At 73.5% G+C, this 55535-nt stretch carries 52 protein-coding genes and 2 pseudogenes (2 of these 54 only partly in view); 27 read left to right on the forward strand and 27 right to left on the reverse strand.

What is annotated here, in order from left to right; genetic code table 11:
* Both ACZ6S8_RS28780 and ACZ6S8_RS28785 read left to right on the forward strand, forming a co-directional pair.
* Positions 1-114, forward strand: the 3' end of a protein-coding gene (locus tag ACZ6S8_RS28780; protein WP_469460319.1) for a fasciclin domain-containing protein. Its footprint begins 474 nt before the window's first position; 114 of the gene's 588 nt are visible here — the last part of the coding sequence; the start codon falls outside the window, past its left edge; its stop codon occupies positions 112-114.
* A gap of 109 nt (positions 115-223) precedes the next feature.
* On the forward strand, positions 224-1141 hold the full coding sequence (locus ACZ6S8_RS28785) for an aldo/keto reductase (protein WP_469460320.1): 918 nt from the start codon (positions 224-226) through the stop codon (positions 1139-1141).
* 54 nt (positions 1142-1195) lie between these two features.
* On the opposite strand, the gene ACZ6S8_RS28790 is transcribed toward ACZ6S8_RS28785, so the two are convergent.
* From ACZ6S8_RS28790 to ACZ6S8_RS28800, 3 genes are read right to left on the reverse strand one after another with little or no spacing between them, the layout of a single operon-like run.
* A complete protein-coding gene (locus ACZ6S8_RS28790) occupies positions 1196-3274 on the reverse strand; it encodes a prolyl oligopeptidase family serine peptidase (protein WP_469460321.1) in 2079 nt (692 codons plus the stop codon).
* Positions 3275-3303: 29 nt separating this feature from the next.
* Entirely contained in the window at positions 3304-3618 is a 315-nt protein-coding gene (locus ACZ6S8_RS28795) for an NIPSNAP family protein (RefSeq protein ID WP_469460322.1), read from the reverse strand.
* Entirely contained in the window at positions 3615-4628 is a 1014-nt protein-coding gene (locus tag ACZ6S8_RS28800; protein WP_469460323.1) for a helix-turn-helix transcriptional regulator, read from the reverse strand. The genes ACZ6S8_RS28795 and ACZ6S8_RS28800 overlap by 4 nt, the downstream gene beginning before the upstream one ends.
* Before the next feature lie 138 nt (positions 4629-4766).
* Between ACZ6S8_RS28800 and ACZ6S8_RS28805 the strand changes: the two genes are divergently transcribed.
* On the forward strand, positions 4767-5162 hold the full coding sequence (locus tag ACZ6S8_RS28805) for a RidA family protein (protein WP_469460388.1): 396 nt from the start codon (positions 4767-4769) through the stop codon (positions 5160-5162).
* 121 nt (positions 5163-5283) lie between these two features.
* Entirely contained in the window at positions 5284-5652 is a 369-nt protein-coding gene (locus ACZ6S8_RS28810) for a VOC family protein (RefSeq protein ID WP_469460324.1), read from the forward strand.
* Between the two features lie 121 nt (positions 5653-5773).
* Here ACZ6S8_RS28810 and ACZ6S8_RS28815 read toward each other — a convergent pair whose 3' ends face one another.
* Entirely contained in the window at positions 5774-6352 is a 579-nt protein-coding gene (locus tag ACZ6S8_RS28815) for a fasciclin domain-containing protein (RefSeq protein ID WP_469460325.1), read from the reverse strand.
* A 705-nt stretch (positions 6353-7057) separates the two neighbouring features.
* Between ACZ6S8_RS28815 and ACZ6S8_RS28820 the strand changes: the two genes are divergently transcribed.
* Entirely contained in the window at positions 7058-7444 is a 387-nt protein-coding gene (locus ACZ6S8_RS28820; RefSeq protein WP_469460326.1) for a hypothetical protein, read from the forward strand.
* 113 nt (positions 7445-7557) lie between these two features.
* Here ACZ6S8_RS28820 and ACZ6S8_RS28825 read toward each other — a convergent pair whose 3' ends face one another.
* Positions 7558-7761, reverse strand: coding sequence for a cold-shock protein (locus ACZ6S8_RS28825; protein ID WP_010982331.1), 204 nt, complete (start codon positions 7759-7761; stop codon positions 7558-7560).
* A gap of 598 nt (positions 7762-8359) precedes the next feature.
* On the opposite strand from ACZ6S8_RS28825, the gene ACZ6S8_RS28830 reads away from it, so the two are divergent.
* Positions 8360-8938 carry an RNA polymerase sigma factor gene (locus ACZ6S8_RS28830; protein WP_469460327.1) on the forward strand — a complete coding sequence of 193 codons (579 nt, stop codon included), beginning with the start codon at positions 8360-8362 and terminating at the stop codon, positions 8936-8938.
* The gene (locus ACZ6S8_RS28835; RefSeq protein ID WP_469460328.1) at positions 8935-9555 is read left to right on the forward strand and encodes an Asp23/Gls24 family envelope stress response protein; all 621 of its coding nucleotides are present in this window, start codon (positions 8935-8937) and stop codon (positions 9553-9555) included. Before ACZ6S8_RS28830 ends, ACZ6S8_RS28835 begins: the two co-directional genes overlap by 4 nt.
* Before the next feature lie 147 nt (positions 9556-9702).
* Here the strand turns inward: ACZ6S8_RS28835 and ACZ6S8_RS28840 are convergent, their stop codons facing one another.
* Entirely contained in the window at positions 9703-10152 is a 450-nt protein-coding gene (locus ACZ6S8_RS28840) for a hypothetical protein (RefSeq protein WP_469460329.1), read from the reverse strand.
* A 314-nt stretch (positions 10153-10466) separates the two neighbouring features.
* Positions 10467-10814, reverse strand: coding sequence for a MazG-like family protein (locus ACZ6S8_RS28845; RefSeq protein ID WP_469460330.1), 348 nt, complete (start codon positions 10812-10814; stop codon positions 10467-10469).
* A 337-nt stretch (positions 10815-11151) separates the two neighbouring features.
* Between ACZ6S8_RS28845 and ACZ6S8_RS28850 the strand changes: the two genes are divergently transcribed.
* Complete coding sequence (locus ACZ6S8_RS28850; protein ID WP_469460331.1) at positions 11152-11940, forward strand: class I SAM-dependent methyltransferase; 789 nt, start codon at positions 11152-11154, stop codon at positions 11938-11940.
* 40 nt (positions 11941-11980) lie between these two features.
* Here ACZ6S8_RS28850 and ACZ6S8_RS28855 read toward each other — a convergent pair whose 3' ends face one another.
* Positions 11981-13156 carry a serine hydrolase domain-containing protein gene (locus ACZ6S8_RS28855; protein ID WP_469460332.1) on the reverse strand — a complete coding sequence of 392 codons (1176 nt, stop codon included), beginning with the start codon at positions 13154-13156 and terminating at the stop codon, positions 11981-11983.
* Between the two features lie 245 nt (positions 13157-13401).
* Here ACZ6S8_RS28855 and ACZ6S8_RS28860 point away from each other — a divergent pair, with 245 nt between their 5' ends.
* The gene (locus ACZ6S8_RS28860) at positions 13402-14268 is read left to right on the forward strand and encodes a GNAT family N-acetyltransferase (protein ID WP_469460333.1); all 867 of its coding nucleotides are present in this window, start codon (positions 13402-13404) and stop codon (positions 14266-14268) included.
* A 49-nt stretch (positions 14269-14317) separates the two neighbouring features.
* On the opposite strand, the gene ACZ6S8_RS28865 is transcribed toward ACZ6S8_RS28860, so the two are convergent.
* The 3 genes and pseudogenes from ACZ6S8_RS28865 to ACZ6S8_RS28875 all read right to left on the reverse strand — a co-directional run bounded on the left by ACZ6S8_RS28865 (position 14318) and on the right by ACZ6S8_RS28875 (position 17263).
* Positions 14318-15319, reverse strand: coding sequence for an MASE1 domain-containing protein (locus ACZ6S8_RS28865; RefSeq protein ID WP_469460389.1), 1002 nt, complete (start codon positions 15317-15319; stop codon positions 14318-14320).
* A 45-nt stretch (positions 15320-15364) separates the two neighbouring features.
* On the reverse strand, positions 15365-16216 hold the full coding sequence (locus ACZ6S8_RS28870) for a PP2C family protein-serine/threonine phosphatase (RefSeq protein ID WP_469460334.1): 852 nt from the start codon (positions 16214-16216) through the stop codon (positions 15365-15367).
* A gap of 92 nt (positions 16217-16308) precedes the next feature.
* Positions 16309-17263: pseudogene (locus ACZ6S8_RS28875) on the reverse strand (GlxA family transcriptional regulator).
* A gap of 227 nt (positions 17264-17490) precedes the next feature.
* Here ACZ6S8_RS28875 and ACZ6S8_RS28880 point away from each other — a divergent pair.
* A complete protein-coding gene (locus tag ACZ6S8_RS28880; protein WP_469460335.1) occupies positions 17491-18192 on the forward strand; it encodes a DJ-1/PfpI family protein in 702 nt (233 codons plus the stop codon).
* A gap of 104 nt (positions 18193-18296) precedes the next feature.
* Positions 18297-18779 (forward strand): DUF2269 family protein, encoded by a 483-nt coding sequence (locus tag ACZ6S8_RS28885; RefSeq protein WP_469460336.1) that lies wholly within the window; start codon positions 18297-18299, stop codon positions 18777-18779.
* A gap of 46 nt (positions 18780-18825) precedes the next feature.
* Here the strand turns inward: ACZ6S8_RS28885 and ACZ6S8_RS28890 are convergent, their stop codons facing one another.
* Positions 18826-19692, reverse strand: coding sequence for an NmrA family NAD(P)-binding protein (locus ACZ6S8_RS28890; RefSeq protein ID WP_469460337.1), 867 nt, complete (start codon positions 19690-19692; stop codon positions 18826-18828).
* A gap of 389 nt (positions 19693-20081) precedes the next feature.
* Between ACZ6S8_RS28890 and ACZ6S8_RS28895 the strand changes: the two genes are divergently transcribed.
* Positions 20082-21758, forward strand: coding sequence for a carbohydrate binding domain-containing protein (locus tag ACZ6S8_RS28895; RefSeq protein ID WP_469460338.1), 1677 nt, complete (start codon positions 20082-20084; stop codon positions 21756-21758).
* A gap of 63 nt (positions 21759-21821) precedes the next feature.
* Here the strand turns inward: ACZ6S8_RS28895 and ACZ6S8_RS28900 are convergent, their stop codons facing one another.
* Complete coding sequence (locus ACZ6S8_RS28900; protein WP_469460339.1) at positions 21822-23654, reverse strand: alkyl/aryl-sulfatase; 1833 nt, start codon at positions 23652-23654, stop codon at positions 21822-21824.
* A 139-nt stretch (positions 23655-23793) separates the two neighbouring features.
* On the reverse strand, positions 23794-24765 hold the full coding sequence (locus tag ACZ6S8_RS28905; protein ID WP_469460340.1) for a DMT family transporter: 972 nt from the start codon (positions 24763-24765) through the stop codon (positions 23794-23796).
* 144 nt (positions 24766-24909) lie between these two features.
* Here ACZ6S8_RS28905 and ACZ6S8_RS28910 point away from each other — a divergent pair, with 144 nt between their 5' ends.
* Positions 24910-25821, forward strand: coding sequence for a LysR family transcriptional regulator (locus ACZ6S8_RS28910; protein ID WP_469460341.1), 912 nt, complete (start codon positions 24910-24912; stop codon positions 25819-25821).
* A 64-nt stretch (positions 25822-25885) separates the two neighbouring features.
* Here the strand turns inward: ACZ6S8_RS28910 and ACZ6S8_RS28915 are convergent, their stop codons facing one another.
* From ACZ6S8_RS28915 to ACZ6S8_RS28925, 3 genes are read right to left on the reverse strand one after another with little or no spacing between them, the layout of a single operon-like run.
* Positions 25886-26767: an amino acid ABC transporter ATP-binding protein gene (locus ACZ6S8_RS28915; protein WP_469460342.1), complete on the reverse strand. Its 882-nt coding sequence runs from the start codon at positions 26765-26767 to the stop codon at positions 25886-25888.
* A gap of 7 nt (positions 26768-26774) precedes the next feature.
* Complete coding sequence (locus ACZ6S8_RS28920; protein ID WP_469460343.1) at positions 26775-27575, reverse strand: amino acid ABC transporter permease; 801 nt, start codon at positions 27573-27575, stop codon at positions 26775-26777.
* On the reverse strand, positions 27572-28420 hold the full coding sequence (locus tag ACZ6S8_RS28925; protein ID WP_469460344.1) for an ABC transporter substrate-binding protein: 849 nt from the start codon (positions 28418-28420) through the stop codon (positions 27572-27574). The genes ACZ6S8_RS28920 and ACZ6S8_RS28925 overlap by 4 nt, the downstream gene beginning before the upstream one ends.
* Before the next feature lie 761 nt (positions 28421-29181).
* Between ACZ6S8_RS28925 and ACZ6S8_RS28930 the strand changes: the two genes are divergently transcribed.
* The 6 genes and pseudogenes from ACZ6S8_RS28930 (at position 29182) to ACZ6S8_RS28955 (ending at position 36517) form a co-directional block, all read left to right on the forward strand.
* Entirely contained in the window at positions 29182-29829 is a 648-nt protein-coding gene (locus ACZ6S8_RS28930; RefSeq protein ID WP_469460345.1) for a sortase domain-containing protein, read from the forward strand.
* Positions 29830-30050: 221 nt separating this feature from the next.
* Entirely contained in the window at positions 30051-32342 is a 2292-nt protein-coding gene (locus tag ACZ6S8_RS28935; RefSeq protein ID WP_469460346.1) for a protein kinase domain-containing protein, read from the forward strand.
* A 174-nt stretch (positions 32343-32516) separates the two neighbouring features.
* Entirely contained in the window at positions 32517-32711 is a 195-nt protein-coding gene (locus tag ACZ6S8_RS28940; RefSeq protein WP_469460347.1) for a DUF1049 domain-containing protein, read from the forward strand.
* Between the two features lie 189 nt (positions 32712-32900).
* The gene (locus ACZ6S8_RS28945) at positions 32901-34019 is read left to right on the forward strand and encodes a glycosyltransferase (RefSeq protein WP_469460348.1); all 1119 of its coding nucleotides are present in this window, start codon (positions 32901-32903) and stop codon (positions 34017-34019) included.
* Positions 34020-34127: 108 nt separating this feature from the next.
* Positions 34128-34466 carry a ribosomal protein L7/L12 gene (locus ACZ6S8_RS28950; RefSeq protein ID WP_469460349.1) on the forward strand — a complete coding sequence of 113 codons (339 nt, stop codon included), beginning with the start codon at positions 34128-34130 and terminating at the stop codon, positions 34464-34466.
* 682 nt (positions 34467-35148) lie between these two features.
* Positions 35149-36517, forward strand: a pseudogene (locus ACZ6S8_RS28955) (AI-2E family transporter).
* A gap of 106 nt (positions 36518-36623) precedes the next feature.
* Here the strand turns inward: ACZ6S8_RS28955 and ACZ6S8_RS28960 are convergent.
* The 4 genes from ACZ6S8_RS28960 to ACZ6S8_RS28975 all read right to left on the reverse strand — a co-directional run bounded on the left by ACZ6S8_RS28960 (position 36624) and on the right by ACZ6S8_RS28975 (position 40776).
* The gene (locus ACZ6S8_RS28960; protein WP_469460390.1) at positions 36624-37196 is read right to left on the reverse strand and encodes a hypothetical protein; all 573 of its coding nucleotides are present in this window, start codon (positions 37194-37196) and stop codon (positions 36624-36626) included.
* Positions 37197-37553: 357 nt separating this feature from the next.
* Positions 37554-38447, reverse strand: a complete 894-nt coding sequence (locus ACZ6S8_RS28965; RefSeq protein ID WP_469460391.1) for a carbohydrate ABC transporter permease — start codon at positions 38445-38447, stop codon at positions 37554-37556.
* A 26-nt stretch (positions 38448-38473) separates the two neighbouring features.
* Positions 38474-39457, reverse strand: a complete 984-nt coding sequence (locus ACZ6S8_RS28970) for a carbohydrate ABC transporter permease (RefSeq protein WP_469460350.1) — start codon at positions 39455-39457, stop codon at positions 38474-38476.
* A gap of 14 nt (positions 39458-39471) precedes the next feature.
* The gene (locus ACZ6S8_RS28975; protein WP_469460351.1) at positions 39472-40776 is read right to left on the reverse strand and encodes an extracellular solute-binding protein; all 1305 of its coding nucleotides are present in this window, start codon (positions 40774-40776) and stop codon (positions 39472-39474) included.
* Between the two features lie 371 nt (positions 40777-41147).
* Between ACZ6S8_RS28975 and ACZ6S8_RS28980 the strand changes: the two genes are divergently transcribed.
* The 3 genes from ACZ6S8_RS28980 (at position 41148) to ACZ6S8_RS28990 (ending at position 43978) form a co-directional block, all read left to right on the forward strand.
* Complete coding sequence (locus tag ACZ6S8_RS28980) at positions 41148-42209, forward strand: hypothetical protein (RefSeq protein WP_469460352.1); 1062 nt, start codon at positions 41148-41150, stop codon at positions 42207-42209.
* Between the two features lie 70 nt (positions 42210-42279).
* Positions 42280-42711 (forward strand): pyridoxamine 5'-phosphate oxidase family protein, encoded by a 432-nt coding sequence (locus ACZ6S8_RS28985; protein WP_469460353.1) that lies wholly within the window; start codon positions 42280-42282, stop codon positions 42709-42711.
* Positions 42712-42976: 265 nt separating this feature from the next.
* Positions 42977-43978: an RNA ligase family protein gene (locus tag ACZ6S8_RS28990; RefSeq protein ID WP_469460354.1), complete on the forward strand. Its 1002-nt coding sequence runs from the start codon at positions 42977-42979 to the stop codon at positions 43976-43978.
* Positions 43979-44081: 103 nt separating this feature from the next.
* Here the strand turns inward: ACZ6S8_RS28990 and ACZ6S8_RS28995 are convergent, their stop codons facing one another.
* The 5 genes from ACZ6S8_RS28995 to ACZ6S8_RS29015 all read right to left on the reverse strand — a co-directional run bounded on the left by ACZ6S8_RS28995 (position 44082) and on the right by ACZ6S8_RS29015 (position 46998).
* On the reverse strand, positions 44082-44438 hold the full coding sequence (locus ACZ6S8_RS28995) for a zinc ribbon domain-containing protein YjdM (RefSeq protein WP_469460355.1): 357 nt from the start codon (positions 44436-44438) through the stop codon (positions 44082-44084).
* Positions 44439-44549: 111 nt separating this feature from the next.
* Positions 44550-44972 (reverse strand): subtilase-type protease inhibitor, encoded by a 423-nt coding sequence (locus tag ACZ6S8_RS29000; RefSeq protein ID WP_469460356.1) that lies wholly within the window; start codon positions 44970-44972, stop codon positions 44550-44552.
* 364 nt (positions 44973-45336) lie between these two features.
* Positions 45337-46260, reverse strand: a complete 924-nt coding sequence (locus ACZ6S8_RS29005; RefSeq protein ID WP_469460357.1) for a TIGR03564 family F420-dependent LLM class oxidoreductase — start codon at positions 46258-46260, stop codon at positions 45337-45339.
* Between the two features lie 156 nt (positions 46261-46416).
* Positions 46417-46737, reverse strand: coding sequence for an STAS domain-containing protein (locus ACZ6S8_RS29010; RefSeq protein WP_469460358.1), 321 nt, complete (start codon positions 46735-46737; stop codon positions 46417-46419).
* 54 nt (positions 46738-46791) lie between these two features.
* On the reverse strand, positions 46792-46998 hold the full coding sequence (locus ACZ6S8_RS29015; protein WP_469460359.1) for a DUF6059 family protein: 207 nt from the start codon (positions 46996-46998) through the stop codon (positions 46792-46794).
* A 291-nt stretch (positions 46999-47289) separates the two neighbouring features.
* On the opposite strand from ACZ6S8_RS29015, the gene ACZ6S8_RS29020 reads away from it, so the two are divergent.
* Genes ACZ6S8_RS29020 through ACZ6S8_RS29035 form a run of 4 tightly spaced genes read left to right on the forward strand, consistent with a single transcriptional unit; the run spans position 47290 to position 50450 of the window.
* On the forward strand, positions 47290-47991 hold the full coding sequence (locus tag ACZ6S8_RS29020) for an AfsR/SARP family transcriptional regulator (protein ID WP_469460360.1): 702 nt from the start codon (positions 47290-47292) through the stop codon (positions 47989-47991).
* Position 47992: 1 nt separating this feature from the next.
* A complete protein-coding gene (locus ACZ6S8_RS29025) occupies positions 47993-48889 on the forward strand; it encodes a thioesterase II family protein (RefSeq protein ID WP_469460361.1) in 897 nt (298 codons plus the stop codon).
* An 8-nt stretch (positions 48890-48897) separates the two neighbouring features.
* A complete protein-coding gene (locus tag ACZ6S8_RS29030; protein ID WP_469460392.1) occupies positions 48898-49740 on the forward strand; it encodes a metallophosphoesterase family protein in 843 nt (280 codons plus the stop codon).
* Positions 49737-50450, forward strand: a complete 714-nt coding sequence (locus ACZ6S8_RS29035; protein ID WP_469460362.1) for a 4'-phosphopantetheinyl transferase family protein — start codon at positions 49737-49739, stop codon at positions 50448-50450. Before ACZ6S8_RS29030 ends, ACZ6S8_RS29035 begins: the two co-directional genes overlap by 4 nt.
* Here the strand turns inward: ACZ6S8_RS29035 and ACZ6S8_RS29040 are convergent.
* Entirely contained in the window at positions 50387-53230 is a 2844-nt protein-coding gene (locus tag ACZ6S8_RS29040) for an ATP-binding protein (RefSeq protein ID WP_469460363.1), read from the reverse strand. The two genes, ACZ6S8_RS29035 and ACZ6S8_RS29040, sit on opposite strands and share 64 nt — an antisense overlap.
* Before the next feature lie 230 nt (positions 53231-53460).
* On the opposite strand from ACZ6S8_RS29040, the gene ACZ6S8_RS29045 reads away from it, so the two are divergent.
* Positions 53461-55535 carry the 5' portion of a DUF6531 domain-containing protein gene (locus ACZ6S8_RS29045; RefSeq protein WP_469460364.1) on the forward strand. 541 nt of this gene lie beyond the right edge of the window, so 2075 of the gene's 2616 nt are visible here — the first part of the coding sequence; it begins with the start codon at positions 53461-53463; its stop codon lies beyond the right edge, outside the window.

Below are 55535 nucleotides of genomic sequence, written 5' to 3' on the forward strand. Positions count from 1 at the left end.
TCGGGCGAGTCCTACAAGGTCAACGGCGCCGCCAACGTGGTGTGCGGCGACGTCGAGACGGCCAACGCGACCGTCTACATGGTCGACAGCGTGCTCATGCCGCCGTCGAGCTGACCGGGTCGGCAGTCCACCAGTACGCAGCAACACGCAGCACGCAGCACACACGATTCAGCCAGGTCTTAATCAATGGCGCCCTCCGTCTCCGCGTACCGATCATTCGGCCATGACCTCAGAGATCATCACGGCATCATCCGCCGGCACCTGGCAGCTCGGCGACCTGAAGATCAACCGGATCGGCTTCGGCGCGATGCGTCTCGCCCAGAGCGGCGAGGCGCTGGCGGAGGGCGCCGCCGCACGCGGCCGCGACCGTGACCGGGGGCAGGCGATCGCCGTGCTGCGCCGGGCGGTCGAGCTGGGCGTGAACCACATCGACACCGCCGCCTTCTACTTCTCGCCGCTGCGCTCCGCCAACGAACTGATCAACCGTGCGCTGGCCCCCTACCCGGACGACCTCGTCATCACCACGAAGGTCGGGCCGGGCCGCGGGCCGGCGGGCGACTGGATCGACCACGCCGCCACACCGGAGCAGCTGCGCGGCCAGGTCGAGGAGAACCTGCGCCAGCTGGGACGCGACCACCTCGACGTGGTGAACCTGCGCATCGTCGGGACCGGCTCGATCTCCGAGCGTTTCGGCGCCCTGGCGGAGCTGCGCCAGGCGGGCCTCATCCGCCACCTCGGCATCTCCAACGTCCGGCCCGAGCACCTGGCCGAGGCCCTGGCCATCGCCCCCGTGGTGTGCGTGCAGAACCAGTACGGCGTCGGCGCCACCCCCGAGCAGGACGCGTTCCTGCACGCGTGCGGCGATCGGGGGATCGCCTTCGTCCCGTTCTACGCGATCGCCGGCGCGGGCCGGACCGCGGGCGCCGGCGGCGCCGACAGCGCCGAGGTGCTCGCCGTCGCCCGCGCCCACGGGGCGAGTCCGGCCCAGGTCCGGCTGGCCTGGACGCTGGCGCGCGGGCCCCACGTGCTGGCGATCCCCGGCACGGGCGACCCGCGGCACCTCTCCGACAACGTGGCCGCGGGCGCGCTGCGCCTCTCGCCGCAGGACCTGGCCCTGCTGGCCGCTCCGCAGGGCGGCTGAGCGGCCACCCCGGCGCGCGGTCGGTGCGGGGCGGCCGCTCGGGGAGCGGTCGGCTCAGGACGCCGTCGGCTCCGGCCGGTGGTGCGGCGGGGTCAGCCGCGCCCACAGGAAGCTGTGAACGAGCGCCTTGTTGAAGGCGGTCTGCCGGTGGTCCGTGGCCCCGGCGTGACCGCCGCCGAGGTGCTCGTGGAAGAGCACGTTCTGTCCGAGTTCCCGGAGCCGGGCCGCCATCTTGCGCGCGTGGCCGGGGTGCACCCGGTCGTCGCGCGTGGAGGTGAGCAGGAGCAGCGGCGGGTACGGAACGTCCGCGCGGGCCTGGTGGTACGGGGAGATCGCCGTCAGGTGCGGCCGGTCGGCGGGGTCGTCGGGATCCCCGTACTCGGCGATCCAGCTGGCTCCGGCGAGCAGCCGGTGGAAGCGGAGCATGTCGAGCAGCGGCACGTGGGCGACGACCGCGCCGAAGAGGTCCGGGTGGCGGGTGAGCATCGCGCCCATGAGGAGGCCGCCGTTGCTGCCGCCCTCGATGCCCAGCTGGGGCGGCGTGGTGATGCCGCGGCCGACGAGGTCCCGGGCGACGGCGGCGAAGTCGTCGAAGGCGCGGACGCGGTGGGCCCCGAGGGCCGCCTGGTGCCAGGCGGGCCCGTACTCGCGGCCGCCCCGGATGCCCGCGACGACGTACGTTCCGCCGCGCGCGAGCCAGGCCCGCCCGATCACCGGGCTGTACTGCGGGACCTGGGAGACCTCGAAGCCGCCGTACCCGTAGAGCAGCGTGGGACCGGGTCCCGGCCGGTCCTCGGGGCCGATCACGAAGTACGGGACGCGCGTGCCGTCGGCGGAGGCCGCGAAGTGCTGGCGCACGGCGAGCCCGGCGGTGTCGAAGAGGGCGGGGGCCTGCTTGAGGATCTCCGCGGTGCCGCCCGCCTCGCCGCGGTAGAGGGTGGCGGACTGGAGGTACCCGGACACGGCCAGGAAGAACTCGTCGCTCTCGTCGGGGTCGGTGCAGATCACCGACGCGGTGGAGAGCGGCGGCACGTCGGCCAGGGGTGCCCGGGTCCACGGGTGCCCGTCCGGTCCGGGGGTGAGCAGTTCGAGGCGGGAGGAGACGTCGGCGCGGGTGGCGAGGACGAGGTGGTGGCGGGTCCAGTGGTGGCCGGCCAGTGCGGTGTGCTCGTCGGGGGCGAAGAGCACCGCGGGTTCGCGGGCGCCGTCCGCGTAGGCCCCGGCCTGGTAGGCCTCGAAGTCGAAGGCGAGGAGGGTGCCGGCGGCATGGCCGAGCCAGGGCGACTTGGTCGTCACGATCAGCCACTGGCGGTGGACGTACTTGACCGCGTCGTCCGGGACGTCGACCGGCACGAGTGCCCCGCCCGCGACTCCGTCCTCTCCTCGGCCGCGGAGCAGGAACAGGCGCCTGTTCCAGAAGTCCAGGTGGGTGGAGACGAAGTCCCTGGCGTAGCCGGGCGTGTGGTCGTGCCAGCCGTCGGCCGACAGGTCCGAGGGCTGGCCCTGGTGGACGAGTTCGGCCTCCGCCAGCGGCGTTCCGCGCTGCCAGCGGCGTACCTGCAGGGGGTAGCCGGACTCGGACATCGACCCCGGGCCGAAGTCCGTGCCGATCCACACGTGGTCGCGGTCGATCCACCCGACCCGGGTCTTGGCCTCGGGGACGGTGTAGCCGTCCCCGACGAACTCCTTTTCCACGAGGTCGAACTCGCGCACCACGCAGGCGTCCGAGCCGCCGCGCGAGAGCATCACGAGGGCGTGGCGGTGGTCGGGGGCGAGCACGTCGCTCCCGGCCCAGGCCCACTCCTCCCCCTCGGCCGCGGACAGTGCGTCCAGGTCGAGGACGCACTCCCAGGCCGGCCGGTCCTTGCGGTACTCCTCCAGACCGGTCCGCCGCCACACCCCCCGCACCTGGTCCGCGTCCTGCCAGAAGTTGTACAGGTACCGGCCCCGGCGGACGGCGTACGGAATCCGGTCGGCGTCGTCCAGCACCTCGCGCACCTCGCGCTCCAGCACCTTGAACCCGGGTGTTCCGCCCAGCGCCTCCACGGTCTCGGCGTTCCGCTCGCGCACCCAGGCGAGGGCGGACTCGCCGGTTACGTCTTCCAGCCACAGGTGGGGGTCTTCGTCGCTCATCCGCCGATTGTGCAGTACCCCGGGCGGGGTCAGCGGCCGCCGTCGTCGAGCGGCCGCAGGAAGCGTCGCTCGTACCGCTTGATGCAGCCGGTGTCGCGGGCCAGGTCGAAGGCCGCCTGGCACTCCGGGTCGGTCATGCTGTCCGTGCGGTACTGCTCGTAGGCGGCGAAGCCGGGGAAGGAGAAGAGGGCGTAGGCGATGTCGCTGTCGCCCTCGCTGGGCAGGTAGTAGCCGTGGTGGGTGCCGCCGAACCGCTCGACGAGCCGCACCCAGCGGCGCCCGTACTCCTCGAAGTCGGCGAGCTTGTCGACGTCTATCTCGTACTTCAGATGAATGGTGATCACGGCCCCATCATGCCGGGTGCCGCGGCCCCACTGTCCGGGGGCGGGTCCGCGTAGCGGGCGACGATCGCGGCGGCGCGGTCGTGCAGGGAGGTGCGCAGGGACCGCGGCGCCAGGGCCTCCGCGTCCGTGCCGAGCTGCCAGAGCGCCCATGCGGCGTGCCGGAAGTCCTGGAAGGTCACGTCCAGCCGGAGCCATCCGTCGGCGCCGGGCTCCTCGGCGCGGACGGCCAGGGCGGTGTCCAGCAGCTCCTCCCGCCGCGCCGGGTCCATCCGTACCCGCACGGTGATGTGGTCGCTGCCGGAGAGGAACCGTGCGGAGCGCTCCCGCCAGATCCGGTCCAGATCGACCCGGCCGGGCCGCTGGGCCGCTTCGGGGAGCTCCTCGGCGGCCAGCACCCGCGAGAGCCGGTAGGTGCGGTCCTCACCCTCCCGGGTGGCCAGCAGGTAGGCCCGGTCGCGTACGGTCACCAGCCCGATCGGGTCCACCGTGCGCCACTGCGGCGGCCGGCCGGTGGCCGCGTAGTGGATGCGCAGCTTGCGTCCGGCGAGCACCGCCCGGCGGACCTCGACCATCGTCGTGCCGGGTACCGCCTCGGTGACCAGCCGGCGCGAGAGCAGGTCGGTCTCCGGGTCGACGAGGAAGCGCTGCGCGGCGTCGCTCGCGGAGGCCCGGTGGCCCTCGGGCAGGGCGTCGACCACCTTGCGCATGGCGGAGGCGAGCGCCGAGCCGAGGCCGAAGACCAGCTCGCCGCGCCCCGATCCGGCGGTCAGCAGGGCGAGGGCCTCGTCGTGGTTCAGACCGGTGAGCTCGGTCCGGAAACCGGGCGACAACACGAATCCGCCGTGCCGGCCGCGTTCGGCGTAGACGGGGACGCCCGCGGCGGACAGCGCCTCGATGTCGCGCAGGACGGTCCGGGTGGACACCTCCAGCTCCTCGGCCAGGACGTCCGCGGTCAGCCGACCGCGCTGCCGCAGCAGCAGGACCAACGAGACCAGCCGGTCGGCGCGCATGCGCGAACTCTACCGAGATACACGACAGAGGGTGTCGTGTTTCCTTGCGAGGCTCGTATTCACGGCGTCGGAGCCGGCGCGACGAGCGGGCCGGCAGACGTGCGTACTCCCGACGGAACGAATGGAGCGGACGTGAGCGTGGAACGAACGGCGGTCAACCCGGTGACGTGGTCGGCGGACATGGGCTTCAACCAGGGCGAGGTGGTCTCCGGGCACACCCGGACCCTGTACATCTCGGGGCAGACGGCGATGAGCCGCGACGGCAAGCCCCTGCACGACGGCGACATGGCGGCTCAGCTGACGCTGAGCACCGACAACCTGGAGGCCGTGCTCCACGAGGCCGGCATGTCCCTCGCCCACCTCGTCCGGCTCAACGTCTACACGACGGACGTCGATCTCCTCTTCCGGCACTACGGCCTGCTGGCGGCGCGGCTGGGGGCCGCCGGGGTGGCGCCGACGACCACCATGCTCGGGGTGTCGCGCCTGGCCATCCCGGGCCAGACGGTCGAACTGGAGGGCACGGCCGTCGCCTGACGCGGCGCCCCGCGCGCCGGCTGTGGGTTCGGGGCCACCGGTGGAGGGGTCCGACGCCGATCCGCACGCCCTGTGCGGCGTCTCGGCAGGGCCGACTCCGCCGGTGTGCCACGATCGGGTCATGCTCGACCACATCGCGCTCCAAGTAGCGGACCCGGCGGCGTCGGCCGCCTTCTACGACCGCGTCCTCGCACCGCTCGGCAGCACGCGGCTGCTCGACTTCGGCCAGGTGATCGGCTGGGGCACGACGCAGCCGCGGTTCTGGATCGGCCCGGTGACCACGGACGGCACGGCCCGCGAGCTGCACGTCGCGTTCGCCGCCGCCGACCGCGCGCAGGTGGAGGCGTTCTTCGAAGCCGCGGTCGCCGCCGGTGCGGAGGTCCTGCACGCGCCCCGGGTACGACCGGAGTACCACGCGGCGTACTACGGCGCGTTCGTCCGGGACCTCGACGGCAACAACGTCGAGGCGGTCTGCCACAGCCCCGGATAGCGGCAGCCCGGCCCGGTACGCACCGCGCGAGGCAGCCGTCCCGCCGCGCGTGCCGGGCCGGTCCCCTTCCGTGCTGCCGCGCCCGGGTGCGACAGCACGGAAGGGGACCGGAGTGCGCAGGTCACATCGGTGTGAGGACCGTGTCGATGATGTTGACCGTGGCGTTGGCAGTCCTGACGTCACCGCAGACGATCTTCGCCTTGCCGTTGACGGTGAAGGTCTCACCGGATCCGGACGTGCTCAGGGTTCCGCCTTCGAGCGTCTTGAACGAGCCCTTCGCCAGCTGCTCGGGGCTGATCTGCTCTCCCACCACGTGGTAGGTGAGGATCTTGGTCAGCTCGGCCTTGTCGGCGAGGATCTTGTCCAGGTCCGCCTTCGGGATCTTCGCGAACGCCTCGTTCGTGGGGGCGAACACGGTGATGCCCTCGGCGTTGTTCAGGGTGTCGGCCAATCCGGCCTTCTTGACGGCCGTGACCAGGGTCGACAGTGCCGGGTTGTTCGACGCCGCGGTGGCCACCGGGTCCTTCGCCATGCCGGCGAGGCTGCCCGATCCCTCCTTCGGGACCGACGCACAGGCCGGACCGTACGGGTCGGCCTGCTGCGCGCCGGCGAACGCCGGGGCCGCGACGCCCAGAACGACGGGGAGCGTGAAGGCGGCTGCCGCGAGGGCCGCGGAGCGGCGGATGTGGGGGTGGGTCATGGGGTCCTCCTCTGGAGCCGGGTTTCGCGGGGTACCCCCGCGAAGGCCCGTTCGTCCCCGAGACGCTGGTGCCGAGGCGAGGCCGGCGCCGATCCGACGTGTCCTGCACGGACCGGCTCGTCCTTCTCCCTCGCCCGTCCATTCGCTGCCGCCCGGCGGATCGATTGGTGAACAAACCGACAAAAGCGAACCGCCTCCGATGCCCCCGTCCCCGTGGACAGCCGAATCCTCGATGAACCCGGCGCGGGCGTTCTCTCGTAGCCTGTCGCCGTGACCCGCCATACACCGCCGCGACCGGTGGACGTCGAGCAGCTGTTTCCCGAGGTGGCACCCCTCCGGGCGGAGACCGTGCGGCTCCACCCGCGTGCGGGTGAGCCGACGCGCCACGACAGCTCGGTCGGAGGCCCGCTGTTGTGGCCGATCCGGGAGCCCTGGCCGTTGTGCCCCGAGCACGAGGGGGCGCCGATGGTGCCGGTCGTGCAGATCTACCGCAGCAGCGTTCCCGGCATCGTCCCGTTTCCCGAGGGATGCGATCTGCTCCAAGTCCTCTGGTGCCCGCGGAAGCACAGCGGCCATCGCTGGGTCGTACCGCACGTCCAATGGCGAGAGGCGAGCTCGGTCGGGAAGGTCCTGGAGACTCCTCCGCCCCCGGCTGAGCCATGGGAGAAATACGTCCCGCGTCCCTGTGTGGTGCATCCGGAGCTGGTGACGGAGTACCCCTACTGGGATCTTCACGACGACATGTGGGACGCGTTGGAGTTCCGATTCCTGGACCTGGATCAGGAGACGGGCTGGGACTACCAGAGCCACCTCTCGACCGCCCCGGGGACGAAACTGGTCGGCTACCCCGGCTGGTGCCAGGACCCGGACTGGCCGGAATGTTCCGGATGCGGCAATCGCATGGAACATTTGCTGACCGTGGAGAGCACGGAAGCGGACTCCGTGTCCCGGCGCGCCTGGACTCCTGTCGAGGAGGAGCACACTCGCTCCGCGGGTCCGGGCCTGGTGCTGGGCGACCTGGGTGGCGTGTACCTCTTCGAGTGCCACGTCTGTCCCGGGCGTCCCTTCACACACCGGTACGACTGTCCGTAGCGCGCGAGGCCCGGCCCCCAACCCCGGAAAGCCCGGCCGGCACAGGGCCGGCCGGGCTTTCCTGTGGGAGCGCCGCCACTGACACGGCGACGCCCGCTCACGGGTATGAGGGATCAGGCGGGGGTGATGTTCTCCGCCTGGGGGCCCTTCTGGCCCTGGGTGACGTCGAAGTTCACCTTCTGGCCTTCCTGGAGCTCACGGAAGCCGGAGCTGGCGATGTTCGAGTAGTGGGCGAAGACGTCCGGGCCGCCACCGTCCTGCTCGATGAAGCCGAAGCCCTTTTCCGAGTTGAACCACTTCACGGTACCGCTGGCCATTTGTCCTCCAAGGGACTCTAAACCGGTCCCGCACCGTGCGGGAGCCGGAGGTGATCGCCCTGGTCCTCAGAGACGCTGAACAGCAAAATCACCCGTGAAATGTGCGCTCACGGGTGACCGGTACTTCGGAACCATGACTGCTGGCGCTGACGCTACACGGAGAGTCCTGCTCGCACCACGAGAACGGCCCCCCGAACGGAGTATCCGTCTCACCTCCCTCGGCGCGCGGACCTCCGCCGGGCACACCGGAGGCCGCCGCCCGGCTGCTCAGGAGGCGGACAGTCCGGGCGTCTGCGAGCGGGGCGAAGTCGGACGAACTGAGCCGGATCGGGATGTTCGGCGGTCATCCGGGCCGGCGTGTCCGAAGGCCGGGACGGTGACGACCAGGGACGGCAGGTTCACGAGGACGGCGTAGTCGGTGACGGCGCCCTCCCGTGCTGCCCCTGTAGGCCGACCGGGCTCCGTCGGCCCCGGCTCCGAATGCGAACGGGCCGCCGGGGCACCCGCCCGGACGTACGTGCCGGGATCTGCTCCTACCCGCCCCCGGCGGGGTCGCGCGGTCTCACCGGCAGGGCGGTACGACGAGGGGAGCTGCCCAGTGGCGGCCACACTGACCAGGGCGCCCGGCGAGAGCCCGGGGCTGGACGACGCCCTGCTGGCGGTACGCGCGGGGGAGGGCGACGAGGAGGCCTTCGCGGTCCTGGTGCGCCGCCACGCCCCGGCTCTGGTGCGGCTGGCCACACGGCTGGTGGACGACCGCGCCGAAGCGGAGGACGCGGTGCAGGACGCCTTCATCAGCGCGTGGCGCAAGCTGCCCGAATTCCGCGGCCAGTCGTCGTTCGGCACCTGGGTGTACCGCATCGTCACCAACCGGTGCCTGAACATCCTGCGCGCCCGCAGGCCCCAGGCCCCGCTGGAAGCCGCCGCCGAGGTGACCGCCCCCGAGCACAGCGTCTCCCCGGACCGCATCGCCGAGGCCCGCGCCGCCCTCGCGGACCTCCACCAGGCGCTCGCCGATCTGTCGCCCGAGCAGCGCACCTGCTGGATGCTGCGAGAATCGGACGGTCAGTCGTACGCGTTCATCGCGGACACGGTCGGCATCAGCGAGGAAGCCGTCCGCGCACGGGTCTTCCGCGCACGACGCCACCTCACCGACGCCTTGGGGGCCTGGCGATGACCGCACGTATCGATCCGCCCGCCGCGCCCCCGCCGGGTCCCGACGACGAGCGCCTGCCGTGCGGACGGCTGCTCTCCGAGACCTGGGCGGCGTGGGAGGAGGGTCTGCCCGACGCCCATCGTGCGGCCTGCTCCCCCTGCACGCGCGCGGTCGCGGAACTGGAACGGCTGGAGACGGCCGTACGGCGGCTCCACGACGACCCCGAGGACCCGACGGGGGATGGCGCCGCCTCGCTGACGGACCGGGTGATGGGCGTGGTCCGCATGGAGCTGCGTCCGGGGCGCCTGCTGCCCCTGGGTGAACCGGACGGGGCCATGTGGATCACGGAGTCCGCCGCGGCCCGCGTCCTGCGCGTCGCGGCCGAACGGGTGCCCGGGGTCCGCTCGGGTTCGTGCCGGATCGCTCCCGACCAGCCGCCCACCGGCCGTGTGGCCGTCAACCTGCACGTCCTGGCTCCGATAACCTCGCCGAGCCTGCCGGCGCTGGCCGACGAGGTCCGCCGCAGCGTGCGGGAGTCCGCCGACCGCAGCCTCGGCCTGGAGATCACCGGCATCGACGTCCACGTCGTCGGCTTCGCCGACGCTTCGGGCAGCGCCGACGGGGGCTCCGAACACTGACCCCGCACGAGCGCGGCAACACGCTCACGCAGATCGTGCGGGACGCGCCCGACGCCGGCTTGCCCGCCCCCGGGCACGGCTGACCCCGAGGTCACCGTGACTGGTCACCGGCCCGCTGCGAGGCCCCGGCCGGGCGGGCTGGACCGGTCAGTGCCGTCTCTCTGTGGCCTCGTACCCTTCGAGCCCGGCCGTGGCGAGTGCGGGAACCAAGGCGTACAGGTACCAGGCCAGGTCGGTGAACTCCGGCGCCGACAGGACGTGCCGACGGTTCATCGTGGGCACGAAGCCGACGTCCGTGCGGCCCGCCATGAACATGAACATGCCCCCGGTGCCCGCCTCCTGGTGGAAGACGTTGACCGCTACCGTGTACGGCAGGTTCTCCGGCGCGTCGAGAAGCTCCAATGCCCCGCCGATACCGTCGGGCGTGCCGTCGCTGTCGTACCAGTCGTACATGTCGTCCGCGTCGTTGATCATGTACGAGACGCCCCCGGGCGACATCGCCGGGGACCACCCCGCCCCGCTGAGGGCGGCGAGCACGGCGCGCACGGTGACGGGGCACGTGAACGTGAAGTCGATGTCGGCGTCTCTGGATCCCACGCCCCGCATCCTGGCCCGTGCGGCACGGGGCCGCCAGCCCTTTTCCCCCGCGGTGGCGACTCCGTCCGCCGGAGCACGCAGGCCAACCAGCTTGAGTGGGGCGCTACACCGTGGGCCGGGCGATGCCCGCGGGCCGCACCATGCGTCACCGGGCCTCGCGGCGGATGGGGGAAGACCGTGACGCCGTGCCCGTGAGCGCATGCGGCGCCAGCGGGGGCGCTCGGCAGCGACGCGGTGCGCGCCGCGGACGGACACCGCGAAGGGGGCTCGGCCGCCGTCCTGGAGGCGGTCAGCGGCAAGCGGCTCGGCAGCGGTCAGTCGCCGTGCTCCGTTGGAGGCGGCAGGAACCTGCCCGCCTTCAGGTTGAGTTGACCGGCGAAGTACGACTCCGCGTCGGGGCGCATCCGGGCGAGGGCCACCATGCCCGTGATGATCACGTCGCACACCTCGTCGTGGACGTCCTCCCAGCTGTGGGAGTGCCCCTTGCGGGGGTTGGTGCCCTTGGCGCCGATCACGGCCTGGGCCGCCTCCCCGAACTCCTCACCGATCTTGAGGATTTGCAGGACCTGGCTCTCCTCGGGCGGCATGCCGCGCGCGGCGTCGGCGGCGTTGAACCGGGCGGCCAGGGCGCTGATGACGTCCCACGGGTCGGGTGTGCTCACGATGGGCGGTGCCTTCCTGTCAGCGGGCGGGAGGACTGTACCCGCTGCCGCCCCGCCCCCGGGGCGGGGCACACATCCTCCAACCGCACCTACCGCGGACTCGGCGGAAGCGACAGTGATGTGCACGCCGTTTCACGGAACCCGTCTCGCAGATGCAAGATACGGGGAAGCGATCTCGGTTGCCGTGGCGTCCGAGGGAACCGAGGGCGGCGGCGACCCGCCCCCACGGCGCGTCGCGAACGCGGGTCGGTGACGGCTCCGAGCGGATCCGGATCCGGCTCCGGCCGTGGTGCGGTGGCGGTACCCCTGCTCCTGCTCACAAGGCGAGGTAAGGATCATGAACGCACGTACCCGGGACGGGAGTGCCGGTGACGCCGTCCACGGCACCGTCGGCTCCGGAAGCCCCTCCTCCCCCACCTACCGGCGGCCCGACACCCGCATCGCACAGTTCATCGCCGAGGCACTCGCCGGAGCGGGGACCGTGCTCAACGTCGGTGCGGGCACCGGATCGTACGAGAGCGCCGCCCGCGCGGTGACGGCCGTCGAGCCGTCCGAGGCGATGCGCGCCCGGCGCCCGGACCGCCTCGCCCGCGCCGTCGACGCCGTCGCCGAGGACCTGCCCTTCGCCGACGGCGCGTTCGACGGCTCGATGACCCTGTTCAGCGTCCACCAGTGGAGCGACGTCGGCGCGGGCCTGCGGGAGATGCGGCGCGTCACCCGCGGCCCGGTCGTCGTCCTCACCTGCGACCCGAAGCTCGTGCGCGACTTCTGGCTGTACGCGTACGCCCCCGAGGTCCTGGACGCCGAAGCCCTCCGCTACCCGCCCGTCGAGGACATCACGGCCGCCCTCGGCGGAGCCTGCTCCGTCCGGACGGTACCGATCCCCCTCGACTGCACGGACGGTTTCAACGAGGCGTACTACGGCCGCCCCGACCTGCTCCTCGATCCCGCCGCCCGGCAGGCCTGCTCCGCGTGGAGCTTCGTCGACGACGGCGTCCGCGAACGGTTCACCGGGAGGCTGCGGGAGGACCTCGACTCCGGTGCCTGGGACGCCCGTTTCGGCCACCTGCGCACGCAGCCGGCGTACGAGGGGTCACTCGTCGTCGTGCGCGCGACCCTGGACTGACGGACCCCGGAGCGGTCCCCGGCGCACCCCCCTCCGACCGTCACGCGCACAGAGCGGTGTCGAGGAGGGCCTCGGCCCGGTCGGCGGGCTGGGGCGTGGGCGCCGGGTTCGCGGTGACCGCCACCGCGGCGGCGCGGCCGTCGTCGGTGACTCCGACGCGCGTCGCGTAGCCGGGGACGTCACCGCCGTGCCCCCACTTCACACCGCCGCAGCTGACCGGCGTGCCGACCAGCCCCAGACCGTACCGGGAACCGGCCGGCCAGCCGGCGACAGCGGGGATCTCGACGGTGGTGCGCATCTGGGCGAGTTGCGCGGGCTTCAGCAGCTTGCCGCCGACGAGGGCTCGGAAGAACCGGTTCAGGTCGCCCGGGGTGGAAACCGTCTGCCCGGCGGCCCACCCCCAGGAGGGGTCGAGCTCGGTCACGTCCTGTACGGGATCCCCGGGCTTCGCCGCGTAGTAGCCCCTGGGGTGGGCTTCGCGGATGCGCTCCTCGCCGACGCCGGGAAAGTAGGTGTGGCGCAGTCCGGCGGGGTCGACGATCCTCTTCGTGATCTGTTCCGCGAGCGGTCGGCCGGTGACCTTCTCGACGATCAGGCCCGCGAGGATGTAGTTGGTGTTGCTGTACGACCAGCCGTCCCCCGGGGCGAAGACCGCCTTGTGGGCGAGGGCCACGTCGAGGAGGGTGCGGGGCTGGTAGTAGGTGTGGCGGCCCTCCCCGACGAATTCGTCCATCATGAACTCGGTGTAGTTGGGCAGTCCGCTGGTGTGCTGCAGCAGCTGGCGGACCGTGATGACGCGGCCGTCAATGCCCTCGCCTCGCACCAGGTTCGGCACGTACGTCTCGATCGGCGCGTCGAGGTCGACCGAGCCCTCGCCGACGAGCTGCAGGACGACGACGGCGGTGAACGTCTTGGTGTTGCTCCCGGCCCGCACCTGCCCGTCGACCGGCACCTTCCTCCCGGTCCGCACGTCCGCGACCCCGGCGGTGTGGTTCCGGGTTCGCCCGTCGCGGCCGGTGGTCGCGGCCAGGGCCGCGGGGTACGCGTCGTCCCGCACCAGCCGCTCCACCCCCTGCCGCACGGCGTCGCCGGCAGCGGTGCCGGGCCGTTGCGCCGCCGCGGACGCGGACGAACCGCTGCCGACCGCGGCGAGCGTCGCGGCCGCCACGGCGAGGGCCGCGGTCCTGCGGCGCAGCCTGTGAAAACCCTCGGTCATGAGAAACCCCCCTTGCGCACCCCCGAGGGGGTGCGGTGGCCGTTCGGACCCCTTCAGCCTGGGCGTTTCCGTTCCGATGATCGATCCGGGCAGCGGTACCGACCAGCGTGGGGATAACCCCCGGCCGGGGCGATGGGCCGAAGGGGCCCGGCTACCGGTGGTGCGCGTGGCGACCCTCCGCCCCGCGGTGCGGCGGGGGTGAAACCAGGTGCGGCCGGTCGCCGCGATGGTGTGACATGCAGGACATGACGATCGTTCTGAACGAGCCCGGCGTCGATGGGCTGACCGGCGTCGTGGAGGCCCTCCGCGCATGGCAGGACGACCGCACGCCGCTGCAACTCCATCCGGGAGACCTCGGCTGGGCCTGGGCGCTGGGCGCGGAGAGGCTGGCCGCGGCCGTGCGCACCTGGAGCGTGGACGGACGGATCATTGCCGTCGGATACCTGGACGACCCCGATGTGCTGCGCCTGACGACCGCGCCGGATCTGCGCCAGGACGGCGATCTGGCGCGCCGGCTGCTGGCGGACCTCGATGATCCGGACCGCGGGGTCCTGCCGCCCGGGAAGGTCGGCCTCGAAATCCCGAACGGCGCCCTGCTCCGCGAGGTCCTCTTGGGGGCGGGCTGGATTCCGGACGAGCCGTGGACGCCGCTGCGCCACGACCTCGCCGCCCCGGTGAAGGGCTCCGGCCTGCGGATCGAGGTGGCCGGTCCGGAGACGGCGGGGGTGCGGACCGCAGTGCATCGCTCGGCGTTCGGCAGCCCGGCGTTCACCGAGGAGAGGTGGCGCGCCCTCGCGGCCGGGCCGGTCTATGCCGACGCCCGCTGCCTGATCGGCTACGACGACCGGGACAACGCGGTGGCCGCGGCGACGGTCTGGTCGGCGGGGCCGGGCAAGCCCGGCCTGCTGGAGCCGGTGGGCGTGCACGCCGACCATCGCGGTCGCGGCTTCGGGACGGCGATCAGCGTCGCCGCTGCGGCGGTGCTGCGCGAACTGGGTGCATCAAGCGCACTCGTCAGCACCCCGACCTCGAACACCGCCGCCGTCGCCGCCTACCAGGCGGCTGGATACGAGCCGTCAGCCGAACGGCTTGACGTCAGTCGAGCCGCCTGAACATGCTCCCGCGGCGGTCCGAGCGGCAACGGCGCGGCCTGGCCACCCGTCAGCCTCCGTCCGGACGGGATTCGTCCGGCTCCCGCGGTACGGGCCAGCGGTGCGACACCCGTCCCGAGGCCAGCTGTTCGACGACCTCGGCCAGGTCCTGGCACGCCTGCTCGATCCGCAGCCGGATGGTGTTCTGCTCCGTGACGAGCGCCGACAGCAGCAGCGAGGTCAGGGCCGCGGCCCCGTTGAGGGCCTGGAGGTTGGCCATGCCCTGGAGCAGCGTGTGGTCGCCGAAGGGGCCGAGGCGGCCGATCGCGGCCGCGTTCGCCAAGACGGACACCAGCAGCATGCACGGCGCGCTGCCGGCCAGCTGGAATCGCAGGGCGGCCCAGATCAGGAGCGGGAAGACGAGGAAGAGCACCGCCAGGTCGCTCCTGGTCGCCAGGAGCGTGATCCCGACGGCGGACACGGTCAGGGCCAGGACTTCGGGCCACCGGTACGTCTCCACGGGCAGCCGGGCCCTGTGCAGCACCAGGAGCAGGGGCGTGATCACGAGCACGCCCATGGCGTCTCCGGCCCACCACGTCCACCAGACGGTCCAGAACCCGCCCTCCGGCAGGGCGTCGGTGAGCTCCAGCAGCCCCGCACCGGCGGTGGCGCTGATGAGCATGGGCACCATTCCGCCGAGGAAGACCAGGGCGACGCCGTCGCGCAGCCGGTCGAGCTCGATGCGGAAGCCGACGTGCCGGAGCATCAGGAAGGCGCACACGGGGGCGAGGGTGTTGCCCGCGACGATCCCGAGTCCGACGGGGTCGATGGGGCTGATCGACTGGATGACGAGCAGGGCGCCGATCGCGATGCCGGGCCATACGCCCAGGCCCAGCCAGAGCAGGCAGCCCAGGGCGATGCCGGTGGGCGGCCACAGCGGCGTCACGACCGCCCCCTCGACGACCACCTGCTGGAGCAGGCCGATGCGCCCGCCCGCGTAGTAGGCGGCGGCCACGGCGATGATCCGGAGCACAGCCGGGAACAGACGTCGGAAGCCCTCGGTGCGCATCACTGCATCAGACAACAGTCAGCGGTCGCCGTCGGCGCGTGACACGCGCTACGGCGCCGGCCGCGTCACCCGATCCGGACGGGAACCGCCCTCGTGCCGCAGCACGAGCACCGCGGCGTCGTCCTCGTGGCCGGTCGAGTCCGCCACCTTCATCACCTCGGCCGCCAGCTCGCCCGGTTCCGCGCCGGCGCCTTCCCGGATCACCTCGGCGACCCGGGCCAGCCCGGCTTCGATCGGGAAGGACGGGCCCTCCACCACACCGTCGGTGACCAGGACGAACGAGCCGGCGGTCGTCAGCGGCAGACGGGTGACCGGGTAGTCGGAGCCCGGCAGCATGCCGAGCGGGAGGCCGCCCTCGTCCTCCACTACGCCGTGTTCTCCGCTCGTCGTGGCCCAGACGCCGGGCACGTGGCCGGCGCGGGCGCTCTGGATCTCCCAGTTCACGGGGTCGAAGCGGACGAACGTGCAGGTCGCGAAGAGGTCGCAGTCGACCGACAGCAGGAGTTCGTTGGCCCGGCGGAGCACCTCGCCGGGGTCGGCGGCGGAGGCGGCCACGGCGCGTACGGCGATGCGGACCTGCCCCATGAAGGCGGCCGCCTCGACGTCGTGGCCCTCCACGTCGCCGATGGAGAAGCCGAGGGCGCCGCTGGGGAGCCGGAATCCGTCGTACCAGTCGCCTCCCACGCTCAGGCCGTGGCGGGCGGGCGCGTACCGGGCGGCCGTGCGCAGCCCCGGCAGTGCGGGGAGGGAGGCGGGCAGGATCTCGCGCTGCAGTGCCTCGGCCAGCTCCACCCGGGCCTGGTGGAGCTCAGCTCCCTCCCTGGCCTGGGCGGTCAGCCTCCCGAGCCGTGTCAGCAAGTCGTCCGCGGTCGCCGACCGCGTGGACTTATGGGAGGTCATGGAGCGCTCCGAGGGACGTCCGCTTCGGGGCCCCGGCCGAAACCCCGCCTCATCATATTTCGAGCGCCCGACAATCACACCGCGAGCGGCGGTCAGCCGCCGCGGGCCGCCTGGAAGGCACGGCGGTACGCGTGGGGGCTGGTCCCGACGAGGCGCTTGAAACGGTCCCGGAAGGCGGTGGGCGACCCGAAGCCGACCTGGGTGGCGATCCGGTCCACGGGGTGCGCGGTGGTCTCCAGCAGGTACTGGGCCTGGCGGATCCGCGCACGGTGCAGCCATTGGAGGGGGGAGGTGCCGGTCTGCTCGCGGAAGCGCCGGTTCAGGGTACGGATGCTCATGCCGGCCCGCGCGGCGAGGTCGTCGAGGGTCAGGTCCCTGCGGGCGTTGTCCTCCCATCCACCTCAGGAGGGGTTCGATCACGGATCCGCGCGGGGCCGGAGGCTGCTCGTGGACGATGAACTGGGCCTGCCCGCCCTCCCGTTCCAGGGGCATGACGGCGAGCCGGGCCGCGTCGGCGGCGACGGCCGAGCCCAGGTCGGTCCGGATCAGGTGCAGGCACAGGTCCAGCCCGGCGGCGGCTCCGGCCGAGGTGAGCAGCCGGCCGTTGTCCACGTAGAGCACGCCGGGGTCGACGTCCACGGCGGGGTGACGGGCGGCGAGGTCGGCCGCGGCGAGCCAGTGGGTGGTGGCCCGCAGCCCGTCCAGGAGGCCGGTGGCGGCCAGGACGAACGCGCCCGTACAGATGGAGGCGAGCCGGGTGCCGTGCGCGGCCGCCCGGCGCAGCGTGTCGAGGACCTCGTCGGGGACGGGGGCCGAGGGGTCGCCCACGCCGGGGACGATGATGGTGTCCGCCTCCTCGAGCGCGGCCAGCGGCCAGGGCGCGCGCAGGGTGAAGGCTCCGGCGTCGACCTCCTCGGTGGGCGCGCAGACGCGGACGCGGTAGGCAGGGCGGCCGTCCGGGAGACGGGTACGCCCGAAGACGTCGATCGGGGTGGACAGGTCGAACGGGATGACCCCGTCCAGGGCGAGGACGGCCACGGTGTGCATGGCCCCACCCTAGGGGTCCGCCGGACCCGGATCCGACGCTGCGGCCCGTCCGGATGCCTTGCGCAGCAGGTCACAGAGCTGCGGAGGCTCTTGGCCAGAACCCGTTGGCATCTGGCATTCCAGCCACTACAGCGTGGCCGCGCCGCTGACTACGGTCGGTGTCGGCGCCGGTCGCGGCGCCGGCACCGGGGGCCCCTCCGGTGCCGTCAGAGAGGAAACCGCTCCGGATGCTGTGCCAGATCGTGCTGTTCGACGGATTCGACCCGCTGGACGTCGTCGCCCCCTACGAGGTCCTCTTTGCCGGCGGCGTCGCCGCGCCGGGCGCGCTCCGGGTGGAGCTGGTCTCGGCGGAGGGCCCGCGCGAGGTGCCCAGCGGCTCGGGGCTCCTCACGCTGCGGGCGACGGCCGCGCTCGACCCCCGGCGCGCGGACCTCGTCCTCGTCCCGGGAGCGGTGGGTCCGCTGGGCGAGGGCGCGGACCCCGATGACACGACCCGGCCCGACGCTGCGGGCCCCGGCGCCCCTGGGACCGGCGCATCCATCCCGGCGTTGCTTGCCCGCGCCGCGCGGACGGGGCTGCCGGCCCTCCTCGGGGAGGCTCTGGAACGTCCAGGCGTGATCGTGGCCACCGTGTGCGGCGGCTCCGCGCTGCTCGCCGCGGCCGGGCTGATCGAGGGGCGGCACGCCACGACGAACCACCTCGGCCTCCACCTCCTGGAGGCGGCCGGCGTGGTCGCGGTCGACGCCCGCGTGGTCGACGACGGAGACCTGGTGACGGGCGCGGGCGTCACCTCGGGACTGGACCTGGGCCTCTACCTGCTGGAGCGGGAGCTGGGCCCCCGGATCGCCCACGCCGTGGAGCAGCTCTTCGCCCACGAGCGCCGGGGCACCGTCTGGCGTGCCGCCGGGCCGGTACCGGCCGGCTTCTGACGGCCCGTACGCCACCCCGACCACCCCGCCCTCACCGACCACCGCGCCCGGCACGTCCGGCACGTCCGGCACGTCCGGCTCCCAGCGAAAGCACCACGACCCCCATGACGAAGTTCCTCCTGACCGTCCACGTCCTGGCCGCCATCATCACCATCGGTCCCGTGACCGTGGCGGCCAGCATGTTCCCTCCCGCCGCCCGCCGCGCCCTGGCGGCGCCCGGCGACGCGGCGGCCCGCGCCACCGTGCTGACCCTGCACCGCATCTGCCAGGTCTACTCCGTGGTCGCGGTCGCCGTACCGGTGTTCGGCCTCGCGACCGCCAACAGCCTGCACGTGCTCGGCAGTCCCTGGCTCCTGACGTCGATCGCGCTGACCGTCGCCGCCGCGGCGGTGCTCGCCGCGCTCGTCCTGCCGCGGCAGAGCGGGCTGCTGGACGCCCTCGCCGGCACGGAGGGCGGGGAGCAGGATGCCGCGGCCGTGCGGCGGGCCGCGGGGCGGCTGGGGATGTACACGGGGGTCTTCAACCTGCTCTGGGCCACCGTGACCGTACTGATGATCGTCCGGCCGGGTTCGACCACCGGCGCGTGAGGGCGGCCGCGGGCCGGGAGCCCGGGAGCCGCCCGCCGGTGACGGTTCAGCCGGCCCGCAGCACCGGGGCCAGGAATTCCGCCGGCGTCGTGGTGCCGCGCTCGATGGTCGCGCCGTCGCCGAAGCCCACCCGGCCCGAGGCCACGCCGGCGTACATCTCCGCGTAGAGCTCCGCGACGGCGGGCGGGAACCCCATCCCGGTGAACGCCGCGGTCGCCGCCTCGGCGGGGGCCGGCGCGAGGGCGACCGGCCTGCCGAGGAGCCCGGTCAGGGCCGAGGCGATGTCCGCGGGCGAGTACGGGGCCGGGCCCGCGACGTTCCTGATCCGGTGGCCCTGCGCGGGGCGCAGGAGCGAGTCGGCGACGAACGCCCCGATGTCGGCGGTCGCGATCGTCTCGATCGGCTCGCCGGGGGCCATGAAGGTGGGCAGCACGCCCTGTTCCCGTACGACGGGCAGGACCGGCACCCAGTTCTCCAGGAAGTACGAGGCCCGTACGAGGGTGAGGTTCGCGGCGGCCGCGCGCAGCGCCTCCTCGCCCCGGTGGAGGGTGACGATGGGGCCCGTACCGGAGTCGTGCTGCGCGCCGACGGACGACAGGAACACGGTGTGGTCGACACCGCTGTCCCCCACGGCCGTGGCGAGCGAGTCGGTGAGGCCGCGGCTCGCCCGGAGGAAGTCAGGCGCGGAGTAGTCGGGCGGAACCATGAGGAAGGCGCCCGCCGCCCCGGTGAGGACCTCGGTCAGGGCGGCGGTGTCGGCCAGGTCCAGGACCGCCGCAGCGGCTCCGTCGGCGAGCCAGGGCGCCGCCTTCTCCTGCGAGCGGACGATGACGGTGACCGGCTCGCCCGCCTCGACGAGGGCGCGTGCTGCGGCCGATCCGACGTGACCGGTGACTCCTGCGACGACGTACATGCCGTGTTCCTCGTCTCGGTTGGGTGGAGCGGGGCGGGGCGGGGCGGGCCCGTCGGCTCCGGTCCCCCGGACGCCTCCCGGCCCGGCACCCCCAACGCGCCGCCGGGCGGGGGCGTCACGGCCGGGCCCGGCACACCACTCCGACGCCGGATCCCGCGGCGGACGGGAGGGCGGTGGGAGAGGCAGCGGCGGCCACCGGGCCGCCGATCAGAGGCAATTGGTCCAGACCTGTTGACGGCGGGCCATCCGGAGCAATAGGTTCCCGGACACGCGGCGGACACGGCATCAGCTCCCCCCACCAGCTCCGGCGCCGTACAGGGGACACCCCTCCCGGCGGCCGTACGCCGCGTCGCGCGCTCCCCCGCCACTCCCCCCACGGAGGCACTTCCTTGCGTACCCGCATCCGCACCCGTACCCGCCTCGCCTGCGGCCTGGGCGCCACCCTGCTCGGCGCGGCCGCGGTCCTGACCGCACCCGGCTCCGCCTTCGGCGCCAACATCCTCACGAACGGCGACTTCGAGTCCGGCACCACGTCCGGCTGGTCCTGCGCCGGAGGTCTGGGCTCCGTGGTGGGCTCCCCCGTGCACGGCGGCGGCAAGGCGCTGGCCGGCGCCGTCAGCGCGTCCGACACCGCCAAGTGCACGCAGACCGTCGCCGTCCAGCCCAACACCTCGTACACGCTGTCCGCCTGGGTCCGGGGCAGCTACGTGTACCTCGGCGTGACCGGCGGCGCCTCCACCTGGACGCCCTCGGCCTCCGCCTACACCAAGCTCAGCGTCTCCTTCACCACCGGCGCCTCCCAGACCAGCGCCCAGATCTACCTCAACGGCTGGTACGGGCAGGGCACCTACCACGCCGACGACGTCACCCTGGACGGCCCCGGCGGCAGCACGGACACCGTCGCCCCCACCGCGCCCGGCAACCTCGCGTCCACGGGGAAGACCTCCTCCAGCGTCTCGCTCGCCTGGACGGCCTCGACCGACAACGTCGGCGTCACCGGCTACGACGTCTACCGGGGCGCCGACAAGGTGGCCACGTCCACGACCACCGCGGCGACGGTCACCGGACTCTCCCCCCGCACGGCGTACGCCTTCACGGTGCGCGCACGCGACCTGGCGGGCAACACCTCGCCGGTCTCCAACACGGCCGCCGTCACCACCGACGACGGGCCCGTGCCGGCCGGCTTCAAGCAGGCGGCGCCGTACCTGTACCTCGGCTGGGGCAACCCGCCGAGCGCGACGACGGTGATGAACGCGACCGGGGTGAAGTGGTTCACGATGGCCTTCGTCCTGTCCTCCGGCGGCTGCAACCCGGCCTGGGACGGCCAGCGCCCGCTGACGGGCGGGGTGGACCAGAGCACCGTCAACGCGATCCGGGCGGCGGGCGGAGACATCGTCCCGTCCATCGGCGGCTGGCAGGGCAACAAGCTCGGCCCCAACTGTGCCACCCCCGAAGCCCTGGCAGGCGCCTACCAGAAGGTGATCGACGCGTACGGTCTCAAGGCCATCGACGTCGACATCGAGAACACCGACGAGTTCGAGAACGCGGTGGTCCAGAACCGCGTCCTGGGCGCCCTCAAGATCGTCAAGCAGAACAACCCGGGGATCAAGACGATCCTGACCTTCGGGACCAGCACTTCGGGTCCGACCTCGTGGGGCAACCGCCTGATCGAGCAGGCCAAGGTGCTGGGCGCCGACATCGACGTGTTCACCATCATGCCGTTCGACTTCGGCAACGCCTCGACGGACATGTACGCCAGCACCATCAGCGCCACCGAGGGACTCAAGACCAAACTCAAGTCCACCTTCGGCTGGGACGACGCCACGGCCTACGCGCACATCGGCATCTCGGGCATGAACGGCATCAGCGACACCCAGGAGACCACCACCGTCCAGAACTGGACCGGCATCCGCGACTGGGCCAATTCCCACCACATCGCGCGGCTCGCCTTCTGGTCGGTCAACCGCGACCGCGGCTGCCCGGGCGGCGGACTGCAGGAGACCTGCTCCGGCATCGCCCAGAGCGACTGGCAGTTCACCTCCATCACGGCCGGCTTCACCGGCTGACCCCTCCGGCCGTCCACCGTCCCGCCGTCCGCGCTCCGGTCCTCGTGCCGGAGCGCGGACGCGTCAGGGGGTGACGATGGGGAAGTCGGTGTTTGCCGTGTCGAGGGCTCCGCTCAACCGGGCCAGCGCTCCCGCGTCGCCGGTGCTGGTGACGCCGTCCGGCTCCTGGCCGGCCAGGACGGCGAGCAGCTGCGGTTTGGTCAGAACGAGCGTGAGCTCGGCCGGGCCCTCGACCGGATTCGGCTCGCCCGTCGGACGGCTGCGGTGGATCAGGGCGCCGTTGGAGAGTTCGAGGCGCCAGGTCCGGCCGAGGTCGGTGAGCTCGAAGTCGACGGCCAGGGAGGCGTCCCAGCACCGGGGGCCGTTGACGCGGACGGCCATCGAGTCGAAGATCTGGTCCGGCGTCAGGGCGACGACCATCTCCGGGTTGGTCATGTCCAGGGTGGTGGGGGCGATGCTGCCGCGGAGTTCGCGGGCGCCCATCAGGTAGAAGTTGCGCCAGGGGCCGTTCTCGGCGCCGTGGCCCAGTTTCTCGTACACGTCCGCCAGTGCCTGCCGGGCTCCGGTGTGGTCGGGGCGGGCGAAGACCGCGTGGTTCAGGAGCGTCGCGGCGAAGCGCAGGTCCCCGTCGTCCGCGTACGCGCGCCCTGCCGCGACGAGGGGTTCGATGCCGCCGACGAGGTCGGCGTACCGGGTGGCCTCGTCGACGGGCGTGTGCTCCCACAAGTGGGCCGGGTTGCCGTCGAACCAGCCCATGTACCGCTGGTAGACGGCCTTCACGTTGTGGCTGACGGACCCGTAGTAGCCACGGCTGGGCCAGCCGCGGAGCGCGGGGGGCAGTTCGATCTCCTCGGCGATCTCCGCTCCGGTCAGACCCTCGTTGAGCAGGCGCAGGGTCTGGTCGTGGAGGTACGCGTACAGGTCCCGCTGGGTGCGCAGGTGCGTCGTGATGCGCTCGGCGCCCCAGGTGGGCCAGTGGTGCGAGGCGAAGGCGACGTCGGAGTCGGCGGCGAACAGGGTGACGGCCTCGTCGAGGTAGTGCGCCCAGATCCGGGCGTCACGGACGACGGCGCCGCGCAGGGTCAGGATGTTGTGCAGGTTGTGGGTCGCGTTCTCGGCCATGCACAGCGCGCGGCGGTCCGGGAAGTGGAAGTTCATCTCCGCGGGGGCCTCGGTGCCCGGCGTGAGGTGGAAGACGATGCGGACCCCGTCCACGGTCTCCTCCTGTCCCGTGGCGGTGATGTCCAGGGTCGGCGGGATGAGCGTGACCGTGCCCAGGGACGTCGTCTGGCCCAGGCCCGCGCCGATCTGGCCGTCGGGGGCCTTGGGCAGCTCGGCGCCGTACATGTACACGGCACGCCGGGTCATGGCCGCGCCCGCGTACACGTTCTCGGAAACGGCGTGCTTCAGGAACCCGACGGGGGCGATCACCGGGACGGGTGCGTGGCCGTGGGGGACGACGCCCCGGGAACCGCCGAAGTGGTCGCCGTGGGAGTGCGTGTAGATCAGGCCGGTGACGGGCCGCGGTCCGCGGTGCTCGCGGTAGAGCTCCAGCGCGGCGGCGGCGGTCTCGGCGGAGATCAGCGGGTCGATGACGATGACGCCGGTGTCCCCCTCGACGAGGGTCATGTTGGAGAGGTCGAAGCCGCGGACCTGGTAGATGCCGTCCGTGACCTCGTACAGGCCTTGCTTCGAGGCCAGTTGGCACTGGCGCCACAGACTCGCGTTGGCCGTGTCGGGACACTCGGCGTCAAGGAACGCGTAGGCGTCGTTGTCCCAGATCACCCGTCCGTCCGCCGTCTTGACCACGGCGGGCGAGGCCGCCGCCACGAAGCCGCGGTCCGCGTCGGCGAAGTCCTGCTGATCCGAGAAGTCCAGGCGGTCCGGGGAGTCCATGGATCTACACATACGGCACGGCGCCCGGCCTCGCGTCGCGGTGGGCCCGTACGGGTGAGCCCCCGCCGGCCCGCCGGACGAGCCGTGCGACGGGGCCGTACGGGTGGCTCCCCGCCCGTACGGACCCCTCAGGCGGGCATCAGCGGCACGGGGTCGCGGCGGCCTCGGCCGAGGGACGGCGTGCGGGCTCGGCCGTGGGACGGGAGTCGGGCTCGGCAGCGGAACGGGGCTCGGGCTCGGGCTCGGCCCCGGCCTTGGGCCGCCGGGTCAGGGCGACCCCCACGAGGACGACCGCCATCCCCGCGAGGATGCGCGGGCTCGGCTGTTCACCCAGGACGACCGCGCCGAGCAGCACCGACACGACCGGCAGTAGGTAGCCGACGGTGGCGGCGTTGGTCGCGCCCTCGTCCGCGATGATCCGGTAGGTGAGGTAGAAGGTGACGCCGGTGGCGAAGACCCCGAGGACGAGTACCGCGAGCACCGTCACGGGCTGGAGCCGGACCGCGTCCAGGCCACCGGCCGGCAGGGTCAGCGCCGTCAGTCCCGTGGCGGCGATGAGCTGCGCCGCGGCGAGCGGGAGGGTGGGCGTGCCCGTGCCGACGAGGTGGCGCCCCATGTAGGTGAAGGCGAAGGCGTAGCTGGCGGCGGCCGCCAGGATGGCCGCGGCCCCCCAGCCCACGCGCCCCGACTGCTGCCACGGCGCGAAGATCAGTACGGTTCCGGCGAGGCCGACCAGGAGCCCGGTCAGGCGGATCGCGTGGGGGCGGCGCTCGCCGCCGGTGAGCAGCCCGATCAGCAGCGACCAGAGCGGGGTCGTGGCGTTCAGCACGCCCGCCGGTCCGGAGTCGACGGTCTGCTGGCCCACGCTGAACAGCGCGAAGGGCAGGGCGTTGCAGAAGAAGGCCGCCACCAGGACCCGGCCCCACACGGCGCGCCCGCGGGGCAGCCGCTGCCGGGTGAACCGGCAGAGCACGGCCAGGACCAGCGCTCCGAGGGCGCAGCGGACCAGGGTGACCTGGACGGGCGTCAGCCCCTCCAGGGCGAGGTCGATCCACAGGAACGTGGATCCCCACAACAGGGCGAGTACGCCGATGCGTCCGGCACTGATCACTGTTCTTCTCCTCGGGTCGGTCGCGCTCTCGGCCTCGACCTCTGTCTCGGTCTCGGTCTCGCTCTCCGTCTTCTCCCGAACGGTGCCGGATGCGATACGACAGGACAAGCACAGAGTTCTGCACCAACCGTTAACCTCTGCTACATGCTTGATGTGAGACGCATGCAGGTCCTCAGGGCGGTCGTCACCAGCGGATCGGTGACGGCCGCCGCGGCGCACCTGGGGTACACCCCGTCCGCCGTCAGCCAACAGGTCGCGGCCCTGGAGAAGCAGGCGGGCATACCCCTGCTCGAACGGGTCGGCCGCGGCGTCCGGCCCACGGCGGCGGGGCGGCTGCTCACCGAACACGCGGCGGTCATCGGGCGGAAGATCGCCGAGGCGGAGACCGCGCTCTCCGATCTCCGGGCGGGCCGTACCGGTCGGCTCGCCGTCCGGTACTTCGCCACCGCGGGCGCCGCCCTGGTCGCGCCCGCCCTGGCCGAACTGCGGAGCGCCCACCCGGGGGTGCGGATCGACCTGCGGATGACCGATCCGGAGGACCCCCTGCTGGAGGTGGAGCAGGGCCGCGCCGACATCGCCCTCGTCATCGCGCCCCGGACGCGGCCGCGGGACGACGTACACCTGGTCCACCTGCTCGACGACGCGTACGACGCCGTGCTGCCGGCCGGGCACGGGCTCGCCGGGCGGGAGGTGCTCGGCCTCGTGGACCTCGCGGAAGAGCCGTGGGTCGGCAGCGAGCCGCCCGGCCCGTGTCTGGAGCCGGTGCTCGAAGCCTGCGCGGCCGCGGGCTTCAGCCCCGACTTCGTGGTGGAGAGCGAGGACTACGCGACGGCTCAGGGGTTCGTCGCGGCGGGCCTGGGCATCGGCCTGATGCCCAGGATGGGGCTGGGGAACCGCCATCCGGGGGTCGTGGTGCGCGAGGTGCGCGACCCCCAGCCGGTCAGGGCCGTCTACGCGGCGGTCCGCAAGGTGTCGATGGGCCGCCCCGCCGTGCGCGACCTGCTCGACGCGCTTCGGCAGGGAGCCGCTCCCCTCGCCGGAACCGCGGAGCCGTAGGGCGCCTCGGGTGCCCGCGGGGCCCACGGGCACCGTCCCTCCGGGGGTCGTCCCCGGGGCCGTCTCACTCCGTACCGGTCCCGCCGTCCTCCGTCCGCTGCCGGGGGCGGGCGTCGGCGTCGGCGTCGGCGTCGGCGTCGGCGTCGGCGTCGGGCACTTCGGACGCCGCCGGGTCCAGGATGCGGTTGAGGAAGTTCCGCGTGCGCCCCTCCCGCGGGTTGCCGACCACCTGCGCCGCCGGGCCCTGCTCGACGACCACTCCCCCGTCCATGAACACGACGCGGTCCGCGACCTCTCGGGCGAAGCCCATCTCGTGGGTGACGACCATCATCGTCATCCCCTCGCCCGCCAGCACCCGCATCACCGACAGCACCTCACCGACGAGTTCGGGGTCGAGCGCCGACGTCGGCTCGTCGAAGAGCATCACCTCCGGCCCCATCGACAGGGCCCGCGCGATGGCGACCCGCTGCTGCTGGCCGCCGGACAGCTGCGCCGGGTATGCGTCCGCCTTGTCGGCGAGGCCCACGCGTTCGAGGTTCTCCCGGGCGACGGCGGCGGACCGCCCTTTGTCCCTGCCCAGTACCCGCCGCTGGGGCAGGGTGAGGTTCTCCGTCACGCTCAGGTGCGGGAAGAGGTTGAACTGCTGGAAGACCATGCCGATGCGGCGGCGCACGGCATCGATGTCGACGTCGAGGTCCGTCACCTCGGTGCCGCCCACGAACACCCGGCCGCCGCTCGGCTCCTCCAGGAGGTTCACGCAGCGCAGCAGCGTCGACTTGCCCGAGCCCGAGGGCCCGATGACGCACACGACCTCGCCGCGGGCGACCTCCAGGTCGATGCCGCGCAGCACGTGGTTGTCGCCGAAGGACTTGTGCAGCCCCCTGATCTCGATCTCCGGCCGGTCCGTGGCCCTCGTGTCGTCCACCGTCTCCGTCTTCCGTGGCATCTGGTCCTCACGCGGCCTTGTCCGCGCGGGCCTCGAGGCGGCGCACCACGAAGCTCAGCGGCACGGTCACCAGGAGGTAGCAGAGGCCCGCGACGAGGATCGGGGTGGAGTTGGCGGTCTGGCTGGCGAGGTCCCGTCCGAACTTGGTCAGTTCCCGCTCCTGCAGGGTCACCCCCAGGAACAGCACCAGGGAGGAGTCCTTGAACAGCAGCACCAGTTCGTTCGTCAGCGGCGGGATGACGATGCGGAAGGCCTGCGGGATGATCACCGACACCATGGCGCGGGCGTGCGAGAAGCCCAGCGAACGGGCCGCCTCCATCTGCCCCTTGGGAACCGCCTGGATGCCCGCCCGGATCGTTTCCGCCATGTACGCCGCGGCCACCAGGCCGAGGCCGAGCGCCACCTTGCCGTACGTACCGCCGGGGATCTCGGTGCCGGGGAACGCCAGCGGAACCGCCACGCCCACGAAGATGAAGATCAGCAGGGCGGGGAGGCCCCGGAAGAGTTCGATGTACACGCCGGCGACCCAGCGGTACGGGGCCACCGAGGACAGCCGCATCATCGCGATGATCAGACCGAGCACCAGCCCGAGCAGGAACCCGGACGTCGTGTAGATCACCGTGTTGCGCAGCGCGATGGTGATGATCTCCGGGAAGAGGCGGAGCGCCAGGTCCTTCTGCGCGAACTGGTTCTGGAGCCGGTCCCAGTCGGCGAGGACGCCGATCAGGACCAGCACGGCGACGAAGACGGCGTACTGGATGCCCTGCGAGATCCGGCGCCGCTGCCGCCGGGTCAGGCGAGACGTCACGGCGTGGCCTGGGGCAGCGGCCCGATCCACTGCTCGTACAGCTTCTTGTAGGTGCCGTCGGCCTTGGCGTCCGTGATCGCCTTGTCGATCGCGGCCACGAGGGCGCTGTTGCCCTTCTTCACCGAGAAGCCGTACTGCTCACCGGTCTCGATGTTCTGACCGAGCGCGAACTCGGCGGCGTTCTTGGGGTCCTTGAGCCAGCCCTGGACGACGGGGTAGTCGATGACGACGGCGTCGACCTGGCCGGTTCGCAGTCCGTTGAGCACCGCGTCCGAGCTCTCGAAGGCGACCGGGTCGAAGCCCTGGGACGTGGCGTAGCTCTCGCCGGTGGTCTCGGCCTGGGCGCCGAGCTTCTTCGACTTGGCCTTGACGTCGGCGAGGGAGGTGATCCCGCTCTTCTTGGTGGCGAGCAGCGCCTGCGTCGCGTCGAAGTAGGGGACGGAGAAGTCGACGTTCTTCTTGCGCTCGTCGGTGATCGTCATGCCGGCCGCGGCGAGGTCGCACTCCCCGGAGTTGAGGAAGGCGCCGGTCTTGAAGTTCTCGAAGGGCGTGTCGAGGATCTTCTGCTCGACCTTGAGCCGGCTCGCGACGAGGTCGACGAGCGCCACGTCGAAGCCGACGACCTTGCCGTCCTGCTCGAACTGGAACGGCGGGTAGGGCAGGTGGGTGCAGGTGGTCAGGCGGCCCTTCTCGACCACGGGTACCCCTCCCGCGGCCTCGCCGGCACCTTCGCCGCCCGAGGAACAGCCCGCGACGAGGAACACGCCCGCGGTCACGGCGCCGGCCGCGGTGCGGATCCGGAAGGTGCTGCGGCGACTGCGGTTTCCTCTGGCCGTCCGGAACACGGTTGACCTCCACGAGTGCGGGGCGTGCGGCGGTCCCGGGACGAGACCGTCCGCCGAGATCGTAAGCCACGGGTGGCGTGTGGCGAGGGATCATTCGTGATGCGTTCCGGGGAGGGGCACACACATCCGGCCATGATCCGCGGCACCCGTGGCCGTGCCCTCCGTCGCCACCTGCCCCGGCGCTCTCCCCCGGGCGGGGGAGAGCGGTCCCTCCGGTGGGGGAGGTGTCCGGGGACCGTGGCGTTGGAGCATGGGATTCCTGCTGCTGGAGGGGGAGTTCACATGGACCGGTGGGACGGCTTCGGCCGGGTGGCGGCTTACGCCGCGGCGGCGGCGGCGCTGACCGCGTACTGCCTGATCAAGGTGTCGTGGGTGGTCGGCTCGCTCCGCTGGTGCCGCCCGTCGGCCGGGGGGGGCGGCGTGGCGGAGCGGCCGGTCCTCCAGAGCGGCACGGGCGGGCGGCATGGTGGTGGTCGGCATCGTTACGGCGCTCCCCGGTTCGGCTGTGGGGATGCGGATACCGGGGGCAGCGGTCGCGCTCTGCGTACGGGCCGGGTCGGGCTTCGTCGTCTCGATCCTGCCGTTCTGCGTCCTCGGCGCCCCCGGCACCCTCCTTGAGGTGGGGAGCGGCTCCGGGGGCGGGGCGGCGAGCCGGGGCACCGCGGCGCACCGGCTGCCGCAACCGTCGGCGCGTGGGACGCTGGAAGGGCCAACCGGGCCTGAACGACCCCGTGCGGCCCGGCCGACCTACGGACCCTGCCATGCGCCAGTTGCCGTTCCTCGCCTCCCGTACCGTGCCGGCGGCGCTCGCCGGCGCCGCGCTCGCCGTCCTGATGGCGGCTCCGAGCGCGCCCGCGTTCGCGTCCGACCCCGCCGCGGCACCGACCCGGGCCGTCGCCCGCGTACAGACCGCCACGCTGTCGATCCCCGCCATCGGCGTGTCGGGGCTGCCCGTGATCCCGTACCCGGGCAGCCCCGATGACGCCCCGGGCACCCGGATCCAGGACCAGGGGGCCGCGGCCAGCCCGCACGGTCCCGCCGGCGGTGCCGGTCCCGGCGACGTGGGCAACTACATCGTCACCGGGCACCGTGTCGCGGCGGGCGGACCACTGCGGGCCCTGCCGTCGCTGCCGACGGGCGCTTCCGTGTTCGTGACGGCCGGAGGCGTGACGTACCAGTACACGATCACCTCGACCCGGACCACGTCCTTCCGCTCGCCGGCCTCCATGGCCGCACAGCGCGCCGCGGTCCCCGGCTCCCCCGGTGCGGCCCCGACCCGGGCCATGATCACGGTGACCACCTGTCTCACGCCCGAGGACGACGCGGCGGGCAACTTCTGGCGGGACGCGCAGAACAATCCCGAACACCGTCTCGACAAGATCGGCGTACTCACCGGCACCAAGCCCTGACGCCAACGCGGGCCGGGCAGTGGCCTGATGGGGTGAAGCGGAGCGGGTTCCGGCGCGGGTTCCGGCGCCCGCTCGACCCGGTGCGGAGCCCCGGGGCGCACGGCCGCCGCGTGCGCACGCCCACCGGCGCGCCTCCGGGGCGGCCGGACTCCGCTTGACTGGTGCGCGGCGCGGCAGGTAGGGAGATGCTGTCACGGCACAGGGTTCGAAACGGGGGAAACATGAAGCCGCTCGAAACGGGCGATCCCATCGCGGTCGGCGACGGCCGCTATCGGCTGGTGGGACGGCTCGGGCAGGGGGGCATGGGCGTGGTCTACCTGGGCCGGTCCCCGTCGGGCCGTGCCGTGGCCATCAAGGTCGTACGCCCCGAGCTGAGCACGGAGCCCGGCTTCAAACGGAGGTTCGCCGCCGAGGTCGCGGCCGCGCGCCGGGTCGGCGGATTCCACACGGCGCCGGTCGTCGACGCCGATCCGGAGGGGGACCCGGCCTGGCTGGTCACGGCCTTCGTACCCGGCCCCACCCTGCAGGCGGTCCTCGCTCGCGTCGGAGCGCTCCCCGTGGACACGCTCACGGTCCTGGCGGCCGGTCTCGCCGAGGCGCTGGAGACGATCCACCGGGCCGGGGTCATCCACCGCGACCTCAAGCCCGCGAACATCATCGTCGCCGAGGACGGGCCGCGCGTCATCGACTTCGGCATCGCGCGCGCTCTGGACGGGACGGCGCTGACCCAGACCGGGCTGCAGATCGGCACGCCGGGGTTCCTGGCCCCGGAACAGCTCACCAGTGGCGTCGTCACCCCCGCGGTGGACATGTTCGCCCTGGGCGTGGTGCTCGCCCAGGCCGCGGGCGCCTCCCCCTTCGGAGACGGTCCGTCGGCAGCGCGGCACTACAAGGTCGTGCACGAGGAGCCGGATCTGGCCGCCGTCCCCGACGAACTCCGCGAGGCCGTCGCCGCCTGCCTGTCCAAGGACGCCGCGGACCGGCCCACCCCTACGGCGTTCCTCGGCCGCCTGACGGTCCGCCACCCGGCCGGTGACTGCTGGCTGCCGGACGCGGCGACGCAGCTGCTGCCCCGGTACGACCCGACGAAGCAGCCGGACGCGACCGAGGCGCCGGATGCGGCGGACTCCCCGGGCGCGGCGCGGGTGATCCCGGACCCGGAGCTCGCCCCGACACTCCCGGAGGCCGCTGAAACGGCCGCTCCGGACCCCCGTGCCGCCGCGACGACGGCTGCCGGCCCCCGTACGGAACCTCCGCGGACTGCGGCGGCCCTGGCCGCTCCGGCGGCGGACGCCGCTTCCGGGACCCGGCCCGCCGTAGCGGCCTCCCCGCAGCCCGCCGCACCCGGAACCGCGGCCGACGCGCCGACCCCGGTGCCGGCACCCGTACCCGTGCCCGTCCCCGCGAACGGTTCCGCGAACGATTCCGCCGGCGGCCCGGGACACGACCCCGGTACCGCGGGTCGGTGGCAGGCCGTCACCGTGCCGGGCGAGCCCGACAGCGCGCACCCCCGGAACGGGACCCCGCAGCGGCGCGGCCGCCGCGCGGTGGTCGCGGCGGCGCTCGTGGCCGCTCTCGCGACCGGTGGCCTGTTCGTGTGGCAGCCCTGGAACGGGTCCTCCGACGACGGTGCCAAGCCGGGCGCCGTCACCCCCAGCGGCAGCGCCACCGCGCCGACCCCGGCCCCCTTCCCCACCGACCCCCTGCTGATCCGGCTGGACACCGCCCCCGGCTGGCCCGCGACGTGCCACGGCGCGATCGCCCGCCGCGACGCGGGGAGCGACGCCCCCCGCCGACTGATCCCCGGGGACGCCTGCGACGTCCTGCCTCAGTGGTCCCCCGACCGCGCGTCGTTCGCCTTCACCCGCACCACGTCCGAGGGCACCGCCGTCTGGACGGCGAACGCCGACGGCTCGAACGCGCGGCGGGTGGCCGCCATCGCCGGAGGCCGGGTCTCCTGGTCGCCCGACGGCACCCGTCTCGCCGTGCTGCGCAAGAAGGACGGTGTACAGCAGCTGTTCGCGGTGAACGTCGCCGACGGATCCGCCCAGCAGCTCACCACGGGCACCGGACCGGTCGAGGACCCCGCCTGGTCACCGGACGGCCGGCAGATCGCCGTCTGCCTGGAGGCCGGCCCCGAGAACTGGCAGATCCACCTGGTCGACCCGACCGCACCGGGCCGCGCCCCCCAGCAGCTGACCCGGCTCCCCCACCCGGCGCTCGACCCCGTGTGGTCTCCGGACGGCGGCACCTTCGCGTACACCGCGGGCACCTCCGGCAAGGGCACCCAGGGCGACATCCGCCTCGTGGGCACCGACGGCGCCGACGACCGCGACCTGGTGGCCACCGGTGAGCACGAAATGGACCCGGCCTGGTCGGTCGACGGGAACTGGGTCGCCTTCGTCCGCGGCCCGTACGAGAAGCCGGTGGTCTGGGCCGTCCGCACGGACAAGACCGGAGAGCGCGCCGTCACCGGCGGCGGCGCCTCCGAGGCCCACCCGTCCTGGCGCTGAGTCCGGCGGGCACCGGCGCAGGGCGCACGATCCGTGCGCCCTGCGCCACGCCGGCGCCGGGGCCCGTCGGCCGTGCGGTCGATCATTCATCCGAGGGGGACGATACTGGGCCATATGACACATAAGGCCTCTACGTCACATCGACCGTCGACGCTGACCGTCAAGGGCCGTGACATGCGGTTGCGCACCATCGGCTTCCTCGTCCTCGCGGCCCTCACCATCTGGTTCATCGCCGCCAACACGGGCTCCGTCACCATCAGGCTGTGGATCCCCACGGTCACGATCCCGCTGTGGGGCGTCCTCACCGTCACGCTCCTGGTGGGCATCGCCCTCGGTCTGTTCATCGCACGGCGCCGCGCACGGCAGTGACCCGCCCGCGGACGCCACCGCCCGGCCGGGGCGGGAGACGACGACGGCGATCGTCGGTGTCCGGGCGGCGGCAAGGAGCGCCCCGGCGGGGGCGGCCGAAACTCGTCCACCCCGCCGGACATTGATCCAACGGCAGGTAGGTTCGACGACCTGTCAGAGCAACCCAGGCGCTCCACCAGGGAGTAACGCGTGCGCATCCTGTTCACCGGTCCCGCCGCCGCGGGCCACCTGTTCCCGATGGTGCCGACCGCCCAGGCGCTGCAGGCCGCCGGGCACCAGGTGCTGTTCGCCGGTTCGGCCCCGCTCGACCAGCTGCGGCAGACCGGCCTGCCCGTCGTCGGTATCGGCGACGGATCGACGCTGACGGACGCCTTCGGCCGCGTTTCGAACGGCGCCGCTCCGCAGTTCGTCACGGACGGCGGCAGCCTGGAGGACACCCAGCGTCTCGCCGCGGCCGGTTTCGCGGAACACGGCCGGGTCACCATCGACGACCTGCTCCGCGTCGCCGCCGCGTGGCGGCCGGACCTGATCGTCCACGCCGCCTTCCAGGCCGCCGCCCCCCTGGTCTCGGCGGCCCTCGGCATACCCGCCGTGGTGCACAACTTCGGTGTGATGCCCGGCTCCGGCATGGTCGGCGCGCTCGCCGGCCTCCTGGCGGACGAGTACCGGTCCCGCGGGGTCGAGGGTCCGGCCACCCACACCGTCCTCGACGTCGTACCCGACTCCCTCGGCGGGGACGGCACCGGCTGGCGGGTCCGCTACGTGCCGTACAACGGGGGCGGCACCGTGCCCGGCGATCTCCTGGCCAGGGGCGCCAGGCCCCGTATCGCGGTCACCCTCGGGACGGTGGTGACCGCGTTCGCGGGCGTCGACCCGGTGACCCGTCTGATCGCCGAGGCCGCCTCCGTCGACGCCGACTTCCTGCTCGCCGTCGGTGACACCGACCTGAGTGCGCTGGGTGCGCTTCCCGCCAATGTGCGCGCCCTGCCCTGGGTGCCGCTGGCCCAGCTGCTGGACACCGCCGATGCGATCGTGCACCACGGCGGCGCCGGCACCATGCTCACGGCTGCCGCCCGGGGCGTCCCCCAGCTGATCCTCCCGCAGGGCGCCGACCACTTCCTCAACGTCGACGCCGCGACGGCTCTGGGCTTCGCCCTCCGTGCGAGCGGCGACGGCGTGGACGCCCCGCTGCTCGGCCGCCTCCTCGCCGACGAGAACCTCCGGAAGGCGGCCGCCGCCGTCCGGGCGGACATCGAAGCCCTTCCCTCCCCCACCGACCTCGTCGCCTCCTTCGAGTCCCTCGCGTAACGCGCGGCGGGGTCCCTGCCTCGGTCCGGCGCTGGCGCGCGGGGGCTGCCGCCCACGCGCACACGGCATTCACCACCTGCGGTGGCGGATCATTGACCGCACAGGATCATGGTCGGTCGGGGAGGGTCTGTGGAAGAGCCGGGGTTCCGTGTACTGCTGACAGAAGCGGGAGACCGGAAGGTGGAGGCGGTCCGTGCGATCCGGAAGGTCACCGGGCTCAGCCTCTGGAACAGCAGGCTCCTGCTCGCCGACGCACCGGTGGAGATCTTGGCAGCCACCTGGCTCGAAGCCGCCGACCAGGCGGCTCGCGCCGTCGAGGATGCGGGCGCCCGGACGACACTGCTCTGCGACTGCTGCGGTCGCGCCATCAGACGGGGAGCGTTCCCCGTCAACCCGGCGCGGTGCACGGAACCCTGGTTCCCCGAGATCTGTTGGGCGCGCTCGTAGAGGTGGCCGAAGCACTGCCGGCGACCGGTTGCCCCTGCGGATGCGATCGCGGTCGTCGACGGCCTGCTCCAGCACCGGGCCGGACGGGCGTCTGCAGGACGCGGTGACACCCGGCGTGGTTCGTCCGGGGCAGCCCAGACCTCCCGGCCCGGGGATTCCCGTGCTTCGGCCGGCTCACCGGGCAGCGTCCGCGTACCCGCGGCATGGACGTCGCCGCTTCCGGCGCCGCCGCCGGATTCGTACGCGGCTTCGCGTGAGCCGCGCGTAAGGACGCGGATCGGGGGCACGCGGGCTGCACAGCGCCGAGTCGGTCGGGGGATCGCCGTTCCGGCGGCCGGTCGACCGGCGGACCGCTCCGCCGGTACGGACGGGTGTCCCTGCGCACGTGCGGAGCGAGACGGATACGGGTGTGGCGCAGAGCCCGCCACAGCGAGGAGGTTGCGGTGAACCAGGCATGGGTGCATCTGCTGGTCATGGCTGTTGCTCTGGCCGTCCTGTTCCGTGAGTTCGCCCGGAGCGGCGGAAGGTGATGCTCCGGCGACGGAGCTGACCGGGCGGCGCCCGGGTCGTCACCGGACCGCCGCACCCCGTCGGGCGCCCACCGTCGTACCGGGACGCGAGACCCGGTCCCGGTGTCCGGCATGCAGTTCCGCAACGCATACGAGAAAAGAAGGAATCCGTGGTGAATCCACCTCGATCGCTCGGCCCGAGCGGATGGTTCGGCCGGGCCAAGGCGGGGGTCGCGGGCCTCAACGAGCGCCGCGCCCAGCTCCAGGCCCGTCAGGAAGCGGAGTACGTCGAGGCGTGGGACGACGCCCTTCATCTGGAGGAGCGGCGTTCGGACCGGATAGCCGCCCGGGACGCCGCCACCGCGGTCCCGTGGGGCGTGCGCGTGGCGGCGGAGGCCGGCTGGCGCCTGCTGGTACTGGCCGCCACCGTATGGGTGCTGATGCGGGTCATCGGCGCGGTGCGGCTGGTCGTGCTCGCCTTCGCCGTGTCCCTCCTGATCACCGCGCTGCTCCAGCCGACCGTCGCGCGGCTCCAGCGGCGCGGCGTCCCGCGCGGACTGGCCACCGCACTCACCGCCGTGTTCGGGTTCGTCGTGCTCGGACTCGTCGGATGGTTCGTCGTCTGGCAGGTCCTCGATAACCTCGGCACCCTCTCCGGGCGGGTCCAGGAGGGCATCGGGGAGCTCAAGCAATGGCTCGTTCAACAGCCCGCTGCACGTCACGGAAGGCCAGATCAACGACATCGCCGACCGGCTGAGCGACAGCATCGGCACGAGTACGAGCGAGATCACCTCCACCGGCCTGCAGGGCGTGACCGTCCTGGTCGAAGGGCTGACCGGGCTGCTGCTGGCGATGTTCTGCACCCTGTTCCTGCTGTACGACGGCACGCGCATCTGGGAGTGGACCCTCAAGCTGGTCCCGTCCTCGGCCCGTCCGGGTCTGGCGGGAGCCGGGCCGCGCGCCTGGCGGACGCTCACCGCGTACGTCCGCGGAACCGTCATCGTCGCCCTGATCGACGCCGTGTTCATCGGCGTCGGCATCTACATCCTCGACGTGCCGCTCGCCGTTCCCATCGCCGTCCTGATCTTCCTGGCCTCCTTCATCCCGCTGGTCGGCGCGGTCGCCTCGGGGGCGCTGGCGGTCGTCGTCGCCCTCGTCACCCAGGGCGTCTTCACCGCGCTCATGGCGTTGGTCATCGTCCTCGTGGTGCAGCAGATCGAGGGCCACGTCCTCCAGCCGTTCATCCTCGGGCGGGCGGTACGGGTCCATCCCCTGGCCGTCGTCCTCGCCGTCGCCACCGGCGGCACCGTCGCGGGGATCGGCGGAGCCGTCGTGGCGGTGCCGCTCGTCGCCGTCGCCAACACCGTGGTCGTGTACCTGCGGGCGCGCGGCGCCTCGGGAACCGCTACGCCGGACACCACCGGTCCCACCGCCGCGGACGAGGGCCCGGTCGGAACGGATGCCCCCGGCGGAGACGGTCACGGCGCCGGGCACCAGGACACCGCCGTCCCCCGGCAGAGCGGCGACGGCGCCCAGCAATAGCCGACGTCACAGCCGCTGCCGCTGCCTCTGCCTCTGCCTCTGCCACGGTCGAAACCGCTGCCGTAGCCGCCCGGCGGTCCGCCGCTCCGTGCCCGGCGGTCACCGCTCAGCGGGTGCGGCGGCGCTGGTTCCCCTGGTGGGGACGCCGGCGGGCGACGGCCTCGGGCGCCGCTTCCGGGGACGAGAACCCGCCGGGCACCGCCACCCGCGCCGGAACGGACCCGGCCGGTGCTTCGGCGGTGCCCCGGTCCGGAGCCGGAGCCGCCGCCCCGTCGGGCGCGGCCCGGCCGACGGCCGGACGCCCGGAGCGGCCGAGGACCGTGGTGTGCGAGATCAGCGGAGCGCACGCCTGGCAGATCTCCGCCAGGGTCCACACCTGGCCGACGGCGGGGTTGTGGACGAGGAGCAGCAGCGGGGCGCCGGAACAGGCCGTCCGGGTGTGCTCGTGGAACGCGCACTCGGCGGCCCGGCAGGCACACGCGGCGTTGGGCCGGACCGTTGCGAGGCGGGCGTGGGCGCGGACGTGCTCGGCGGCGAAACGCCGCATGGCCGCGACGTCCTTCGAGCGGGGCGGCATGCGGCACGCCTCGACGCTGCAGGAGACGGAGACGGTGTGGTCTCCGTGGCCGGTCAGGCGGACCTTCCAGGTCCGCCCCGAGACACGGGATCCGGGAATCATGGTCAAGGGAGGGCCGTCCGATCACGTATGCGCTGGCGTGCCAGCCGTTCGACGGGGAGCGTGGTGGTGCGTCACGCGGGCTCGGTCCGGTACGGGCACGCGCCGGCGGCCGGGCCGCGAGGCGCAGTACGCCGCGTCGAGGAGGGGACATGTGGCCGAACACGGCCTACTCGTCTTTTTCGCACGTGGCCGGGCACCTGTCAACGGCGGCCCACCGGGGCGCGGGGAGGCACGGAGGGCGCAGCGCCCCGCGACGGTGACCGGCTGCGGCCCGGACGGGTGCACTGCCCCGCCCGGGTCCGGTGTGTGCGACGGCGCGGACCGGGCGCCCGGGGGCGCGCCGGCCGGCGCCCCGGCTCAGTCCTTCACCGCTCCGCCGAGGCCGGACACCAGGCGGCGTTGGACGAGCACGAAGAAGACCAGCACCGGCAGCGTCATGACGGTGGACCCGGCCATGATGCCGCCCCAGTCGTTCTCGTCCGGTTTGAAGAACACCAGCAGGGCCATCGGGAGGGTCGACTGCGAGGTGTCGCTGATGATGAACGACTTCGCGAAGAGGAAGTCGTTCCACGTGGAGATGAAGGAGAAGACGCTCGTCGCCACGAGCCCCGGGAAGACCAGGGGGAAGAGGATCTGCCACAGGAAGCGCGTGCGGCTCGCGCCGTCGATGTACGCGGCCTCCTCCAGTGCCTCGGGCACCGCCTTGACGAACCCGCGGAGCATCCAGATCGCGAACGGCAGCGAGAACGCGATGTGGGGCAGGACGAGCGACCAGAGCGTGTTGAGCTGGCCCGTGTCCCTCATCAGGAAGAACAGCGGGATGGTCAGGGCTTCGATCGGCACCATCTGCGCGACGAGGAACATGATGAGCAGCGTCGTGCGGAACCGGAAGCGGAAGCGGCTGACCGCCGTCGCCGCGAGGAACGCGATCAGCGCGGAGGCGAGGACCACGGTTCCCGCGACGAAGAGGCTGTTGAGGAAGTAGCGCCCGAATTCCTGCTGCTCGAACACCCGGCGGAACGAGTCGAGCGACGGGGACAGCGTCCACGGGCGCGCCTCGGTCGACTGGATCTCACCGGCCGGTTTGAAGGCGGAGAGCACCATCCAGTACAGCGGGAACGCCACGACCACCGCGACGACGAGCGCGGACGCCTCGGCGGCCAGCCGCCACGGGCGGCGCACGCGCGCCCTTCCCGTCCGGGCCGCGGCGGCCCGGGCCGGCCGCGCGGCACCGGGGGGTGTGGGAGGCATGGCGGTGGGGAGCGTGCCGGTGCGGCTCACAGTTCTTCTCCCTGACGTCGCATGAGGCGCAGATAGACGAGGGTGACGGTCAGCAGGATGAGGAGCATGACGATGCCGATCGCCGAGCCCAGGCCGTACTGCGAGGACGCGAAGGCCTTCTGGTACGCGTACACGTTGAGGACGAGGTTCTGTCCGGCGATGCCTCCGCCGGCGGTCATCACGTAGATCTGGGTGAAGACCTTGAAGTCCCAGATGATCGACTGGATGGTGACGACGATCAGGATGGGCCGGAGCATCGGCGCGATGACGGAGCGCCAGGTCCGCCACTGGGAGGCACCGTCCAGCGAGGCGGCCTCCAGCACTTCGGAGGGGATCGCCTTGATGCCCGCGTACACGGTCACCATCACGAACGGGAACGAGCACCAGACGACTTCGAAGAGGACGAGGGCGAAGGCGCTGTAGCGCCCGTACGTCCAGGAGAAGTCTCCGAGGCCGAGCAGCCGGTTGACCGGGCCGTGGTCGGGGTCGAAGAGGAAGACCCAGACGGTGGAGCCGGTGACGGCGGGCGTAGCCCACGCGCCGAGCGCGGCCAGCATCAGGGCGAGCCTGGGGAGCGCCCGGATGCGGGTGAGCAGGACGGCGAGCGCGCAGCCGACGCCGAGCGTGGTGACCACACAGGCGGCGGCGAAGACGACGGTGGCCAGCAGGACCTGCCAGAACTGGCTGTCGGCGAAGAGGGTCCGGTAGTTGCCGAGGCCCTTGAAGGTGGTGGGTTCACCGCCGCTGACCTGGGCCTGGGTGTATTCGAGGAAGGAGATGAGGCCGAGCTGGTAGATCGGGTAGGCCAGCAGCGCGGCGAGTACGAGGAGTGCGGGTGCCAGGTAGAGCCAGGGTGTCCAGCGGCTGCCGTGGCGTCCTCCGGCAGCCGGCCGGGACCGAGTGGCGGGGGGCGGTGCGGGGAACGGGCCGGTCTTCTCGGGGGCCGCCTCCGGCGGGGCGGCCGTCGCTTCGTGCGTCATGTCGGCGGGCCCGGTCAGCCGGCGTCGGAGAAGGCCGCGTCCATCTTCTTGGCCGCGTCGCCGGAGGCGGCGGCCACGTCCTTCTTGCCGCTGACGATCTCCTGGAACATCGTCGGCAGGACGGTCGAGGCGTCGATCTGGCCCCAGCCCGCGGAGGCCGGCACGAACCTGGTGCCCGCCGCGAGGGTCCGGACGAACGGCTCGACGAACGGGTCCTTCTTCGCGACCTCGGCACGGACGTCGGTGTAGGTCGGGAGGAAGCCCATCGCGTCGAAGAGCCCCCGCTGGGCGTCCTTGCCCGCGAACCGCTTCATGAGGTCGACGGCGAGGGTGCGGTGGGTGCTGCTCTTCAGGACGCCGATGTTGTTGCCGCCCGCGAAGGCCGGGGCGATGTCCCCCTCCTTGACCCCGGGCAGCGGGACGACGGCGTACTTGCCCTTCACCGCGCCCGCCTCGACGGCCTGGTGGCTGAAGTCGCCGCCGATGGCCATGGCCGCGGTGCCCGAGGCGAAGGCGGTGACGGTCGCGTTGCCGCCCATCGCGGCGCACTTGGCGGCCGGACAGTTGTCGTCCCCGAAGAGCGAGGTGTACGTCTCGATGCCCTTGCGCGCGGCGGCGCTGTCGATCGCGGAGGTGTAGGTGCCGCCGCTCTCCTCGGCGAGCTCGCCGCCGTTGGCCCAGATGAAGGGCATCGCACCGTAGGTGTACGCGCCGCCGACGGCGATGCCGTACAGCTCGGGCTTGGCCTGGCGGACCTTCCTGGCCGTGGACACCAGCTCGTCCTGGGTCTTCGGGGGCTGGAGTCCGAGCTCCGTGAAGACGTCGGTGCGGTAGTAGAGGGCGCGCACCCCGACGAAGAACGGGGCGCCGTACACCTTCCCGCCGACGGTGACCGACCTGGTGGCGGTGGGGTCGGTGTCCTTGGCCTCCGCCCAGGCGCCGAACTCCTTGCTGATGTCGGCGAGCCCGCCGTCCTTGACGTATCCGGCGGTGTCGGTGTTGCCGTACTCGATCAGGTCGGGGGCGCTCTTCGGGTCGTTGAAGGCGGCCTTGATGCGCTGGGCCCGGGACTCGACCGGGATGTACTCCACCTCGACCCCGGTGCCCGCGTGCTGCTGTGTGAACGCGGCGATCGCCTGGTCCACGACCTTCTTCTTGGGGTCGTTGTTGACCTCTTGGAACAGCCAGACGCGCAGGGTGCCGGACTTCTCGTCCTTCGAGGCGTCGTTGACGGCGGTCTGGGGTGCACAGGCGGTGGCGGTGAGGCCGGCGAGGACGAACGCGACGACGGGTACGGCTATGCGGGAGCGGAGCTTCATTGGCGATCCCCAGGAGACGAGTGCGAGTGCGTTGCATTGTGCGCAACGCCTGTTCCGTACTGCACAACTGGGAGGAGGCTAGAACGACTTAAACACGGGGACAAGTGGTCTCAACCACTCTGTGACCGGACGAAGCGCCCCGCGCAACGCACCGGGCGCCGGTCCGGCCCCGCGGAGCACCCGCGGAACCGCCCGAAGGGCGGCCGACGGGGCGGGGTCACGCCCCTCGCCGGAGTGCGCGGCGCGCCCGGGACCTCGGGTTTCCGAACGCCAGAACAGGGTGGCGGATCTTGCCGGGAGACAACTGCGGTCGCTCGGGGGCGAGTAGCATCCCGCAGCAACACTGTGAGGTATGAGGAGAGTGAGCCGCCATGGCCAACGAGCCGGAGACCACGCCCATCCGTACCCTGTACGCGCAGCGGTTCGCCGTCGATCTGGAGACCAACCGCCGGGAACAGGAGGCCGCCGCCGTCCAGATCGCCGAACTCGACGCCCGATTGCGGCAGTTGAAGGCAGACGAGAGCTGGCTCTGCGGCATGCAGGGCGTGCTCCCCCCGGCCTCGGACGGAGCGGCGGCCGCCGCCGCGGCCGGAGCAGGTGACGGCCAGGTGCCCGCGCAGCCCGTACGCACGCCGGCGATCGTCACGGCCGCCCTGTCGGCGACCGCCGCCGGAACCCCGGCGGCGGAGAGCGTGCCCCGGCCCCGGCGGGCCAGGAAGGCCACCGGCGGAGCGGCCGCCGCCAAGAAGGCGGCCCGTCCCGCCAAGGCCGCCTCGACGGCGACCGGCGCCTCGGGCACACCGGCCAGGACCGCGGCGCGCAAGTCGGCAGCGGCGAAGGCCACCACCCCCGCGACGAAGCCCGGTGCGACGGCGGGTGCGGCGAAGGCCACCACCGCCAAGGCCGTCACCGCCAAGGCCACCCCCGCCTCCACGAAGGCCGCCGCGAAGGGCGGCGCGGCGAAGCCCGCCTCCGTCAAGGCCGGCGGCGCGAAGAGCACCACCGCCACGGCCGCCCCCGCCACGGCGGACACCGCGAAGACCGGTACGGCGAAGGCCGGCACCGCGAAGACCGGTACGGCGACGGCCGCTTCGGCGAAGAAGGTCGCCCCGGCGCCGGCGGCCACCACCGAGGCCCCGCTGCGCGAGCTCGTGCTGGCCCTGCTGGTCGGCGCCGCGGAACCGCGCATGGTCAGCGAGGTCGCCACGGCGTTGTCCGAGGCCCACCCCGGCCGCCCCGCCTCCACCCAGGTGGTGCGCAACACCCTGGAGACCCTCGCGAAGAAGGGTGTCGTCGACAAGGAGAACAAGCAGGGCTCGGTCATGTACACCGCGCCGCGCCCCTCGGCGGGCGAACCGGCGGCCGTCCCGGTGGCGGGCAACGTCACCGCGGACGACAAGGCGACGGCGGGTCCGGCTGGTCCGCGCGGGTGACACCGGGAACAGCCGCGGGGTGGGGCGTCGTTGTCCCTGCGTAGGTTTCTCCCCGTCGAAGGAGCATGCCGTGGCCCTGTCCCGAACCGACCGTGAGCTCTTCCTCGCCGAGCCCCATGTGGCCGCGCTCGCCGTGAGCGCGGGCCCGGACGGTGACCGCGCACCGCTGACGGTCCCCATCTGGTACCAGTACGCTCCCGGCGGCGACGTCTGGATCATGACCGGCCGGGACTCACGCAAGGCCGAACTGATTCGGGCGGCAGGCCGGTTCAGCCTGATGGTCGACCGTCTGGAGCCGACGATCCGCTACGTGTCGGTCGAGGGCTCGGTGGTGTCGACCGAGCCGGCGGTGCGCGAACAGCTGGTGGAGATCTCCTCGCGGTACCTGCCGGCGGAGAAGGTGGACGCCTACGTCGACTTCGCCTGGAAGGACCACGGCGAGCAGATCGTGTTCCACATGCGCCCGGAGCGGTGGCTGAGCTCGGACCTCGGCAAGGTCTGACCCCTCCCCCGCTCCCCCGCCCCGCCGGGTCGACCCGCCCGGCCCACGCCGTCCCCGACGGCCTCCCGGACCGACGGCACCGGGAGGCCGTCCCCCCGGCCGCCGCCGGGCACGGCGTCGTCTCGGCCCACGGGCGGCGGCGACCACCGGACGGTCTTCGCCCGGGCCGCACTCGACCCGGACTTCGCCGAGTCGCGGGCTCCGCGCGCCGCAACCGGAGGAAAACCCCCCGCCGCGCAGGGGCCGGGCTCGTTACCATCGCCCGGTGCACCCCGAACCCCGCGCCTGGTCCCCCTATCCGAAGATCCCGGCGGACCGCCGGCTCGGGGAGGCGCGCGGGCGGAGCTGGGTCGCCCACGAGAAGGTCCACGGCGCCAACTTCGCCGTCGTGTGCGACGCGGAGGGCGCGCACCCCGCCAAGCGGCGCGAACTGCTCGGCGACGGCGGACTGGACGACTTCTTCGGCGTGGGCCGGATCTGGCCCGCCCTCGCGGTCGCCGCGACGCACTGCGCACGGATCCTGCGCGAACGCAGCGGGGCGGAGGCCTCGGCGGTGGTGACCGTCTACGGGGAACTCGCGGGTGGCCGCTACCCCCACCCCGACGTGCCGCGGGCGCCGGGCGCCGAACCCGTGCAGACCGGCGTCTGGTACTCCCCCGAGCTGCTGTGGCTCCCGTTCGACGCGACCGTCGCCACCGGCGACGGCCCGTGCTGGGTCTCCGACCGGACGCTGCGCGCCGCCGCGGCCGTCGCCGGGCTCCACTGCGCCCCCCTGCTGGCCGAGGGGTCGCTCGCCCGGCTGCAGGAGCTCCCGGTGGTGTTCCCCACCGTGCTTCCGGGACTGCTGGGGCTGCCCGCGCTGCCGGACAACCTCGCGGAGGGGCTGGTGGTCAAACCCGCCGGGGAGTCGGCGGGGCCCGCGCGCCCCATGGCCAAGTTCAAGCAGCCCGCCTTCGCGGAGGACGAGCGGTTCGACGGTTCGCGCCCCTACCGGGCGCCCGCCGCAGGCGCGGCCGGAGTACCCGGCTGGCTGCTCGCCCACGGAACCGGCCTGCTGACCCCCGCCCGCGCGGCGTCGGCCGTGAGCAAGCTGGGGCCGCGCACCCCGGTGGCGGAGGTGGCCGCCGAGATCGCCCGGGACGCGGCCGAGGAGACGGCCGAGCGGGTGGGCGGGCTCGACGGGGCCGAGCGGGCCGCACTGGAGTCGTCGCTGCGGTCCGGAGCCGCGGCACTGGCCCGGTTGGACGCGCACGGCCGGGGCGCCTGAGCGCCGGTACGGTCACGGTACGGAACGCGGCTGCGGGACGCGGTACGGAAGGCGGTCGCGGGGACCGCCCCGTTCACGCGACGTCCCGCCACCGGATGGCGGGTCAGACCTTCCTGACCACGCTGGACTTGAGCTGCATGGCGCCGAACCCGTCGATCTTGCAGTCGATGTCGTGGCCGTCGACCCCGTCGACGAGGCGGATGTTGCGCACCTTGGTGCCCGCCTTGATGCCCGACGGGCTGCCCTTCACCTTCAGGCCCTTGACGACGGACACGGTGTCCCCGTCGGCGAGCACGTTGCCGACCGCGTCCTTGACGACCCGCTCACCGGAGGAGGCGTCGGCCTCAGCGGAGACGCGGGGCCACTCGTGCGCGCACTCGGGGCAGACCAGCAGCGCGCCCATCTCGTAGGCGTAGGCACTGGAACAGGCGGGGCACGGGGGCAAAGGAGTCTCGGTCACGCAAACAGTGTATTTCAGGCCACCGGTCCGGAGGTTCCCGCCCGGGTGCCTCCGAGGTCCCGGAGCCGCCCCGCCACGGCGGCGCGGCCCGGGCCTGCCCTGCGACCGGGGTCAGAACGCGAAGACGGAGTTCCCGTTCAGGGTCGCGGACATGGCGCAGGAGTTCGAGAAGGTGTGCTTCCAGGCGATCCGGCTGCCCTGCCACACGCCGTCCGCGGTGACGGTGACCGGGTCGTAGTGCATCGGGCAGGCGCGGTCCGGGTCCGGGGCGGCGAGCAGGCCGTCGAAGGCTCCGGCCGTGGCGTTCAGGGCGGCGCAGGCGGCCTGGGGGTCGGGGTGCGTCCCCCCGGCGGTCGGGGCGCAGCTGAGGGTGGACGCCCGGACGACGGTGGCCGTGACGTCGTCCCCCTGGGCGACGGTGAAGACCATGGCGGACGGGGCGTACAGGCTCGTGGGCCGGGCCTCGGCCAGGCCGGTGGCGCCGGCGAGACAGAGGAGGGCGGCGGCGGAAACAGCGGCGGCGCGGTAACGCACGACAAGCTCACTTTCGATTCGTTGGTTGAACGCGATTCTTCGTTTCGATTTCGCGCTCACATGCGAGCAAGTCTGGCGGATCCAAAGGGGAGTTACGCCCACGCGATCGATTTACGGACACACCGTCCGCATAGCGGCAACCGAATGGCCGTTCGGCCAGCTCACGCAGGGTGCGACCCCTGCGTAGTCGGGCGCGGACAGGGGGTGATCACCGTGCCGACGTGCCCGGTTGCGCGCGCTGACCTGCGGCCCGCCGCGCCCGGTTCACCGAACGGCCACCCAGCTTGACCGGATCTCTCCGTTCGAAGGGCGCCGGAGGGCGCGGGGCTGGCCGCGGTGACACCGTGCGGGCGGGCGGCAGCCGTCAGCCCGCCAGCTCTCCCAGCAGGGCCCAGGTGCGGCGCCGGTCGTCCTCCCCGGCCAGGTCGGTCCCCGAGAACACCACCTCCGTCGCCCCCGCGTCCCGGTAGCGACGCACCTCGGCCGCGACCGCCTTCTCGTCGCCGATCACGGCCACGTCGCCGGCCCGCGCCGCTCCGGCGAGCTCCAGTACCCGGGCGTAGGACGGGAACTGCTCGTAGAACGCGAGCTGTTCGGCGGCCGTCCGGCGCGCGGCGTCGGCGTCGTCGGTGACCACGCCGTGGACCATGGCCACGATCCGCGGTGCCGGTCGTCCCGCCGCCTCGGCCGCCGCGGTGACCGCGGGGACGATGTGCTCGGACAGGACGCGGGGTCCGGCGAGGTAGGGAAGGATCCCGTCGGCCAGTTCGCCGCTGACGCGCAGCGCCTGCGGGCCCATCGCGGCGACCAGGAGCGGTACGCCCCCTTCGGCCCCCGGCACGCGCGCGGGCAGCGGCGTCGTCGCGGTGAGCAGCTCGCCGTGGAAATCCGAGGTGCCGGTCTCGGTCAACTGCCGCAGCGCGGTGAGGAACTCGCGCAGCCGGGCGATGGGGCGTTCGAAGGGGATGCCGAAGCCCGTCTCGGTCAGGAGCTTGGTGCCGAGGGCGAGCCCGAGGTGGTAGCGGCCGTGCGTCGCCGCCTGCGCGGTCTGGGCCTGGCTGGAGACGAGCAGCGGATGGCGGCCGAAGACGGGGATCGCGGAGGTGCCGACCTGCAGGTCCGGCACCTCCCTCCCGACGATGGCGGCGAGCTGCGCGGAGTCGGCGCCGAAGGTCTGCCCGAACCAGGCGGACCGCAGCCCCGCGGCAGCGGCCTCCCGGGCGAGGCGCACGGTGGCGTCGATCTGGTTTTCCGGACCGGATGCGTGAAGTGCCAATCCCACAGTCATGTCAGGCAGAACGACGGCCCGCCGGCGGCCCATTCCGGTTCCCGTGTGACGGTTTCCTGTCGGCAGTGTGTACGCGGCCCACCGGCCGTCAACCGGCCCCGGGGGGCGGAGACCCGAGCGGTAGACGAGGAGTGCCACGTCGTTCGGGCGGCCCGCTCAGGGCTTGGGGGCCCCTGCGCGCGCCGCCTGGACGGTGGGGAACAGCCGCAGGACGTCCTCCACGCAGACCAGCCGGAACAGGCGGGTGACCACGGGGGAGGGCGCCGCGATCCGGAGGTCGACCCGTCGGTGCGTGGTGAGCATCAGACGCAGGAACGAGGAGTCGCCGAAGGTGATGCCGCCGGCGTCCAGGATCACCGCGGAGTGTCCGGCCGCGGCGGCTTCGAGTTCGGCCGTCAGCGCGCCGATGGTGTCGGCGTCGAGGTCCCCGTGCGGGGCGACGACGGGCAGTGCGGGAGGGTCGGCGCTTGTCGGCATGGGCCGATTATGCCGAAGACCGGCCGCGGCGGCCGCGGCGCGGGCGGAGCCGCGTCACGGCCAACCCGGGAGCTCCTTGCGGAGCATGAGTTCGAGCTCGGTCAGCGGATCGCCGGGGCCGAGGCGCTCGGGGTGGCCGGGCGGCGGCCCTTGCGGACCGGAGCAGGCGGGCGGCGACGGCACCGGGGGGATCCACATCCCTCCTGCGGCGACGATCCACTCCCCCAGGACTTTCAGACAGCGCGACATGTACGAGGACATTCGCGGAGCTTCCCCGGCCCCTCCAAAGCCAGGCCAAAATGCCAGCTCAACGCGATGGCCGGGGCCGGATCCCACCGCGCGGAACAACGCTTCCCAGCCGATTGGTTCCGGCCAATCGCCCTACGTACGTGCTTTCCCCGATGCGTGGACAGGGCAGGTCTCCGACAGTGAGGCCGGAGGGACACGAAAGTGTGTTCCCACAACGTCACGGGGGAATCGATGCGCTACGAACTGCTGGGTCCTCTTCTCGTCTCGAACGGGTCGGCCCACCATTCCCTCAGTGCTCCGAAGATGGAGATGACACTGGCCACGCTCCTCATCGCGGCCGGGCGCGTCACCACCAAGGACCAGCTGGTCTCCGAACTCTGGAGCACGGAGCCGCCACGGCGGGCCTCGGCGGCCGTCCACGTCTACCTGTCCCAGCTGCGCAAGTTCCTCGTGTCCGCGGGCGATCACGCGGGCGACGCCATCGTGACCAAGCCGTCCGGCTACGTGCTGCGCCTGGGCGGCGCCACGTACGACGTCGACGACTTCCAGGAGCTGACCCGCACCGGCCGCGCGCGGCAGCACGCGGGCCAGTACGAGGCGGCGCTGGAGGCCTTCGAGCGCGCCCTGCTCCTGGTCCGCGGGCCGGTGCTCGACGGCACCGCCGAGGGCCCCGCCCTGTCGGCCTTCGCCACCTGGGTCGAGGAGGAGCGGCTGGACTGCCTGGAGCTGTCCGTCGAGGCGCGGACCGCGCTGGGCCGGCACCGCGAGGTCATCAGCCTGCTGCACGGACTCATCGCCCAGTACCCGCTGCGCGAGTCCTTCTACCGGCAGCTGATGCTGGTGCTCTACCGCTCGGAACGGCAGGCCGAGGCCCTGCGGGTCTTCCGCTCGGCCCAGAAGGTGCTGCGGGCCGAACTGGGCCTGGAGCCCTGCCGCTCGCTGCGCCGGCTGCACCAGGCGATCCTGACCTCCGACCGGCTCCTCGACCTTCCGCTGGCCGGCTGACATGGGACAGGAGCTCCGCGAGGGCCGCACGGACGCCGTGGACCACCGGGCGCCGGAGGAGAACACCGCCGCCGAGACGTGGCTGCGGCGGTTCCACCCCGCCGCCGGCGCCGCGGCCGAGCTGGTCTGCTTCGCGCACGCCGGCGGGTCGGCCGCCTACTGGTTCGCACTGTCGCGCCTCCTCACCCCGGCCGTCGAGGTGCTGGCCGTCCAGTACCCGGGGCGGCAGGAGCGCCACCGCGAGACCCCCGCCGACGATCTGCACGTGCTGGCCGACCGGATCGCGGCGGCGCTGCTCCCCCGTGACGGCGGGCCGGGCCCGCGCCCGCGGCTGTTCCTCGGGCACAGCATGGGCGCGTCGCTGGCGTACGAGGTGGCCGTACGGCTGGCCTCGACCCCGGGCGCCGGTCCGGCCGCGCTGCTGCTCTCCGGACGCCGGGCGCCGTCGCGGCTCCGGCCCGGGGCGGACCGGCTGAGCGACGACCGGGCCCTGGTGGCCAAGGTGCGCTCGCTCGGCGGCACCGGCTCGGACCTGCTCGAAGACCAGGAGATGCTGGGCCTGGTCCTGCCGGTGCTGCGCGCCGACTACCGGGCGCTGGCCTCGTACGAGCCGACCGGCGGCACGCCGCTGACGTGTCCGGTGATCGGGCTGGCCGGCGACCGGGACCCGGAGGCCCTGCCCGGGGAGGTGCGGGCCTGGGGCGCCCACACCAGCGGCCCGTTCGAGCTGCGCGTCTTCACCGGCGGTCACTTCTTCCTCACCGAGCACGTGGCGGCGGTGGCGGACCTGGTCTCCGGCCTGCTCCCGGGACCCGCGTCCGGCGCCGGCCACGGTTCCGGGCCCGCTGCCGGTCCGGCCGCCGGACCCGCCCGGGGACTGCCGGGGACGCGGACGTGAGCGGCAGCATGCTCGCCATCAGCGACCTCCACGTGGCCTACGAGGAGAACGGCGCGGCGCTCGACGCCCTGCGCCCCCGGCACCCGGACGACTGGCTGCTGGTGGCGGGTGACGTCGGCGAGATCCTGTCCGACGTGGAGGACGCGCTGCGGCTGCTGAGCGAGCGGTTCGCCAAGGTCGTCTGGGTCCCCGGCAACCACGAGCTCTGGTCGCACCCCCGCGACCCGGTCACCCTCCGGGGCGTGGCCCGGTACGAGCGCCTCGTCTCCCTCTGCCGCGCGCTGGGGATCGTCACGCCCGAGGACCCCTTCCCCGTGTGGGAGGGGCCCCGGGGGCCGGTGACGGTGGCGCCGCTGTTCGTCCTGTACGACTACACGTTCCGCCGGCCCGGGCTGCGCGACGAGCGGGAGGCCCTGGAACTGGCCGCCGAGAACGGGGTGGTGTGCACCGACGAGGCCCTGCTGCACCCCGAGCCGTACGCCGGCGCGGCCGACTGGTGCCGGGCCCGGCTGGAGGTGACCCGACGCCGGCTCGACGCGCTCGGCCCCGGGGTGGACACCGTGCTGGTCAACCACTTCCCGCTGGTGCGCGAGCCCACGCGGGTGCTGCGCCACCCCGACTTCGCCCTGTGGTGCGGAACGGAGGAGACCGCCGACTGGCACGTGCGCTACCGGGCCGCGGCCGTGGTCTACGGCCACCTGCACATCCCCCGGACGACGTGGCACGACGGCGTCCGCTTCGAGGAGGTGTCGATGGGCTATCCCCGCGAGTGGCGCCGCCGCGGAGCCCGGCCCGCCGGGCCCCGGCTGATCCTGACGGGGCGCCGCGACACCGCCCGGGGCGCCCCGTGATCCGGCCACTGCTGCCGCCCTGGGCGGTGTCGGCCGAGGCGTACGGGGACCCGCCCGGGGCCCGGCTGCACCCCGCCGAGGAGGCCGTGGTCGCCCGGGCCGTCGCCTCGCGGCGCCGCGAGTTCACCACCGTGCGCCACTGCGCGTCGCTGGCCCTCGGGGAACTGGGCGTGCCGTACGCGCCGTTGCTGCCGGGACCGCGCGGGGCCCCCGGCTGGCCGGACGGTGTCGTGGGCAGCATGACGCACTGCCGGGGCTACCGGGCGGCCGTGGTGGCCCGGGCCCGCGACGCCGTGGCGCTCGGGGTGGACGCCGAGCCCGACGAGCCGCTGCCCGGCGGCCTGCTGGAGGCGGTCGCGCTGCCCCGGGAGCGGGAGCGCGTCCTCGCGCTGCTGGCCCGGCGTCCGGGACCGCGCTGGGACCGGCTGCTGTTCAGCGCCAAGGAGGCCGTGTACAAGGCCTGGTTTCCGCTCACCGGGCAGCTGCTGGACTTCGACGAGGCGGAGGTGGTCTTCGACCCCGCGCGCCACGGCTTCCGCGCCGCCCTGCTGGTGCCCGGGCCGGTGGTGGACGGGCGGGAGGTGCGCGCGTTCGACGGGCGCTGGGCGGCCGGGCGCGGCCTGCTGGTGACCGCCGTCGCCGTGCCTCAGCCGGCCAGTGCGACGAGCCGGGCCAGTTCGGCGCGCGAGGTGACCCCCAACTTGCTGTAGATCCGGGTGAGATGGGCCTCCACCGTACGGTGGCTGACGGTCAGCCGCAGCGCGATCTCCTTGCTCTTGCAGCCTTCTCCCGCGAGCGCGGCCACCTCCTTCTCCCGCAGGGTGAGGTCGGCGAGGGCGCCCTCCGGCCGGCCGTCCGGTTCGGCGCCGCCGACGGAGCGGACGCCGCGGACCGGCTCCCGGGTGAGCTCTCGCGCCAGTTCCCGCGCCCGCGCGCCCGCGGGGCTGTCCGGGCCCAGGAGCTCGATCGCCTCCTCGTAGCACCGGGCCGCCTCTGCCGTCCGGCGCCTGCTCACCAGGGCGTGGCCGCGGGCCATGAGCGCGTGACCGCTCTGCTCTGCGATGCCGACGGCGGCCGCCGCGTCCGCCGAGTGGGACGCCCACGCGGCGATGCCCGCGGCGTCCGTGCCGGCGGCCTCCGGGCCCACGGTGACGGCGGCCGCCGCCAGCAGTTCGTAGCCGCGGGCGGCGAGGACCGCCACCGGTTCGCAGACGCGCCAGGCCTCGCGGTGCGGCAGCAGCAGGGCGAACGCGGCCGCGCCGTCCCCGGCCGCGAGGTACGCCTCGGCCTGCAGCAGGGAGTTGAGGGGGGTGCGCGCGGAGTCCAGCGGATCGCCCGCGTCCGGGAGGGCGGTGCGCACCCGCGGACCCCCGCGGCCGAGCTGGGCCCAGGCGGCCGCGGTGATGGCGTCCGACAGGCCGACGTGGTCGTCGCGGCCGGCCGCCTTCGCCACGTCCCGGCACTCCTGTGCGGCGGCGAGCGCGTCGGGCATCCGGCCGGACTGGTAGTGGACGTATCCGAGGGTGTCCAGGAGCGGCGCCATCAGGTGGGTCTCCCCACCGGTCCGTGCGGCGGCCAGCGCGCGCTCCGCGTGGCCGTGCGCGGGCCCGTACCAGCCCATGAGCGCTTCCGCCCAGCTCAGCAGGAGCAGGAGCGTGCTCTCCTGCTCGTCGGCGGGGCGGCCGTCGTCGAGTTCGTCGAGGGTCTGGGCGGCGGCCACCAGGGCCCACTCCGCGGCGCAGGTGTCGCCCGCGACGACCGCGCACAGGCCGCGCAGGGCCAGCGCCCCGGCCGCGGTGACCGGAGCGGCTCCGGCCGTGGCCCGTACGAGCGCCTCGACGTCGGCTCGGGCGGGCACCTGGCCGGCCAGCACCTTGGCCACCTGCTGGCGGACCTGGAGCAGGGCCACCGACTCGGGGTCCGGCGCGGTGTCGGAGGACAGCTCGGCGGAGAGTTCGGCGGCGATCAGGCCCTGGGCGTCCTCGTCGCGTCCGAGGGCGGCCAGTACGGCGGCGAAGTACGCCACCGTGCCGGCGCGGGCGGGTCCGGTCCGCCCGGCCGGGCCCGCGAGGACCTCCCGGACGAGCAGGCGGACCCGCTCGGCGTCGCCGCGTGCGGCGAGGTGCTGGACCACCGCCTGCCACAGTTCGGCGGCGACGGGTTCGGCGGGCGGTGCGGCCGGCGTGCCGTCGGCCCGCTCGGCGGCCGTCGCCTGCGCGGCGCGGTCGAGCCGGATCGCCACGGTCAGCCAGTGCGCCGCCGTGGCGGGCCGGCCCAGGTGCAGGGCGGTCCGGGCGGCGGTGACGAGGTCGCGCCGGTCGGCGCCGCCCGCGCCGGATCCGACGCGTTCGATGTGCGGGGCGAGTTCGGTCGCGGGGGCGCCCAGCGCCCGCAGGCAGGCCAGGGCCCGCCAGTGGGCGCCGGCCCGCCAGCAGGCGTCGGTCTCCTCGTACAGACCGCGGCGCAGCAGGGGGTGGCGCAGAGCCAGCAGTCCCGGGGTGGTGGCCGGGCGCACCAGGTCGCGGCGGCGCAGCCGGCCCAGGATGGCGCAGCACTCGGTCCGGGGAACGGCGGCGACCTCGGCGACGGCGTCGACGGTGAAGGGGTCGCCGAGCACCGCCGCGGCCTGGAGGACCGTCCGGGTGACCGCGTCGAGCGGGCCGAGTTCGGCGTGCAGCTGCACCGCGAGGCCGCTCGCGGCCCGGTGCCAGCTGTCGGGCGCCTCCGCGGGCCCCCGTTCGGCGTCGGCCAGGGCCAGCAGGTACAAGGGGATTCCGGCGGCCCGTTCCCGCAGGTCGGCGAGGCCGGGGCCGTCGGGGGCGGCGCGCAGCAGGGTGGCGCTCTGCGCGAGGTCCAGGCCGGGGAGTTCGACGAGGTCGACGATCCCCTGCTCGACCCCCTCGTGGAGGGCGGCCCGTACTCCGGCGGGCATCTGTCTCGGCCGGTGGGCCACGACCACGGCCAGGCCGCCGGGCACCGGCCAGTGGATCAGCGTTTCGAGGAGTTCGGCGGTGCCGGCGTCCGCCCAGTGGTAGTCGTCGAGGACGAGGAGCACGCCGCCGGGGACGGTGGCCAGGCAGGCGCCGATCAAGTGGCGCAGGCCGGCGTAGTAGCGGCAGCGGGCACCCGTGTCCGGGTCGTTCGCGTCGGGGCCCTCCCCGAGGGCCCGGATCAGTTCGGTCGCCTCCGGCAGCGGCAGGCCCGTGGCGTCCTGGGCCTGCCACGCGGAGAGGGCCTGGATGAAGGGGCGGTACGGGACCGCCGAATCGACCTCGGAGCAGCGGCCGCGCAGGACCCGCAGGCCCCGGTGCTCGGCCTCCCGGGCCAGGGCCGTCAGCAGGCGGGTCTTGCCGGTGCCCGGGTCTCCGGCAACCTCCGCCGCCGCACAGTGCCCTGCGCGCGCCGCGTCCAGGGTCCGCTCCAGACGCTCCAGTTCCGCCCTGCGGACGGTTGCGGGTGTCGGCTTTCGGTCAGCGGTGCTGGCTGGCACGGCATGTCTCCTTCCCAGCGGGGACGGGGATCGGACTCGTCCGGCGGACAGCGTACGAGACCAATTCAAGCCTCAACCGGCTTGTAACAGAAGGTTCATGGGGATCGGGGCGGGTCCTCGCCCCGGCAGGACTTAGGGCTGCTTTAGAGGCCGGGCCGAGCCTGGTGGTCCGCCGGCCGGTGCCCTGCCCCGCCGGGGTGCCGGACCCATCGTGCCCAGAGGAGTCGCCAGTGCCCACGCTTCGGGACCATCCTGACGGACGCGCCGTGCGGCGCGTGCCGATCGGGGACAGGACGGATCTGCTCGTCGACCTGGCGTCCGGGGAGCCGGTGCTGCGCCGCCTCGACCTGGTGGTCGCCGGAACCGGGCGGCACCTGCGGCTGGTGCGCGAGTTCCGCGGCGCCTCGCGCGCCGACGAGGGCTTCGGCCCGGGTTGGACCGTGTCGGCCGGCGACGGCGGCTCGGTCGACCGGGGCGCGGAGCCGGTGACCGTCACCGACGGCCAGGGCCGGGTCACCACCCTGCACCGGGACGGCGGGGGCCGGTTCGCCAAGCTGATCGATCCGTCCGGCGCGCAGACCGCCGCGTTCGCGTACGACACGGCCGGCCGGCTGGTGCGCGACGTGGACGCCGCGGGCGCCGCCACCGACCTCGCCTGGGACGACCGGGGGCGGCTGGTGGGGATCACCCCGGCGGACGGGGAGCCCGTTCACCTCGCCTACGCGGACGGCTCCGCGGTGGCCTCGGTGGGCTGGGCCGGGCCGGAGGGTCCGGTGCGCGTCGGCTTCGCGTACGAGCGGGGGCGCACCACCGTGACCGGGCCGACGGGCCGGAGCTCGGTGCACTCCTTCGACGCGGCCGGCCGGCCGGTCGCGGTGACCGACGCGCTGGGCCACACGGCCCGGCAGGAGTGGGACGACGGGGGGCGGCCCACCCGGTCGACCGACGCTGCGGGCGGCGAGCTGCTCCGCGGTCACGACGGCCGGGGGCGGCCGGTCTCGCTGCGGCTGCCGACGTCGGGTGTGTTCTCGGCGGCGTACGCCGATCCGGCGCACCCGGGGCTGGCGAGTTCGCTGCGGGATCCGGCCGGCCACGAGCTGCTGCTGGAGCGCGACGGCGCGGGCCGGGTGGTGAGCACCCGCGTCACCGGCCGGGAGTCGCCCCTCGACACCCGGGCGTACCACCCCGGCCACGGCCGGCTCACGGAGCTGACCGACGGCAACGGGGCGACCACGACGTTCCGCTACGACGACGCGGGCAACCTGGTCCGGGTGGTTCCGCCCGCACCGCTGGGGACCACCGTGTACGCCTACGACGCCCTGTCCCGCGTGGTGTCCGTGACGGCCGGCAACGGCCGTACCACGGGCTACCGGTACGACGCGGCGGGCCGGACCGCCGAGGTGGTCGACGAGGACAGCGGGGACACGCTGGTCTCGCTGTCCCACGACGGTCTGGGCCGGCCCGTGCGCAAATCGGGGCCCGGCTGGTCCTACGCGTTCGACTGGACCCGCACCGCGGGCGGCGACCGGCTGACGGGGGCCGTACGGACCGACGCGTCCGGATCCGTGGAGATCCGCGCGGGCTACGACGCGGAGGGGCTGCTGACCACCCTGGCCGCGCCGGGCGGCCAGGTCCTGTACGGGTACGACGCCGCGGGCCGCCCGGCCTCCGTCACCACCCCGGCGGGGAGCACGGCCCTGCTCGCGCACGACGCGGCCGGCCGGCTGACCTCGGTGGACTTCGGCCCGGCCGTCCAGGAGGTCACCTACGACGCCTCGGGCCGCCGGACCGCCCTGACCGTGCGCGACACGGCCGGGGAGGTGCTGCTCTCGGTCGAGTACGGGTACAGCGCGGGCGGCGGGGCCGACGGCGGCGTGCTGCGGCACACCGTCGTCGACGGGGAGTTCACCGGCTACGCCTACGACGCGCTGGGGCGCCTCGTCCGGGCCGGCGACGTGGAGTACGCCTACGACGCGGCGAACCACCTGGTGCGGCTGGGCGACGTCCGGTTCGACCTCAACGCGGCGGGTCAGGTGACCCTGTTCGGCGAGACCACCTTCGACTACGACGGGGCCGGCAACTTCACCGAGGAGGAGAACCCGACCGGGACCTTCTCCTACAGCCCCACCCAGCAGACGCTCACCGGGGTGTTCGGCGGGCAGCGGGTGGTGGACATCGCGTACGACGGGCTCGGCCACGAGACCCCGCGCCGGATCACCGAGACCACGGTCGACGGGCGGACGGTCACCCACGTCCTGACGCACAGCCACCTGGGGGTGGTCCGCGCCGCCGACGACGGGGTGGC

Source organism: Streptomyces sp. NPDC048461, from assembly GCF_055587105.1.

Excerpts from the sequence above, each read along its gene's own strand:
- ACZ6S8_RS28785 (WP_469460320.1), top strand. The coding sequence starts at position 224 with ATGACCTCAGAGATCATCACGGCATCATCCGCCGGCACCTGGCAGCTC.
- ACZ6S8_RS28790 (WP_469460321.1), bottom strand. The coding sequence starts at position 3,274 with ATGAGCGACGAAGACCCCCACCTGTGGCTGGAAGACGTAACCGGCGAG.
- ACZ6S8_RS28800 (WP_469460323.1), bottom strand. The coding sequence starts at position 4,628 with ATGCGCGCCGACCGGCTGGTCTCGTTGGTCCTGCTGCTGCGGCAGCGC.
- ACZ6S8_RS28810 (WP_469460324.1), top strand. The coding sequence starts at position 5,284 with ATGCTCGACCACATCGCGCTCCAAGTAGCGGACCCGGCGGCGTCGGCC.
- ACZ6S8_RS28815 (WP_469460325.1), bottom strand. The coding sequence starts at position 6,352 with ATGACCCACCCCCACATCCGCCGCTCCGCGGCCCTCGCGGCAGCCGCC.
- ACZ6S8_RS28825 (WP_010982331.1), bottom strand. The coding sequence starts at position 7,761 with ATGGCCAGCGGTACCGTGAAGTGGTTCAACTCGGAAAAGGGCTTCGGC.
- ACZ6S8_RS28835 (WP_469460328.1), top strand. The coding sequence starts at position 8,935 with ATGACCGCACGTATCGATCCGCCCGCCGCGCCCCCGCCGGGTCCCGAC.
- ACZ6S8_RS28850 (WP_469460331.1), top strand. The coding sequence starts at position 11,152 with ATGAACGCACGTACCCGGGACGGGAGTGCCGGTGACGCCGTCCACGGC.
- ACZ6S8_RS28855 (WP_469460332.1), bottom strand. The coding sequence starts at position 13,156 with ATGACCGAGGGTTTTCACAGGCTGCGCCGCAGGACCGCGGCCCTCGCC.
- ACZ6S8_RS28860 (WP_469460333.1), top strand. The coding sequence starts at position 13,402 with ATGACGATCGTTCTGAACGAGCCCGGCGTCGATGGGCTGACCGGCGTC.
- ACZ6S8_RS28870 (WP_469460334.1), bottom strand. The coding sequence starts at position 16,216 with ATGACCTCCCATAAGTCCACGCGGTCGGCGACCGCGGACGACTTGCTG.
- ACZ6S8_RS28880 (WP_469460335.1), top strand. The coding sequence starts at position 17,491 with ATGCTGTGCCAGATCGTGCTGTTCGACGGATTCGACCCGCTGGACGTC.
- ACZ6S8_RS28885 (WP_469460336.1), top strand. The coding sequence starts at position 18,297 with ATGACGAAGTTCCTCCTGACCGTCCACGTCCTGGCCGCCATCATCACC.
- ACZ6S8_RS28890 (WP_469460337.1), bottom strand. The coding sequence starts at position 19,692 with ATGTACGTCGTCGCAGGAGTCACCGGTCACGTCGGATCGGCCGCAGCA.
- ACZ6S8_RS28900 (WP_469460339.1), bottom strand. The coding sequence starts at position 23,654 with ATGGACTCCCCGGACCGCCTGGACTTCTCGGATCAGCAGGACTTCGCC.
- ACZ6S8_RS28910 (WP_469460341.1), top strand. The coding sequence starts at position 24,910 with ATGCTTGATGTGAGACGCATGCAGGTCCTCAGGGCGGTCGTCACCAGC.
- ACZ6S8_RS28915 (WP_469460342.1), bottom strand. The coding sequence starts at position 26,767 with ATGCCACGGAAGACGGAGACGGTGGACGACACGAGGGCCACGGACCGG.
- ACZ6S8_RS28930 (WP_469460345.1), top strand. The coding sequence starts at position 29,182 with ATGCGCCAGTTGCCGTTCCTCGCCTCCCGTACCGTGCCGGCGGCGCTC.
- ACZ6S8_RS28935 (WP_469460346.1), top strand. The coding sequence starts at position 30,051 with ATGAAGCCGCTCGAAACGGGCGATCCCATCGCGGTCGGCGACGGCCGC.
- ACZ6S8_RS28940 (WP_469460347.1), top strand. The coding sequence starts at position 32,517 with ATGCGGTTGCGCACCATCGGCTTCCTCGTCCTCGCGGCCCTCACCATC.
- ACZ6S8_RS28950 (WP_469460349.1), top strand. The coding sequence starts at position 34,128 with ATGGTCGGTCGGGGAGGGTCTGTGGAAGAGCCGGGGTTCCGTGTACTG.
- ACZ6S8_RS28960 (WP_469460390.1), bottom strand. The coding sequence starts at position 37,196 with ATGATTCCCGGATCCCGTGTCTCGGGGCGGACCTGGAAGGTCCGCCTG.
- ACZ6S8_RS28965 (WP_469460391.1), bottom strand. The coding sequence starts at position 38,447 with ATGCCTCCCACACCCCCCGGTGCCGCGCGGCCGGCCCGGGCCGCCGCG.
- ACZ6S8_RS28970 (WP_469460350.1), bottom strand. The coding sequence starts at position 39,457 with ATGACGCACGAAGCGACGGCCGCCCCGCCGGAGGCGGCCCCCGAGAAG.
- ACZ6S8_RS28975 (WP_469460351.1), bottom strand. The coding sequence starts at position 40,776 with ATGAAGCTCCGCTCCCGCATAGCCGTACCCGTCGTCGCGTTCGTCCTC.
- ACZ6S8_RS28980 (WP_469460352.1), top strand. The coding sequence starts at position 41,148 with ATGGCCAACGAGCCGGAGACCACGCCCATCCGTACCCTGTACGCGCAG.
- ACZ6S8_RS29005 (WP_469460357.1), bottom strand. The coding sequence starts at position 46,260 with ATGACTGTGGGATTGGCACTTCACGCATCCGGTCCGGAAAACCAGATC.
- ACZ6S8_RS29010 (WP_469460358.1), bottom strand. The coding sequence starts at position 46,737 with ATGCCGACAAGCGCCGACCCTCCCGCACTGCCCGTCGTCGCCCCGCAC.
- ACZ6S8_RS29015 (WP_469460359.1), bottom strand. The coding sequence starts at position 46,998 with ATGTCCTCGTACATGTCGCGCTGTCTGAAAGTCCTGGGGGAGTGGATC.
- ACZ6S8_RS29020 (WP_469460360.1), top strand. The coding sequence starts at position 47,290 with ATGGAGATGACACTGGCCACGCTCCTCATCGCGGCCGGGCGCGTCACC.
- ACZ6S8_RS29025 (WP_469460361.1), top strand. The coding sequence starts at position 47,993 with ATGGGACAGGAGCTCCGCGAGGGCCGCACGGACGCCGTGGACCACCGG.
- ACZ6S8_RS29030 (WP_469460392.1), top strand. The coding sequence starts at position 48,898 with ATGCTCGCCATCAGCGACCTCCACGTGGCCTACGAGGAGAACGGCGCG.